The organism is Streptomyces sp. HUAS TT7, assembly GCF_051550175.1.
Classification (GTDB): domain Bacteria; phylum Actinomycetota; class Actinomycetes; order Streptomycetales; family Streptomycetaceae; genus Streptomyces.
Map to the genome: position 1 here is coordinate 2,834,382 of NZ_CP196175.1, position 57,671 is coordinate 2,892,052.

Here is a 57,671-nt window from a genome sequence, read left to right on the forward strand (position 1 = left end):
ACATGGCGGAGGCCACGGTGAAGACGCACGTCAGCAGGCTCCTCGGCAAGCTGGAACTGCGCAGCAGGGTCCAAGCGGCGGTACTGGCCCAGGAGTTGGGTCTCTAGAGCCGGATGGGCTGTCGGAGGTCTGGACCTCTTGACGGTTGGTACAGACCTTTCTACGCTCACCGCACACTGCTGGTGGGCGTGCCGTCGCTGAGGCGCACCCACCGGACGGAGCAGGGTCCCACCCCCACCACCGTCGCACCATTCGGGAGCAGCCTTGAGAACCGCACGTCGTCTCCGTACGCGCTTCAGATCAAGAGCCGCAGCGGCCCTGACCGCACTCGCCCTCCCCCTGGCCGCACTCGTGGGCCTCGCCTCCCCGGCCGAAGCCGCCACCTCGGCGACCGCCACGTACGCCAAGTCCTCGGACTGGGGTACGGGATTCGGGGCCGGCTGGACCATCAAGAACACCGGCACCACCGCACTCAGCTCCTGGACCGTGGAGTGGGACTACCCCTCGGGTACGTCCGTGACCTCGGCCTGGGACGCGGACGTCACCAGCTCCGGCACCCACTGGACCGCCAAGAACAAGTCGTACAACGGCACCCTCGCCCCCGGCGCCAGCGTGAGCTTCGGTTTCAACGGCGCGGGCCCGGGCTCGCCCTCGGGCTGCAAGCTCAACGGCGGCTCCTGCGACGGAGGTTCGACCCCCGGCGACAACCCGCCGTCCGCCCCCGGCACCCCGACCGCGAGCAACGTCACCGACACCGGCGCGACACTGTCCTGGTCGGCCGCGACCGACGACAAGGGCGTCAAGAACTACGACGTCTACCGGGGCTCGGCCAAGATCGCGACCGTCACCGGCACGACGTACACGGACACGGGCCTGACGGCCGGGACCACCTACACCTACAGCGTGACCGCACGCGACACCGCCGACCAGACCGGCCCCTCCTCGGGCTCGGTCACCGTCACCACCACCGGGGGCGGCGGCAACCCGGACCCGGGCTCCACGGTCAAGCTCGGCTACTTCACCGACTGGGGCATCTACCAGCGCAACTACCAGGTGAAGAACATCGTCACCTCGGGCTCGGCGAGCAAGCTGACCCACATCAACTACGCGTTCGGCAACGTGACCAACGGCGCCTGTGCCATCGGTGACGCCTACGCCGACTACCAGAAGACGTACGACGCGTCCTCCAGCGTCGACGGCACCGCCGACACCTGGGACCAGCCGGTCGCGGGCAACATCAACCAGCTCCGCGAGCTGAAGAAGAAGTACCCGAACCTCAAGGTCCTCTGGTCCTTCGGCGGCTGGACCTGGTCCGGCGGCTTCGGCGCGGCCGCGGCCAACCCGGCAGCCTTCGCCGACTCCTGCTACTCCCTGGTCAAGGACCCGCGCTGGGCCGATGTCTTCGACGGCATCGACATCGACTGGGAGTACCCGAACGCCTGCGGCCTGTCCTGCGACACGAGCGGTCCTGCGGCCCTGAAGAACCTGCTCGCCGCGCTGCGTGCGAAGTTCGGCAGCTCGGCGCTGGTCACGGCCGCCGTCACCGCCGACGGCTCGACGGGCGGCAAGATGGACGCGGCCGACTACGGGGGCGCGGCGAGCTACGTCGACTGGTACAACGTGATGACGTACGACTTCTTCGGCGCGTGGGCCGCCCAGGGCCCCACGGCCCCGCACTCCCCGCTCACCTCGTACAACGGCATCCCGATCGCGGGCTTCAACACGGATGCGGCGATCCAGAAGTACCTGGGCAAGGGCGTCCCCGCGAGCAAGCTCAACCTGGGCATCGGCTTCTACGGCCGGGGCTGGACGGGCGTGACGCAGGACGCCCCGGGAGGCACGGCGACGGGCCCGGCCCCCGGCACGTACGAGCAGGGCATCGAGGACTACAAGGTCCTCAAGACGGCCTGCCCGGTGACCGGCACGATCGCGGGCACGGCCTACGCCCACTGCGGCTCCAACTGGTGGAGCTACGACACGCCGTCGACGATCACCGGAAAGATGACGTACGTGAAGAACCAGGGGTTGAGGGGGGCGTTCTTCTGGGAGTTCAGCGGAGATACGTCGAATGGTGAGTTGATCTCGGCGATCGACAACGGCCTCAGGTAACCGGGCCACCCAGCACCCCGGAGGGCGGGCCCGTCCCCCGCCTTCTGGGGGCTCTGCCCCCAGCCCCCCCGCTCCTCAAACGCCGGAGAGGCTGAATCTGCCGACTGCGGACCGTGCGTGGCTGGTCGCGCAGTTCCCCGCGCCCCTAGCAGTATTGGTGCTGGCCAGCACCGGGGCATTTCAGCCCGTCCGGCGTTTGAGGACGAGCGCCCTTAAGGCGCGAACGGGGTCTGGGGCGGAGCCCCAGGAGCACCTTCACCCCCGGAGGGTCTCGGGAAGGGGCGGGGTGGGGAAAGACCGGCTACGCCACGTTCACCCGTTGGCCCGGCGGCGCCGCCTCCAGCCACGCCAGGAACCCCGTCAGCGCATCCTCGGACATCGCCAGCTCAAGCCGCGTACCCCGATGCGTACAGCCCAGGATGATCGCGTCGGAGAGGAGGGCAAGCTCCTCCTCGCCCTCCGGCAGGCGCCGGGCCACGACATCGATCGCCGACCGCTCAAGAACCCGCCGCGGCCGAGGCGCGTAGGAAAAGACCCGGAACCACTCAATCCGGTCACCGTTGTAGCGGGCCACCCCGTACACCCAGCCCTTGCCACTGGTGTCCGGCGTCTCCGGAAGACCCCAGCGCAGACTGCAGTCGAACGTGCCGCCCGAGCGCTGGATCAGCCGCCGGCGCAGACCGAAGACGAAGAGTCCCACCAGTACCAGCGCGACGACCAGGCCACACACAAGCAGAGCGAGAGTCATCTACACCGACCTCCTCGCTCAACCAGTAATCCAGCAACGGAAAAATCTGCCTGCATCGCCTCAGCCGCGACCGGCTCCGGAAAATTCCGGACCGAGCCGCGGCTGAGGGAAATCTCCGGCGGGGGTGCTAGCGCACCGCCACCGCACGCAGTCGTACATCGGCGCGCCGCTCGGCGGCGGCGTCCGACGCGGACTTCGCACTCTCCAGCGCACGCTCGGCACGCTGGACGTCGATCTCGTCCGCCAGCTCGGCGATCTCCGCCAGCAGCGAAAGCTTGTTGTCGGCGAAGGAGATGAATCCACCGTGCACCGCCGCGACGACGGTGCCGCCCTCGCTCGTACGGATCATCACCGGGCCCGACTCCAGCACACCAAGGAGCGGCTGGTGACCGGGCATGACGCCGATGTCGCCGGACGTGGTGCGCGCGACGACCAGGGTGGCCTCGCCGGACCAGACACTGCGGTCCGCGGCGACGAGCTCGACGTGCAGCTCAGTAGCCATGGTTGGCTCCTCGGGTCACCACCCGGCGGTACGGCCGGGTGTTGGGACAATTCTAGTCAGTTCTTAAGTGGCGATACGCAGAGGGGCGGGACACACCCGCCCCTCCACGCGGTCGGGCGCGTCAGGAGACGCCCAGCTCCTTGGCGTTGGCCTTGAGGTCTTCCAGGCCACCGCACATGAAGAACGCCTGCTCGGGGAAGTGGTCGTACTCGCCGTCGCAGATCTGGTTGAACGCCGTGATCGACTCGTCCAGCGGGACGTCCGAACCGTCGACGCCGGTGAACTGCTTGGCGACGTGCGTGTTCTGCGACAGGAAGCGCTCCACGCGGCGGGCGCGGTGCACGACCAGCTTGTCCTCCTCGCCGAGCTCGTCGATGCCGAGGATGGCGATGATGTCCTGGAGGTCCTTGTACTTCTGCAGGATCGTCTTGACGCGCATGGCGGCGTCGTAGTGCTCCTGCGCGATGTAGCGCGGGTCCAGGATCCGGGACGTGGAGTCCAGCGGGTCCACGGCCGGGTAGATGCCCTTCTCGGAGATCGGACGGGAGAGAACCGTCGTCGCGTCGAGGTGGGCGAAGGTGGTGGCCGGGGCCGGGTCGGTCAGGTCGTCCGCGGGGACGTAGATCGCCTGCATCGAGGTGATCGAGTGACCACGGGTCGAGGTGATGCGCTCCTGGAGGAGACCCATCTCGTCGGCCAGGTTCGGCTGGTAACCCACCGCGGAGGGCATACGGCCGAGCAGGGTCGACACCTCGGAACCCGCCTGGGTGTACCGGAAGATGTTGTCGATGAAGAAGAGGACGTCCTGCTTCTGGACGTCACGGAAGTACTCCGCCATCGTCAGACCGGCCAGGGCGACCCGGAGACGCGTGCCCGGCGGCTCGTCCATCTGACCGAAGACCAGGGCGGTCTTGTCGATGACGCCCGAGTCCTGCATTTCCTCGATGAGGTCATTGCCCTCACGGGTGCGCTCGCCGACACCGGCGAACACCGACACACCGTCGTGGTTGTTGGCCACGCGGTAGATCATTTCCTGGATGAGGACGGTCTTGCCGACACCGGCACCACCGAACAGGCCGATCTTTCCACCCTTGACGTACGGGGTGAGAAGGTCGATGACCTTGACGCCGGTCTCGAACATCTCGGTCTTGGACTCGAGCTGGTCGAAGTTGGGCGCCTTGCGGTGGATCGCCCAGCGCTCGCCGATGTTGGCGTTCTCCTCGGGCTTGTTCAGCACCTCGCCGAGGGTGTTGAACACCTTGCCCTTGGTGAAGTCGCCGACCGGCACCGTGATGCCGTCGCCCGTGTCGACCACCGGGGCCTGGCGGACCAGACCGTCGGTGGGCTGCATCGAGATCGCGCGGACGATGCCGTCACCCAGGTGCTGGGCGACTTCGAGCGTCAGCGTCTTGAGCTTGCCGTCCTCGGCCGGGTCGGCCACCTGGACGTGCAGCGCGTTGTAGATCTCCGGCATCGCGTCGACGGGGAACTCCACGTCGACGACCGGGCCGATGACCCGGGCGACGCGGCCCGTGGCAACGGCCGTCTCAACAGTGGTCGTCATTACTTGTCACTCCCCGCGGTCGCGTCGGCCAGCGCACTGGAGCCACCGACGATCTCGCTGATTTCCTGGGTGATTTCGGCCTGGCGGGCCGCGTTGGCAAGCCGGGAGAGGCTCTTGATGAGCTCCCCGGCGTTGTCGGTCGCCGACTTCATCGCGCGGCGGCGGGCGGCGTGCTCGGAAGCAGCCGACTGCAGCAGCGCGTTGTAGATGCGGCTTTCGACGTAGCGCGGCAGCAGGGCGTCGAGGACGTCCTCCGCCGACGGCTCGAAGTCGAAGAGCGGAAGGATCTCGTCCTTCGTGCCCGTCTCGTCCTGAGCCTTCTCCAGCGACAGCGGCAGCATCCGGTCGTCGACCGGCGTCTGCGTCATCATCGACACGAACTCCGTGAAGACGATGTGCAGTTCGTCCGCACCGCCCTCGGCCGTCTCCGTCTGGATGGCCTCGATCAGCGGCGCGGCCACCTGCTTGGCGTCCGCGTAGGTGGGGCTGTCGGTGAAGCCCGTCCACGAATCCGAGACCTTGCGCTCACGGAATCCGTAGTAGGCGACACCCTTGCGGCCGACGATGTACGTGTCGACCTCCTTGCCCTCGCCGCGCAGCCGCTCCGAGAGCTTCTCCCCCGCCTTGATGGCGTTGGAGGAGTAGCCGCCGGCCAGACCGCGGTCGCTCGTGATGAGCAGGACCGCGGCGCGGGACGGAGCCTCGGCCTCGGTGGTGAGCGGGTGCTTGGTGGTGGAGCCGGTCGCCACCGCGGTCACCGCACGGGTGAGCTCGGTCGCGTACGGCGTGGAGGCCGCCACCTGGCGCTGCGCCTTGACGATGCGCGAGGCGGCGATCATCTCCATCGCCTTGGTGATCTTCTTGGTCGCGGTGACGGATCGGATGCGACGCTTGTAGACCCGGAGCTGCGCTCCCATGAGTCAGGTCCCTTCCGTCGTCGTCACTTGCTGGTGCTGACCGGCGTGTCGTCGCCGAGGAGCTTGCCGTCCGAGGTCTCGAACTGACGCTTGAAGCCGGCGATGGCGTCGGCCACCGACTGCAGGGTGTCGTCCGACATCTTCGCGCCCTCGGCGATCGAGGTGAGGAGCTCCTTGCGCTCGCGGCGCAGGTACTCGAGCAGCTCGGCCTCGAAGCGGCGGATGTCCTCGACCGGGACGTCGTCCATCTTGCCGGTGGTGCCGGCCCAGATGGAGACGACCTGCTCCTCGACCGGGAACGGCGAGTACTGCGGCTGCTTCAGCAGCTCGACCATGCGCTTGCCGCGCTCAAGGGAGGCCTTGGAAGCGGCGTCCAGGTCGGAACCGAAGGCGGCGAACGCCTCCAGCTCGCGGTACTGGGCGAGGTCGACACGCAGTCGGCCGGACACCTGGCGCATGGCCTTGTGCTGCGCGGAACCACCGACTCGGGAGACGGAGATACCGACGTTCAGCGCGGGGCGCTGACCGGCGTTGAACAGGTCCGACTCCAGGAAGCACTGGCCGTCGGTGATGGAGATGACGTTGGTCGGGATGAACGCCGACACGTCGTTCGCCTTGGTCTCGACGATCGGCAGACCCGTCATCGAACCGGCGCCCATGTCGTCCGACAGCTTCGCGCAGCGCTCAAGCAGACGCGAGTGCAGGTAGAAGACGTCACCCGGGTACGCCTCGCGGCCCGGCGGGCGGCGCAGGAGCAGCGACACGGCGCGGTAGGCGTCGGCCTGCTTCGACAGGTCGTCGAAGATGATGAGGACGTGCTTGCCGTCGTACATCCAGTGCTGGCCGATGGCCGAACCGGTGTACGGGGCGAGGTACTTGAAGCCGGCCGGGTCGGACGCGGGCGCGGCGACGATCGTCGTGTACTCCAGCGCGCCGGCCTCTTCCAGGGCGCCACGCACGGAGGCGATGGTCGAGCCCTTCTGGCCGATGGCGACGTAGATGCAGCGGACCTGCTTCTTCGGGTCGCCCGAGCGCCAGTTGTCGCGCTGGTTGATGATCGTGTCGACGGCCAGAGCGGTCTTGCCGGTCTGACGGTCACCAATGATCAGCTGACGCTGGCCACGGCCGATCGGCACCATCGCGTCGACGGCCTTGTAACCGGTCGCCATCGGCTCGTGCACCGACTTACGGACCATGACGCCCGGAGCCTGCAGCTCCAGGGCGCGGCGGCCGTCGGTCTCGATCTCGCCGAGGCCGTCGATCGGGTTGCCGAGCGGGTCGACGACGCGGCCGAGGTAGCCCTCGCCTACGCCGACCGAGAGCACCTCACCGGTGCGCTGCACCGGCTGGCCCTCTTCGATTCCGCTGAACTCGCCGAGGACGATCGCACCGATCTCGCGCTCCTCGAGGTTGAGGGCGAGACCAAGGGTTCCGTCCTCGAACCGCAGCAGCTCGTTCGCCATGGCCGAGGGAAGACCCTCGACCTTCGCGATGCCGTCGCCGGCAACGCTGACCGTACCGACCTCCTCGCGCGAGGCCGCGTCCGGCTGGTACGACTGGACAAAGGTCTCCAGCGCGTCCCGGATCTCCTCCGGCCGGATCGTGAGCTCCGCCATCTGGGTTCCCTGCTCTCCTTGTTGGGCCCGAAGTTTCTAAGGGGGTCTGGGGGCCGACCCCCAGGAATCTTCTGCAATTTCTGCACGGCCCAACCGGGCCGCTGGTGTTGCTAATTCAGTTGCTGTGCCGACCGTGAGGTCAGCGCGCCAGCCGCCGGTTCGCCTCTTCGAGGCGCTCCGCGATGGTGCCTTCGATGACCTCGTCGCCGACGCGCACCGAGATCCCGCCGAGGACCTCGGGGTCCACATCGAGGTTCAGATGCATCCGGCGGCCGTAGATCTTCGCCAGAGCCGCACCGAGGCGCTGCTTCTGGACGTCGGTCAGCGGAACCGCCGAGGTGACGACGGCGACCATCCGGTCCCGGCGGTGCGCGGCGAGCTTGGAGAGGGACTCGAGTCCCGCTTCCAGGCTACGTCCACGCGGCCGGGTCACAAGACGGCCGACCAGACGCTCGGTGACCGGGTTCGCCCTGCCGCCGAGCAGGCTGCGCAGCAGCTCGCTCTTGGCCGCGACCGTGGCGGTGCGGCTGGTGAGCGCGGAGCGCAGCTCGGTGCTGGAGGTGACGATGCGGCCGAACCGGAACAGCTCGTCCTCGACGTCGTCCAGCGCGCCCGACTGCTGCGCGGCGGTGAGGTCGGCGGTGGCCGCCAGTTCTTCCAGCGAGTCCACCAGGTCACGGGACTGCGACCAGCGGGAGCGGACCATGCCGCCCACCAGGTCGGCGGTCTCGCCGCCCACCTGGCCGCCGAACAGACGCCCGGCCAGCTCGGCCCGGGCCTCGCCGGCCTGCGCCGGGTCGGTCAGGACCCGACGCAGCGAGACCTCGCGGTCGAGCAGCGTGGTGACGGCGGCCAGCTCGTCGCCGAGCTTCGCCGCGTCGACGGACGTGTTGTCCATCAAGGCGTCGAGACGCTCGCGTGCGGCGGCCAGTGCCTCGCGGCTCGCGCCGTTCATCGGACGGCCTCGGCCTTCTCCTCGAGCTCGCCGAGGAAACGGTCGATGGTGCGGCTCTGGCGGGCGTGGTCCTCAAGGGACTCACCGACCAGCTTGCCGGCCAGGTCGGTCGCCAGCTTGCCCACGTCCTGACGGAGCGAGTGCGCGGCGGCCTTGCGGTCGGCCTCGATCTGGGCGTGGCCGGCAGCGATGATCTCCTCACGCTGCCGCTGGCCTTCCGCCCTCATCTCCTGGATGAGCGCGGTGCCCTGCTCGGTCGCCTCCTGGCGCAGGCGCGCAGCCTCGTGGCGGGCCTCGGCGAGCTGCGCCTTGTACTGCTCAAGGACGCTCTGGGCCTCGGTCTGAGCGGCCTCGGCCTTCTCCATCCCGCCTTCGATGGCCTCGCGACGCTCGTCCAGAACCTTGTTGATGTTCGGGAGGAGCTTCTTGGCGAGGAAGCCGAAGACGATGACGAAGGCGATGAGGCCGATGACGAGCTCAGGCCACGGCGGAACGAGGGGGTTTTCCTTGCCCTCGGCCGCCAGCTGAACCATGGTGAGGTTCACATCAGTGCCTTTCGTCGGTCGGTCTGGTCGTGGTTCGTCTTAGTAGACGAACGGCATGACGAGGCCGATCAGGGCCAGCGCCTCACAGAACGCGAAACCGAGGATCTGGTTGGCGCGGATCAGGCCGGCCGCTTCGGGCTGACGGGCAAGAGCCTGCGTGCCGTTACCGAAGATGATGCCGACGCCGACGCCGGGGCCGATCGCGGCGAGGCCGTACCCGATGGAGCTGAGCGAGCCGGTGACGCCATCGGAGGCAGCGAGGATCTGGGACATGCCAGTTCTTCCTTCTCTTTCACGGACCGGTGGGGGTTGGCCACCGGACGACTTGGGGTATGGAGGGGGCGGGCGGTCAGTGGTGCTCGGCGAGCGCGCCCTGGATGAAGACGCAGGCCAGCAGCACGAACACGTACGCCTGGACGGCCTGGATGAAGAGCTCGAACGCGGTCATCACGACGACCATCACGAAGGAGACGCCGGAGTACGCGATGCCGATGCCGTTGAGCATGTACCAGCTGGCGATGGTGAACAGCAGCAGCAGGGTGTGACCGGCGAACATGTTCGCGAAGAGTCGGACCGCGTGCGTGAAGGGGCGGACCAGCACGTTCGAGAAGAACTCGATGACCATGACCAGAGGCAGCACGCCACCCAGCGACTTGTCGTAGCCGGTCAGGTTCTTGAAGCCGCCGACGAAGCCGTGGCGCTTGAACGTGAGCGTCATCCAGATCACGTAGACGATCAGCGCGAGGACCGCCGGGTACGCGATGATCGACGTCACCGGGAACTGGGCGACCGGGATGATCGACCAGAGGTTCATCATCCAGACGAAGAAGAAGATCGAGACCATGAGGGGGACCCACTTCTCGCCCTCCTTCTTGCCGATCGTCTCGTAGACGATGCCGCGGCGCACGAAGTCGTAGCCGGCCTCGGCGACCATCTGCAGCTTGCCGGGGACGACCTTCGGCTTGCGGAAGGCGGCCCAGAAGAAGCCGACGATGACGAGCGAGCCCAGCAGGGCCAGCAGCATCGGCTTGTTGAAGTACAGGCCGTTGGTGTCGCCCCAGAGCGGCTCGAAGAGGAACGAGTGCAGGCCGGGACCCTCGAAGCCACAGCCGTTCGACTGGAAGATGTGGCAGCTCGGATCGAAGGCGAGCACCTGCGTCGGGTCAGCACTCACCGCGGGCTCCTTCAGCGTGGCGCATAGGTACGGCAACCTCGTTGTGTCGGCGCGGCGCGCAGCCGCGGTTCGGCACTGGACTGGTGTTACGGATGATGGGGCGGCGGTCGGGCATCAAGCCTCGCGAATGAGCAGGCGTCAGCTCAGATGCCCGCGCCCGCAGTGCCGCAGTTGGCACCGGACGATAGCAGGGTCCTGAACTCGCATTTATTCCGGCCCTACCGTTCACGACGACGGCCCCGTCTTTTCGGGCTTGTTGCCCTCAGCGGTATCCGGTTCGACGTAAAGGATCTTCGCCTTCATGTGCGCACGCGCCTGCGCGCCGATCCAGACGAGGGTCAGCGCGACGAGGGTTGCGGCGAAGCATTTCGGGTTGAACAGCGTCGTGTTCTTGAAGACCGCGACGAAGATGAAGAGCAGGAGCAACTGCGCGGTGTACAGCATCAGCCCCATGGCCTGGAACAGATGCGGAAGCGATTTGGCGGTGCGTTCCAGGACGACGAGTCCGATGCCCATGAAGAGGATCACGACCAGCGTCGCGACGATGGCACCCACCGCTCCCTTGCCGCCCGCGACCACACCGCTGATCACGGCGGCAACAGCGCCCGCGGCAGCGGTGGGTAGGGCGGTCTGGAGAAGAGTGCGTGCGTCGTTGGACGGCATGGCGGCAGCTCCGCTTGCTGGTGGGGGCAAAGTGGTGTCGTCATGGACGAGCGTAAGCCCGGGCCGAGTTGGTCCCTCGGGCCAACGGACCGTCGCACTACGGTCCTTCGGCTCTGTCGCCGGGTCTCGTGAACCGTATCACAAACTATTTGATGAGGTCTTTACCATGGAAGTGTGCCGCCCGTCACACTTGAGAGTGGTGCTGCGCGTTTGTGCGCAACGGGCGGCGAGATGTCTGGTATTGGGTGTCGACGCGGCAATTCGTCAGCGCGACGCACCGGTCTTCCGTCGGTCGGGGAAACGCGAACGGGGGCCGATCGCTGTCGCCCCGTTGACGCCGGAAACCCCGGCGGCCACAGGAGTGCGCTCGCCGCGCACCTCCTCGTCCCCCTCGGAGGCCAGCGAGTGCACCGTCTCCGGCTCGCTCCGCGCGTGCCGGTAGCGCGGCGGCACGAACCGCTCGGCCCACTGCGGGGCGCGCGGCGCGAACCGCGGCAGCAGCAACAGTACGAGCCCGACCGCGCTCAGCGCGACGATCACGAGCACGATCCACATCGACGCCGAGTGCACCGAGTAGGCGACCGCGCCGAACGCGATGAGCGCCGACCAGAAGTACATGATCAGCACCGCCCGGCTGTGCGAGTGCCCGATCTCCAGGAGCCGGTGGTGCAGGTGCCCGCGGTCCGCGGCGAACGGCGACTGCCCGTTCCAGGTCCTGCGGACGATCGCGAGTACGAGGTCGGCCATCGGGATCGCGATGATCGACAGCGGCATGAGCAGCGGGATGAAGACCGGCAGCATCGCGTGCGTGGCATCGCGGGTGCCGCCGAAGTTGAGCTTCATCGCGTCCGGGTCGACCTGGCCCGTGATGGAGATCGCGCCCGCCGCGAGCACCAGGCCGATCAGCATCGAGCCCGAGTCGCCCATGAAGATCCTGGCCGGGTGCATGTTGTGCGGCAGGAAGCCCAGGCACATCCCCATGAGGACGGCGGCGAACAGGGTGGCGGGGGCCGCCGCCTCGATTCCGTACCCGTACCAGAGCCGGTAGGCGTACATGAAGAACGCCGCGGACGCGATGCACACCATGCCGGCGGCCAGGCCGTCGAGGCCGTCCACGAAGTTCACCGCGTTGATGGTGATCACGACGAGCGCGACCGTGAGCAGGGTGCCCTGCCAGGAGGTCAGCGAGACCGAGCCGATGCCGGGGATGGGCAGCCACAGGATGGTCAGACCCTGCATGACCATGACGCCCGCGGCGATCATCTGGCCGCCGAGCTTGATCAGCGCATCGATCTCGAACTTGTCGTCCAGGACGCCGATCAGCCAGATCAGCGCGGCCCCGGACAGCAGGGCCCGCGGTTCGTTGGACTGGAAGACGGGGTTGAGGCCGTCGAGGTGGTCGGCCACGAGCAGGCCCGCGCACAGGCCGCCGAACATGGCGATGCCGCCGAGCCTCGGCGTCGGTTCCCGGTGCACGTCACGCGCGCGGATCTCCGGCATCGCACCCACGGCGATGGCGAACTTCCGCACCGGCCCGGTGAGCAGGTAGGTCACCGCGGCCGTGACGCAGAGCGTCAGCAGGTATTCACGCACGGGCTGCCCCAGAGGTTTCGCTGGCCATCTCAGCCCCACACCCTAGCTTCGCGCGCATGTGGTTGAGGACATTAGGATCCGGCGAATGGTTGCAGGTACCCCGCCGAAGCGGAGATAAGCCCGCATTTCTGCCTTTGTGCGAACCCTGTGAAAAGGTCCCGAGACGATGGAAACAGGACCCTCTTAAGGAGGGGGGAATCTCTCCGCCAGTTCCCTTGCCTCCGCCCGTGCCCCGGGATCCTCTCGCATCGCCATCGCGAAGAGCACCGCGATTCTGGCCATCTCCGCCTCGCCCATGCCCTGGGTGGTGACGGCGGCGGTGCCGAGCCGGATTCCGCGGGCGTCCAGGTGCGGCAGGGCGCAGCTGTCCAGGACGAGCCCGGCGCCCGCGAGCCGGCCGCGCGCGGTGCGCCCGTCGATGCCGAACGGCGCCGGGTCGGCGAGCAGGAGGTGGGTGTCGGTGCCGCCGGTGACCACTCCGAACCCCTCCGCGAGCAGCCCCTCGGCGAGGGTGCGCGCATTGGCGACCACCTGATGGGCGTACGCCGTGAAGGCGGGGGTGGACGCCTCTCCGAAGGCGATGGCCTTGGCGGCGATCGTGTGCATCTGGGCGCCGCCCTGCGTGAAGGGGAACACGGCCCGGTCGATGCGGGCGGCCAGGTCACTGCCGCAAAGGATCAGCCCGCCGCGCGGCCCGCGCAGCACCTTGTGGGTGGTGGCGCACACCACGTCGGCGTACGGGACCGGGCTCGGCGCCGCTCCCCCGGCGACCAGGCCCATGGGGTGCGCGGCGTCCGCGATGAGGTAGGCGCCCACGTCGTCGGCGATCTCGCGGAAGGCCTGGTAGTCCGGGTGGCGGGGGTACGCGATCGAGCCGCACACGATCGCCTTGGGCCGGTGCTCGACCGCCAGGTCCCACACCTCGCCGTAGTCGATGAGCCCGGTGTCCGGCTCGACCCCGTATCCGACGAAGTCGAACCAGCGCCCGGAGAAGTTCGCGGGCGAGCCGTGCGTGAGGTGTCCGCCGAAGGGGAGCCCCATCGCCAGAACGGTGTCTCCCGGCTTCAGGAGCGCCGCGTAGGCCGCCAGTACCGCCGAAGTCCCCGAATGCGTCTGTACGTTGGCGTGGGCGGCTCCGAACAGGGCCTTGACGCGGTCGACGGCGATGCGCTCGGCGACGTCGACGACTTCGCAGCCGCCGTGGTGGCGGGCGCCGGGGTATCCCTCGGCGTACTTGTTGCCCAGCTGCGAGCCCAGGGCCGCGCGCACGGCCGGCGAGGTGAAGTTCTCGGCGGCGATCAACTGCAGCGAGGCGGCCTGCCGCTCGGCCTCGCCGAGCAGCACGTCGGCCATTTCGGGGTCCTGCCGCCTGAGGGCGTCGAACCCCGCGAGTTCAGTGCCAACTGCGGAGATGACGGACATGCACCCAGCGTAGGTCTCGGCCGCCCCGCGCGCCCGGTGTGATGGCGCGTCTCAGTGGTGGGTCGGCACGCCCGTCAGGGCGGTGACCACCGGGTCCAGGGCCTGGTTGATCTCGTCGCCGATGGAGCGGAAGAACGTGATCGGGGCGCCGTAGGGGTCGTTGACCTCGTCGGCCTCGGCGCTCGGGGCGAGCAGCCAGCCGCGCAGCGCGGCCGCGGCCCGCACCAGGGCCCTCGCCCGCTCCACCATGCCTTCCTGGAGCGGATCGGGCAGCGTGGCGGGGTCTATGGCCCGTACGAGGCGGGTGAACTCCTTCAGGGTGAAGGTGCGCAGGCCCGCCGAGTGGCCCATCGAGATGACCTGGGCGCGGTGGTCGCGGGTGGCGGTGAGCACCAGGTCGGCGGTGATCACGTGCTCGTCGAGGAGTTCGCGCCCGGTGAAGCCGGTGGCGTCCGCGCCGAAGTCGGCGAGGACGGCGGCGGCGTTGGCCTCCATCGGAGCGCCCTCGTGCCCCCAGGTACCGGCGCTCTCCACGATGAGGCCGCCCGTGAACGGGTCCCCGAGCCGGTCGCTCAGGGCATGGCGGGTCAGCCGCTCGGTGATCGGCGAGCGGCAGACGTTGCCGGTGCTGACGTGGAGGATGCGGAACGAGTTCACCGCAGGGTGAACCGTGCCTATGCCACGCCCCTCAGGGGCGGTCAATTGGCCACCTCAAGGTCGGGTACCACCTTGCGCAGTTCGTCCGCGTCGAGGGCGCCCGCGCGCAGCAGGACCGGGACCTTGCCGGTCACGTCCACGATCGAGGACGGGACGATGCCCGGGGTCGGGCCGCCGTCCAGGTACACCGAGACGGAGTCGCCGAGCATGCCCTGGGCCGCGTCGCAGTCCTCGGGCGCCGGGTGGCCGGTCAGGTTGGCGGAGGAGACGGCCATGGGGCCGACCTCGGTGAGCAGCTCGATGGCGACCGGGTGCAGCGGCATCCGGATCGCGACGGTGCCGCGGGTGTCGCCGAGGTCCCACTGCAGCGACGGCTGGTGGCGCGCGACCAGGGTCAGGGCGCCCGGCCAGAACGCGTCGACGAGCTCCCAGGCCTGCTCGGTGAAGTCGGTGACCAGGCCGTGCAGGGTGTTCGGCGAGCCGATGAGCACAGGGGTGGGCATATTGCGGCCGCGGCCCTTGGCGTCGAGCAGGTCCGTGACGGCCTGCGAGCTGAACGCGTCGGCGCCGATCCCGTACACGGTGTCCGTCGGCAGCACCACGAGCTCGCCGCGACGGACGGCGGACGCGGCTTCGCGCAGACCGGTCGTGCGGTCGGTCGCGTCGTTGCAGTCGTATCGCCGAGCCATTAGCGGGCCTCCTCGTACACGTTCACGGTCTGGGTGTCGCGGCTGATCACGGTGTGGCCTTGCGGGCCGTGGCGAAGCGCGGGCGGTTGTTGAGGTCGGGGTGGTCGGCCGCGTCCGCCCAGCCGGCCTCCTCGTTGAAGATCCACGGCACTTGGCCGCCCTGGGTGTCGGCGTGCTCGATGACGACGAGCCCGCCGGGCCGCAGGAGGCGGTGCGCGGTGCGTTCGATGCCCCGGATGGTGTCGAGACCGTCCTCGCCGGAGAACAGCGCGAGCTCCGGGTCGTGGTCGCGCGCCTCGGGGGCGACGTACTCCCACTCGGTGAGCGGGATGTACGGCGGGTTGGAGATGACCAGGTCGACCTGGCCGTCCAGCTCGGGCAGCGCGGTGAGTGCGTCGCCCTGGTGGAGAACGACGCGGGACCCCGCGACGTTCTTCCGCGTCCACTCCAGGGCGTCCTCGGACAGCTCGACGGCGTGCACGCGCGAGCGCGGCACCTCCTGCGCCATGGCGAGCGCGATCGCGCCCGATCCGGTGCACAGGTCGACGATGAGCGGCTCGACGACGTCCATCGCGCGCACGGCGTCTATGGCCCACCCGACCACGGACTCGGTCTCCGGCCGGGGCACGAACACCCCTGGTCCGACTTGGAGTTCGAGGTAGCGGAAGAAGGCGCGGCCGGTGATGTGCTGGAGCGGCTCGCGGGCCTCGCGGCGGGCGATCGCCTCCCAGTAGCGCGCGTCGAAGTCCGCGTCCTTGACGTTGTGCAGCTCTCCCCGCTTGCAGCCGTGGATGTGCGCGGCGAGCTCCTCGGCGTCGAAGCGCGGGGAGGGCACGCCGGCGTCGGCCAGCCGCTGGGTGGCCTGGGCCACCTCGGCAAGCAGCACGCTTCGGGGGCCTGGGGGTCGCCCCCCAGAGTTTTGCTGCACGCTGGTCCTCCGGCAGTCGTACGGGGGTGGGATTACTGGGCGGCCGCGAGCTTGGCGGCGGAGTCCGCGTCGACGCAGGCCTGGATCATCGCGTCCAGGTCGCCGTCGAGGACCTGGTCCAAGTTGTACGCCTTGAAGCCGACCCGGTGGTCCGAGATGCGGTTTTCCGGGAAGTTGTACGTCCGGATCTTCTCGGAGCGGTCGACGGTGCGCACCTGGCTGCGGCGGGCGTCGGCGGCCTCCTGCTCGGCGGCCTCCTGAGCGGCGGCGAGCAGCCGGGAGCGCAGGATGCGCATGGCCTGCTCCTTGTTCTGGAGCTGGCTCTTCTCGTTCTGGCAGGAGGCGACGACGCCCGTCGGGACGTGCGTGATGCGGACGGCGGAGTCGGTCGTGTTGACGGACTGGCCGCCGGGGCCCGAGGAGCGGTACACGTCGATGCGGAGGTCGTTCATGTTGATCTCGACGTCGACCTCCTCGGCCTCGGGCGTGACGAGCACGCCGGCGGCGGAGGTGTGGATGCGGCCCTGCGACTCGGTGGCCGGCACACGCTGCACGCGGTGCACACCGCCCTCGTACTTCAGCCGCGCCCAGACGCCCTGGCCGGGCTCGGTCGCGCCGTTGCCGCCCTTGGTCTTCACCGCGACCTGGACGTCCTTGTAGCCGCCGAGCTCGGACTCGGTGGAGTCGATGATCTCGGTCTTCCAGCCCACCCGCTCGGCGTAGCGCAGGTACATGCGCAGGAGGTCGCCGGCGAACAGGGCCGACTCGTCGCCGCCCGCACCCGCCTTGATCTCCAGGAGTACGTCCTTGTCGTCGCTCGGGTCGCGCGGGACCAGGAGCAGGCGGAGCTTCTCGGTGAGCTCTTCGCGCTGCGCGGTCAGGTCCTTGACCTCGGCGGCGAAGTCGGGGTCGTCGGCCGCGAGCTCGCGGGCCGTGTCGATGTCCTCACCCGTCTGCTTCCAGGCGCGATAGGTCCCGACGATCGGCGTCAGCTCGGCGTAGCGCTTGTTCAGCTTGCGCGCGTTGGCCTGATCGGCGTGGACCGAAGGGTCGGCGAGCTTCGTCTCGAGATCGGCGTGCTCGCCGATCAGGTCCTCGACCGCTTCGAACATCGGTGGCTCCTGGGTTTCAAACGAAGAAGTAGGGCTGGACGGCAAAGCGCCGGTCGCAGCGCCCCCGGAACGGAGGCGCCGCGGACCGGCGCAGTTGGCTCGCTACTTCGCGGCGGAGCCGGCAGCCTTGCCGAAGCGGGCCTCGAAGCGGGCCACACGGCCGCCGGTGTCCATGATCTTCTGCTTGCCCGTGTAGAACGGGTGGCACTCGGAGCAGATTTCGGCGCGGATGGAGCCGCCGCCGATCGTGCTACGGGTGGTGAAAGCCGCGCCACAGGTGCAGCTGACCTGGGTCTCGACGTACTCGGGGTGGATGTCGCGCTTCAAGGTGTCTCCTAGGTTCGGGAGGGCACCGGGTCGCAGGCGCGGATTGCGCGTACGTGAACCGGGGCCGACGTACCAGTCTGCCAGGACTGGCCGCATCTCCCAAAACCGGGGTGGATGCGCATCTATTCCCGGAGCGCCCGAATGCCGCCGATGGTGCTACTGGCCGGCGACGTAGCCGCCCGCGGTGCCCTTGTCGCCCGCCGAGTCGGCGGTCGCGGAGGCCGGGATCGGCTGGTCCTTGGCGAGGGCGTCCCAGACCTCCTGGGACTCCTTGGCCAGCGGGCTGACGCGGTTGGGGTCGGCCTTGTCGTACTGCACCGGCAGCGTGATCATCTTGACGTTGGACGCGTCCAGGCCCTTGAGGCCGTTGGTGAAGCCGATCAGCGAGTTGATCGAGCTCAGGTCCGAGTCGGTGGTGATCGCCTTGGTCGCGGCGTCGGCGAGCCCGTACAGCTTGGTCGGGTTGCTGAACACGCCCACGCTCTTGACCTGGCCGATCAGCGCCTTGATGAAGGCTTGCTGGAGCTGGATGCGACCGAGGTCGCTGCCGTCGCCGACCACGCCGTGCCGGGTCCGTACGAGGCCGAGGGCCTGCTCGCCGTTGAGAACGTGCCTGCCGGCCGGCAGGTCGAGGTGGCTCTTGTCGTCCTTGATCGGCTTGTTGGTGGTGACGGGCACCCCGCCGAGCTGGTCGATGAGCTTCTTGAAGCCGGTGAAGTCGACCTCGATGTAGTGGTCCATGCGGATGCCGGACATCTGCTCGACGGTCTTGACCGCGCAGGCCGGGCCGCCGACCTCGTACGCCGTGTTGAACATCTGGCGCTTGCCGCCCGGGTCGGTCTTGCCGCCGGGAGTGGCGCAGGAGGGCCGGGTGATCAGGGTGTCGCGCGGGATGGAGACGACGCTCGCGGTCTTGTGGCCCTGGTAGACGTGGATGATCATCGCGGTGTCGGACCGGGCGCCGCCCTCGTCCACGCCGTACTCCTTGTTGGCGCCGGCCCGCGAGTCCGAGCCGAGGACCAGGATGTCCATCGAGCCGTTGTCGACGTTCTGCGGGCGGTCGGTGCCGAGCTGGGCGTTGATGTCGATGCCCTTGAGGTTGCCGTTGAGCTTGAAGTACACGTAGCCGAGTCCCCCGCCGCCGACGAGGACGACGCCTGCCGCGCTCCACGCGGCTATCTTCGCGGCGCGACGGCGCGTGCTGGGCTGCTTGCGGCGCTTGCCCGCCCCGCGTATTCGGCTGCTGCGTGTGCCCTGCTCGCCCATGGTCTCCTCAGTTCTCGGTGGTCCTCCGGTTACCCCCTGCCCAGGCATTCAGGCACGGTTTGTCGACACTCGTCAGACGCCGAAGCACCAAGCAGGGTTGCACAGGGTTCTAAGAAGGCCATAAGAGCGCATCGGGCCCGGCACGCAAACCGGCGTCGGGCTCACCGCGTCCCACCTGCACGTTCGCGGCGGCTACGGGCTGTACCCGGAGCCGCCGCGAACGTAATGCGTGTGTCGTATGCCTCAGCCGATGAGGCTGTAGCCGCCCCAGCCGCCGCCGATCTGGTAGCGGTTTCCGAAGGCGCCGCGCCCGTTGCCCGGGTAGAGCCAGAGCACCCCCGCGCTGTCGCGCGCGAAGAGGTCCGCCCTGCCGTCCCCGTCCACGTCGCCGGTGGCGGCGTACGCCGGGAAGGTCCAGCCCGCCGAGCCCGCGAGGGAGCGGTTGCCGAAGGCACCCCGACCGGTGCCCGGGTAGAGCCAGAGCTTGCCGGAGGTGTCCTGGGCCAGCAGGTCGGCCCTGCCGTCACCGCTGTAGTCGCCCTTGCCGACCAGGACCAGCGGGGCCCAGCCGCCGCCGAGGGCGGAACGGTTGCCGAAGGTGCCGTCGCCCTTGCCGGGGTAGAGCCACAGCTGACCGCTCGTGTCGACCGCGAGCAGGTCGGTCAGGGTGTCGCCGTCGAGGTCGCCCGGCAGCACGATCGACTTCATCGCGCCCCAGCCGCCGCCCAGGTCCTGGTGGACGTAGGAGTTGGTGGCCGCGCTGTAGTGGTACCGGTCGAGGTGCCCGCCGGTGGTGCGAAGCACGAAGTCCTGGCGCTGGTCCCGGTCGAGGTCAGCCTGGCGGACCAGGTCGTAACCGCGCCAGTCGCCGAGGGAGTACCGGTTGCCGATGGTGATGCCCTGCGAGTAGTACGCGAAGCCCTCGCCGGTGGCGTCGTTCCGCGCGAACAGGTCGGCGCGCCCGTCGAAGTTCAGGTCGGTGTCGTCGATCCGGGGACCGACGAGCCCGGCGAAGGTGCTGAGCTTCGAGTAGACGCTGTACGAGCCGGCCGCCACGCAGTCCGCGCGGCCCCAGGACACCACGCCCACAATGCGGTTGCCGACGATCAGCGGGCCCCCGGAGTCGCCGTTGCAGGGCGAGACGGTGCCCGCGTCGGCGCCGCTCGCCGGGTTTCCCGCGCACGCCATCTGGCCCGCGACGAAGGAGTTCTCGGGCGCCTGGTTGTAGTACGCGGCGCAGGTGGCGTCGGCCTGGACCGGGATCGTCGCCTTGAGCAGCGACATCGAGACGTCCTGGTTGGTGGAGCTGATGCGGCCCCAGCCGTACACCGTGGCCGGGGTGCCCGGCTGATAGGCGACGCTCTCGTCGGGCGCGGCCGGCTGAAGCGTCTGGTACGGCAGCGGCGCGGCCAGCGTGAGGACGGCGACGTCACCGGTGAGGGCGCCCGCGTCGAAGGCGGGGTTCGACCACTGGCGCGCCACGTTCACGAGCTGACCGCCGTGCAGGTCGCCGTTCAGCGGGTATTGGGTGGTGCCGCCGAGGATGACGCCGTTCTTCGTCCAGTCCCGGCCCGCCACGCAGTGGGCGGCGGTGAGCACCTTGCCGGGGGCGACCAGGGTGCCGCCGCAGAATGTGCCCTGGTTGGTGACCGGGTCGTTGTAGAAGAGCTGGACCATCCAGGGCGCCTCGCCGACCGCGGCGGGCGTACCGCCGATGATCTTCGGGTCCTGGCCGGTCGGCGCCTTGGAGGCACCGGGCGCGGGGGTCTGCGAGGCCGGGATGAATTGGCTGGTTGCGCTCTTGAGCCGGGCCTTCAGGTCTGCTGGGGAGGCCGGGGCCGGTGGCGCCTGGACGCTCTGCCTGCCCGGCACCGGTGGAGCCTGGGATGCCTGGGCCGGTGCGGCCGCGAGGGCCAGCGATCCCAGTGCGAATACGGCGGTCGCCGCAGGGAGGGCATTGCGCACCCTCCGCCTGCCAGATGTCATTCGATCTCCCCATGGGTTGACCCGTAAATGCGCAGGGGAGTCCGGGCACCAAAAAGCGAAGAGCCCTGCCCGGCGGTTGCCCAGGGCAGAGCTCAGCGGCTCAGTGGCGTATCAGTAATACGTTCCCCCCACTTACGGCCCGCTGATAGTACTGCGCAAAAAACGCCCCCGTCACCGAAATGACGGGGGCGCTCTCAACTGGCCCTGGTGGAGCGGGAATTGCTAGTCGTTGCCGTTGCCCGGACCCGGAGTCGTCTTCTGGATCTGGAGCAGGAACTCGGCGTTCGACTTCGTCTGCTTCATCTTGTCGAGGAGCAGCTCGATGGCCTGCTGCTGGTCGAGCGCGTGCAGCACCCGGCGCAGCTTCCAGACAACCGCGAGCTCGTCGCTGCCGAGCAGGATCTCTTCCTTGCGGGTGCCGGACGCGTCCACGTCCACCGCCGGGAAGATGCGCTTGTCGGCGAGCTTGCGGTCGAGCTTGAGCTCCATGTTGCCGGTGCCCTTGAACTCCTCGAAGATCACCTCGTCCATGCGCGAGCCGGTCTCCACGAGCGCGGTGGCGAGGATGGTCAGCGAGCCGCCGTCCTCGATGTTGCGCGCGGCACCGAAGAAGCGCTTCGGCGGGTAGAGCGCGGTCGAGTCGACACCACCGGACAGGATGCGGCCGGAGGCCGGGGCCGCCAGGTTGTACGCACGGCCCAGACGGGTGATCGAGTCGAGCAGCACGACCACGTCGTGACCGAGCTCGACGAGACGCTTGGCGCGCTCGATGGCCAGCTCGGCGACGGTGGTGTGGTCCTCGGCGGGGCGGTCGAAGGTCGAGGAGATGACCTCGCCCTTCACCGACCGCTGCATGTCGGTGACCTCTTCCGGACGCTCGTCGACCAGGACGACCATCAGGTGGCACTCGGGGTTGTTGTGGGTGATCGCGTTGGCGATCGCCTGCATGATCATGGTCTTGCCGGTCTTCGGCGGGGCCACGATCAGGCCTCGCTGGCCCTTGCCGATCGGCGACACGAGGTCGATGATCCGCGTGGTCAGCACGCCCGGGTCGGTCTCCAGACGGAGCCGGTCCTGGGGGTACAGCGGGGTCAGCTTGTTGAACTCGGGGCGCCCGCGGCCCGAGTCGGCGGCCATGCCGTTGGAGGAGTCGAGACGCACCAGGGCGTTGAACTTCTCGCGGCGCTCGCCGTCCTTGGGCTGACGGACGGCGCCGGTGACGTGGTCACCCTTGCGCAGACCGTTCTTGCGGACCTGGGCGAGCGAGACGTACACGTCGTTCGGGCCCGGCAGGTAGCCGGACGTCCGGATGAACGCGTAATTGTCGAGGATGTCCAGGATGCCCGCGACGGGAATCAGGACGTCGTCGTCGGCGACCTGCGGCTCGGCGCCGAACTCCTCGCGGCCACCACGGCGGCCACGGCGGTCGCGGTAACGTCCGCGCCGGCCACGGCGGCTGCCGTCGTCGTCGAAGTCGTCCTGCGGGCCGTTGTTCTGCTGCTGGCCCTGCTGCTGGCCGCCCTGGCGCTGCTGGCGCTGGCCACCCTGCTGGTCATCGCCCTTGCCGCCGCGCTCACCGCGCTGACGGTCTCCGCGGTCGCCCCGCTCACCGCGGTCGCCGCGCTGGCGGTCCCGGCGGTCTCCGCGGTCGCCCCGCTCACCGCGGTCACGGCGCTCTCGGCGGCCCTCGGCGGTGTCGACCGCCTCGGCGGCCTTCTCCTCGGCCTTGGCGGCGGCCTCGGGGGCCTTCACCTCGGCCTTGGCCTCCGTCTTGGTGACGGTCTCCACAGCGGCCGAGGCGGACTCGGGGCTGCCGGAGGGCGCGGTCGCACGGCGGCGACGACGCTCGCCCGCGGGCTGGTCGTCGCTGGCAGGCTGGCCGGGGATGTCGATCTGCTGCTGCGCGGGCTGCTTCTCGGCGGGCGCGGCGGCCTCCTCACCCGTACGGGCCTTGGAGGTGGCACGGCGCTTCGGCTTGGCCTCGGCGTCGGCGGACGCAGCGCTCTTGGCCGGAGCCGCGGAACCGCCTCCGGCCTGCGCCTCCTTGATGACCTCGATCAGCTGGCTCTTGCGCATGCGCGCGGTGCCCCTGATGCCGAGGCCGGACGCGACCTGCTGCAGCTCGGCCAGGACCATGCCGTCGAGGCCGGTGCCGGAGCGGCGGCGCCGTGAGGTGGTGCCAGAGGCAGCACCTGCGGCGGGCGCGGCGGTGTCGACAGAGCTGTCGGCAGTCACGCCCATCAGATCGGTGGTGTCGCTCACGAAGGGTCCTTCCCTGGAGCGGACGTCGGCCTGTCTGGCTCGGCGACCGGTTGTGCTGTCCGGCTGCGGCCTGTGATCTTGTTGACCACGGATCGTGCCGGGGCGGTGGTCCGCCGCGTACGGCGGAGAGATAGACGTGCGTGGGTTCCGGCCCGAGGTCCCCCTACTCGGCCCCTGCTGGGAAAAAGCGTGGGGTGTCGTGCCGGTTCCGGAGCGTGCTCGAAACTGCTCAGGCAGGCTGCACAGGCAGTTGGGGAGGCTCTCGGAAGAATGGCGGTCCCTGAAGGGGACACGAAGCACCGCGCCACGAAGACGACCGATGCAGACTTGAGGTTAACACTACCGGATCCAACAAACATTCCCCCTCTCGTTCACCGGCAAGCCGTGCTCCCTGCGCCCGTACCTACGATCCGAGCGGCAGGACGCTCGCACCCGCGGCGTCGAGACTGAGCCGGTTGGCGGCCCACCCCTCCCCCGCCAGGCGTGCGACCTTGTCGGCCGCACCGTCCTCGACCAGCGCGAGCACCGTGGGCCCGGCGCCGGAGATGACTGCGGGGACGCCGTCCGCACGCAGCCGGTTGACCAGTGCCACGCTCTCCGGCATCGCCGGTGCGCGGTACTCCTGGTGGAGCCGGTCCTCGGTGGCCGCGAGCAGCAGCTCGGGACGCCTGGTCAGGGCCTCCACGAGCAGGGCCGCCCGGCCGGCGTTGGCCGCGGCGTCAACGTGCGGAACGGTGCGCGGAAGCAGGCCGCGGGCCGTCTCCGTCAGGACCGCCTTGCCCGGCACGAAGACCACCGGAACGACGGAATCCGCGGGATCCATCCTGATCGCGCGGGCCGCTCCGCCGTCCATCCAGGACAGCGTGAATCCGCCGAGCAGACAGGCGGCCACGTTGTCGGGGTGGCCCTCGATCTCGGTCGCGAGCTCCAGCAGGGCCGCGTCGTCGAGCCGGGCGTCACCGCCTATGGTCACGGCGCGCGCGGCGACGATGCCCGCGCAGATGGCGGCGGAGGAGGAGCCGAGGCCGCGGCCGTGCGGGATGCGGTTGGCGCAGACGACCTCAAGGCCGCGCGGCTGCCCGCCGAGCAGGTCGAACGCGGTGCGCAGGGACCGTACGAGCAGGTGACTCTCGTCGCGGGGCAGCGTGTCCGCGCCCTCGCCCGCGATGTCGATGTGCAGGCCGGAGTCGGCGACGCGGACGACCACGTCGTCGTACAGCCCCAGTGACAGGCCCAGGGAGTCGAAGCCCGGGCCGAGGTTGGCACTGGTGGCGGGGACGCGCACCCGTACGGCGGCGGCGCGGAATGCGGGACCGGCCATCGCTCTGATGACTCCTTGTGAGGCTGCTGCTGGTGTCTGCTGCGAGATTTTCGAAGACGTACGGAACACCCGAGGGCCACGTGGGCAACTGCACCACGGCATATGCGGCGGGGCGGGTTGAGTACAGCCTATCGAAGGAAGGTTCTGTGGCGACATAGGGCGCACAGGAGGCGCACGATGCGTGTCGCGAGCCCCCTGTGCCCCTACGTGCGGGCTTGTCCGGCTTTACGTACGCGTCCCGGCAATGCAGGACGCGTACGTCATGGCGATGCGTAAGGGAACTACGCCAGACCGAGGCGTGCGGCCGCGGCCGCCGCGTCGACGGGGACGGTGACGGGCTGCGGGGCGCCCGCGACGGCCCAGTCGGGGTCCTTGAGGCCGTTTCCGGTCACCGTGCACACGATCTTCTGGCCCGGGTCGACGAGCCCGCGCTCGGCGGCCTTGAGCAGCCCGGCCACCGAAGCAGCCGAGGCGGGCTCGACGAAGACGCCCTCCTGCGAGGCGAGCAGCCGGTACGCGCGCAGAATCTCACGGTCCGTCACTTCGTCGATGAAACCGCCGGATTCGTCCCGCGCGGCCAGCGCGAACTGCCACGACGCCGGGTTGCCGATGCGGATCGCGGTGGCGATCGTCGACGGGTCCTTGACGACCTCCCCGCGCACGATCGGAGCCGAACCCGACGCCTGGAAGCCCCACATGCGCGGGGTGTGCGTCGAGATCTTGTCGGCGGCGTACTCCTTGTAGCCCTTCCAGTACGCCGTGATGTTGCCGGCGTTGCCCACGGGCAGGACGTGGATGTCGGGGGCGTCGCCGAGCATGTCCACGATCTCGAACGCGGCCGTCTTCTGGCCCTCGATGCGCACCGGGTTGACCGAATTGACCAGCGCCACCGGGTAGTTGTCGGACAGTGAGCGGGCCAGCGTGAGGCAGTCGTCGAAGTTTCCGTCGACCTGGAGGATCTTGGCACCGTGGATGAGCGCCTGGCCCATCTTGCCGAGCGCGATCTTGCCCTGCGGCACGAGCACCGCGCACACCATGCCGGCGCGCACCGCGTAGGCGGCGGCGGAGGCGGAGGTGTTGCCGGTGGAGGCGCAGATGACGGCCTTCGCGCCCTCCTCCTTCGCCCGGGTGATCGCCATCGTCATCCCGCGGTCCTTGAAGGACCCGGTCGGGTTCGCACCCTCGACCTTGAGGTGCACCTCGCAGCCCGTGCGCTCGGAGAGCACCTGCGCGGGCACGAGGGGCGTGCCGCCCTCGCGGAGGGTGACGACCGGCGTCGTAGCGGAGACGGGGAGCCGGTCCCGGTACTCCTCGATGATTCCGCGCCACTGGTGGGTCATTGCTGGTTACTCCCCTTCAACACGCATGATGCTGGCGACACCACGCACGGTGTCGAGCTTGCGCAGGGCGTCCACGGTCCCGGTGAGGGCCGCGTCGGCCGCGCGGTGGGTGACGACGACGAGGGAAGCCTCCCCGTCCTTGCCCTGCTGGCGGACGGTGTCGATGGACACCCCGTGCTCGGCGAAGACCGTCGCGACCTGGGCGAGCACGCCCGGCTTGTCGGCCACGTCGAGGCTGATGTGGTAGCGGGTCACGACATCGCCCATGGGGCTCACGGGCAGCTGCGTGTACGCCGACTCGCCGGGCCCGGTGGAGCCGCTGAGCCTGTTGCGGCAGACCGCGACCAGGTCGCCCAGGACCGCCGAGGCGGTCGGAGAGCCGCCCGCGCCGGGCCCGTAGAACATGAGCTGCCCGGCGGCCTCGGCCTCTACGAACACCGCGTTGTACGCGCCGCGCACGGAGGCCAGCGGGTGGTCGAGCGGGATCATCGCCGGGTGGACACGGGCGGTCACCGAGCCCCCGTCGGCGGCCCGCTCGCAGATCGCGAGCAGCTTGATGGTGCAGCCCATCTCCTTCGCCGAGGCGAAGTCGGCGGCGGTGACCTCGGTCATGCCCTCGCGGTACACGTCGTCGAGGCGGACCCGGGTGTGGAAGGCGATCCCGGCGAGGATGGCGGCCTTGGCGGCGGCGTCGAAGCCCTCGACGTCGGCGGTCGGGTCGGCCTCGGCGTAGCCGAGCGCGGTGGCCTCGTCGAGGGCCTCCTGGTAGCCGGCGCCCGTCGAGTCCATCTTGTCGAGGATGAAGTTGGTCGTGCCGTTGACGATGCCGAGCACGCGGTTGACCTTGTCGCCCGCGAGGGACTCGCGCAGCGGGCGGATCAGCGGGATCGCCCCGGCGACGGCGGCCTCGTAGTACAGGTCCCGGCCGTGCTCGACGGCGGCCGCGTGCAGCGCCGCGCCGTCCTGGGCGAGCAGCGCCTTGTTCGCGGAGACGACGGAGGCGCCGTGCTCGAAGGCGGTGGTGATGAGCGCCCGGGCGGGCTCGATGCCGCCGATGACCTCGACGACGACGTCGATGTCGCCGCGTTTGACCAGGGCGGTGGCGTCGGTGGTGACCAGGGCGGGGTCGATGCCCTCGCGCACCTTCGAGGGCCGGCGGACGGCGACTCCGGCGAGCTCCACGGGAGCGCCGATGCGCGCCGTGAGGTCGTCGGCGTGCGTCGTCATGATGCGCGCCACCTCTGAGCCGACCACTCCACAGCCCAGCAGCGCCACCTTCAGCGGACGCGTACGCATCATCCGACCTCGTTTCCTCTTCAAACCTGGAATGCGAACCAGTCTCACTCACCGGACCGGGGTTTCTGCCCCCAGTCCGGATCCTGAGACAACTATTTCATCTACCCGACGTCGAGACGCAGGAGATCTTCCTCCGTCTCGCGCCGGACGATCACCCGCGCCGATCCGTCGCGCACGGCGACGACGGGCGGGCGCAGCGCGTGGTTGTAATTGCTGGCCATGGAGCGGCAGTACGCACCGGTGGCCGGCACGGCAATCAGATCACCCGGCGCGAGATCCGCGGGCAGGAATGCGTCACGGACCACGATGTCACCGCTTTCGCAGTGCTTTCCGACCACCCTGACCAGCATCGGCTCGGCGTCCGATGTGCGCGAGACGAGGGATACCGAGTACTCGGCGTCGTACAGCGCGGTCCGGATGTTGTCGGACATGCCGCCGTCCACGCTCACGTACGTCCGCAGCCCTTCGAGCGGCTTGATCGTGCCGACCTCGTACAGCGTGAAGGCGGTCGGCCCGACGATCGCGCGGCCCGGCTCGACGGAGATGCGGGGTGCGCTAAGGCCGGCGGCGGAGCACTCGCGCGTGACGATCTCGCCGAGCGCCTTGGCGATCTCGTGCGGTTCGCGGGGGTCGTCCTCGGAGGTGTACGCGATACCGAGGCCGCCGCCGAGGTCGATCTCGGGCAGCTCGACGCCGTGCTCGTCGCGCACTTCGGCGAGGAGCTGGACGACGCGGCGCGCGGACACCTCGAAGCCGGCCATGTCGAAGATCTGCGAGCCGATGTGCGAATGAATTCCGACCAGTTCGATCCCGTCGAGCTTGAGGGCGCGCCGCACGGCCTCGGCGGCCTGGCCGCCGGCAAGGGCGATGCCGAACTTCTGGTCCTCGTGCGCGGTGGCGATGAACTCGTGGGTGTGCGCCTCGACGCCGACGGTCACCCGGATGAAGGCCTTCTGCACCTTCCCGAGCTCCTGGGCGATGTGCGCCACGCGCACGATCTCCTGGAACGAGTCGAGCACGATCCGCCCGACCCCGGCCTCGACGGCCCGCCGGATCTCGGCCTCGCTCTTGTTGTTGCCGTGGAAGGCGATGCGCTCGGCGGGCATCCCCGCGTCCAGCGCGGTGGCGAGCTCGGTGCCGGAGCACACGTCGAGGTTGAGCCCCTCCTCGTGCAGCCAGCGCACCACGGCTCGCGAAAGGAACGCCTTGCCGGCGTAGAACACGTCGGCGTCCCGCCCGAAGGCATCGGCCCAGGCCCGGCACCGGGCGCGGAAGTCGGTCTCGTCTAGGAAGTAGGCGGGTGTCCCGAACTCCTCGGCGAGCCGTGACACTTCGAGCCCGCCGACGGTCAGCTCGCCATCCTTGTCACGGGTGACGGTGCTCGACCAGACCTTCGGGTCAAGGGAGTTGAGGTCGGCGGGCGGCGCGGAGTAGTGCCCTTCGGTCAGCACATCGGCGTGACGGGGACCGGCGGGGTGCGCGGATCGGCTCATGTTCTCTAAGTCTCTTCTCTTACCTACACGTCTGCGGTCATGTGCGCGCCTGGCGGGCGATGTCTGCGCATGTCACAGAAACTCGGGGGCGTCGATGCCGAGCAGGGACAGGCCGCCGGCCAGCACCGTCCCGGCGGCCTCGGCGAGGGCGAGCCGGTTGCGGTGGGCGGCCGAGGGTTTCTCGTCACCGAGTGGCAGTACGCCGTGCTGGAAGCGGAGCAGTTCGTCGGCCACGGCTTCGAGCTGCCGCGCAAGCCGGTCCGGAGCCCGGTGCCGGGCAGCGCTTTCGAGCACCCCGGGGTAATCGGAGAGCAGCCCGAGCAGGACCTCGCCATCGGGAACAGGACCGACCTCGCCCTGAAACCCCAGCTCAAGAGCATGGCGAGTGAGAGCGCGGCTCCGTGAGTACGCGTACCGCACCCGAAAGAGCGCATTGCTCTCCCGCTGAGCGAGCAGCTCATCGACGTCCGTACGGGGCCGATCGTGCCGGGCGGCCCGGAGGAATGCCCAGCGAGCGGCATCGACACCGACGAGTTCGGAAAGCCGGGGCTCGGGGCAGGCGACGAGGGGAAGCGACTCCCCCGCCTCACCGATGCGGGCGACGGCCCCCTGGGCCCGGAGCAACCGCACGACGGCCTCGGTGACGACCTGGGCCCGCGCCTCGAAAACTTCCGCGAATCGAAAACTCTGCCCGCGAAGAGCGTCCCCGTATCCGTATCCGTGCGGAGCGGTCGCTTCCAGAACGTGCCGTACGACCTCGTGCCTGCCGCCCCGGTCAAGGGTGATGTTGAGGAATCCGGGCCCACTGATCTCGACGAGGGCGATTCCGGGCTGGCCGGCGATCCGCTGCCGCAGTACTTCGGCGACCCGGCGGGGCGGCAGTCCGGCCGCGGCGGCGAGCTTGAGGGCGACCCCGCTGGCGTAGTCGCCTCCGCCTCCCGGCCGGGGCCGCTCGACCTTGACGACATCGGGCACCGCGTCGCCCGCCACGCTCAGGGCACCCTCGTCGACCGCGCTGCGCACGACGCGCACGACGGTACGGGAGAGCTCTGCGGGGGTCACGGGACCAGCGTATGGGAGAAGGGGGGTCCCTCCGCGAACCGGTTTCGCCATACGGGCAGGGCGGGCGCGCCGAGCCGGCGGAGCGGGGGTCAACCCCGGGTGCTGCCGGCCCGCCCGGGCTCCCTGCTGCCGTCGGCAGACGGCGGAGCCTCCCGGTGCAGCAACTGCCGTACGACACGCACCAGTTCGGCGGGCTCGAAGGGCTTCGCGAGAAAGGCGTCGACCCCGGCGGCGAGCCCGGTCTCCACCTCGTACTGGGTGCAGGCACTGATGATCGCCACAGGCAGCCGGCTCGTACGGGGGTCCGAGCGCAGCCGTGCGGCCGTACGGAGCCCGTCGAGCCGGGGCATCACGACGTCGAGGGTGACCACGTCGGGGCTGACCCGGTGCACGACTTCCAGGCACTCGGCACCATCGGCCGCGGTCACGACCTCGAAGCCCTCCAGCTCAAGGTTGACCCTGATCAGCTGCCGGATGACCTTGTTGTCGTCGACAACAAGAACCCGGCCGGACACGCCTGACACACCTTGAGGTTAGGTCCGAGGACGCCGCCGCGTCCGGGTTTTCCCCACTTCCACCCCGCCCGGGGGACACCGCCCGCCGGAGGGGCCGAAATACCTGTTCACAGCCACCCCGGGAGAGCTGGTAGGGTTCTACCCGTCGCCGCCGAACGCGGCGGACGCCCCCGTAGCTCAGGGGATAGAGCAACGGCCTCCGGAGCCGTGTGCGCAGGTTCGAATCCTGCCGGGGGCACTCCAGATCGTTCAGCGTGATCAACCCGCTGCCCTTCTGAAGTGCCAGACTTCAAGAGCCGGACCCAGTCCTACTGGGTCCGGCTCTTTGTCGTTGCTGCGCACTGATCGGCCGTTGCTGCGCACTGATCGCGACGGACCTGCGACAGGCATTGAGGGGCCGCCGAGCGCCGGGAAGACGTAAGCGTCACTCGGCCCTCGATACGGCCGATACGGCGTCGAGTGCTGCGCCTGAGCTCCTGCTCGCGACCGAACAGGCGCAAGCCCACCAGGTCTGCCTACGAGAGGGCAGAAGCCAGCTCTGACCGCTGCTGGACGACTGACTCGTCGTCGGACGTCGTCCCGGCTGCCACGAGACTCCACGAGGCGCTGGCAGGCCTACACTCCGTCCGCCCTTCCGGGCTGGCCGAGTGGGACGAGCCCACCGAAGACCTCATGGCTGCGCAAGGCGCCTGTCGCATCGCCCGGCGGGTTCCGCAGAACGCGAGAAAGCCCCGCACCGTGATCCGTGTATACGGACCTGGTGCGGGGCTTTCCCCACAATTTGTTCGGCGGCGTCCTACTCTCCCACAGGGTCCCCCCTGCAGTACCATCGGCGCTGAAAGGCTTAGCTTCCGGGTTCGGAATGTAACCGGGCGTTTCCCTAACGCTATGACCACCGAAACACTATGAAGTTGAACACCGGAACCCACCGAAACCAGGGGTTCTCACGGCTGTTCATTGCTTCAGAACAAACACAGTGGACGCGAGCAACTGAGGACAAGCCCTCGGCCTATTAGTACCAGTCAGCTCCACCCGTTACCGGGCTTCCACATCTGGCCTATCAACCCAGTCGTCTACTGGGAGCCTTACCCCATCAAGTGGGTGGGAACACTCATCTCGAAGCAGGCTTCCCGCTTAGATGCTTTCAGCGGTTATCCTTTCCGAACGTAGCCAACCAGCCATGCCCTTGGCAGGACAACTGGCACACCAGAGGTTCGTCCGTCCCGGTCCTCTCGTACTAGGGACAGCCCTTCTCAATATTCCTGCGCGCGCAGCGGATAGGGACCGAACTGTCTCACGACGTTCTAAACCCAGCTCGCGTACCGCTTTAATGGGCGAACAGCCCAACCCTTGGGACCGACTCCAGCCCCAGGATGCGACGAGCCGACATCGAGGTGCCAAACCATCCCGTCGATATGGACTCTTGGGGAAGATCAGCCTGTTATCCCCGGGGTACCTTTTATCCGTTGAGCGACGGCGCTTCCACAAGCCACCGCCGGATCACTAGTCCCGACTTTCGTCCCTGCTCGACCCGTCGGTCTCACAGTCAAGCTCCCTTGTGCACTTACACTCAACACCTGATTGCCAACCAGGCTGAGGGAACCTTTGGGCGCCTCCGTTACTCTTTAGGAGGCAACCGCCCCAGTTAAACTACCCATCAGACACTGTCCCTGATCCGGATCACGGACCGAGGTTAGACATCCAGCACGACCAGAGTGGTATTTCAACGACGACTCCACCATGACTGGCGTCACGGCTTCACAGTCTCCCACCTATCCTACACAAGCCGAACCGAACACCAATATCAAACTGTAGTAAAGGTCCCGGGGTCTTTCCGTCCTGCTGCGCGAAACGAGCATCTTTACTCGTAGTGCAATTTCACCGGGCCTATGGTTGAGACAGTCGAGAAGTCGTTACGCCATTCGTGCAGGTCGGAACTTACCCGACAAGGAATTTCGCTACCTTAGGATGGTTATAGTTACCACCGCCGTTTACTGGCGCTTAAGTTCTCAGCTTCGCCACACCGAAATGTGACTAACCGGTCCCCTTAACGTTCCAGCACCGGGCAGGCGTCAGTCCGTATACATCGCCTTACGGCTTCGCACGGACCTGTGTTTTTAGTAAACAGTCGCTTCTCGCTGGTCTCTGCGGCCACCCCCAGCTCAGAGTGCAAGACTCATCACCAGTTGTGGCCCCCCTTCTCCCGAAGTTACGGGGGCATTTTGCCGAGTTCCTTAACCATAGTTCACCCGAACGCCTCGGTATTCTCTACCTGACCACCTGAGTCGGTTTAGGGTACGGGCCGCCATGAAACTCGCTAGAGGCTTTTCTCGACAGCATAGGATCATCCACTTCACCACAATCGGCTCGGCATCAGGTCTCAGCCTCAACGTGCGACGGATTTGCCTACCGCACGGCCTACACCCTTACCCCGGGACAACCACCGCCCGGGCTGGACTACCTTCCTGCGTCACCCCATCGCTTACCTACTACAAGTCTGGGTCACCGGCTCCACCACTTTCCTTTCCCCGAAGGGTCCGGAACGGCTTCACGGGCTTAGCATCGCCTGATTCGATACTGGGCGTTTCAAAGCGGGTACCGGAATATCAACCGGTTGTCCATCGACTACGCCTGTCGGCCTCGCCTTAGGTCCCGACTTACCCTGGGCAGATCAGCTTGACCCAGGAACCCTTAGTCAATCGGCGCACACGTTTCTCACGTGTGTATCGCTACTCATGCCTGCATTCTCACTCGTGAACCGTCCACCACTAGCTTCCGCTGCAGCTTCACCCGGCACACGACGCTCCCCTACCCAACCCAACAGGCGTTGGCCCTATTGCTGGATTGACACGACTTCGGCGGTACGCTTGAGCCCCGCTACATTGTCGGCGCGGAATCACTTGACCAGTGAGCTATTACGCACTCTTTCAAGGGTGGCTGCTTCTAAGCCAACCTCCTGGTTGTCTCTGCGACTCCACATCCTTTCCCACTTAGCGTACGCTTAGGGGCCTTAGTCGATGCTCTGGGCTGTTTCCCTCTCGACCATGGAGCTTATCCCCCACAGTCTCACTGCCGCGCTCTCACTTACCGGCATTCGGAGTTTGGCTAAGGTCAGTAACCCGGTAGGGCCCATCGCCTATCCAGTGCTCTACCTCCGGCAAGAAACACACGACGCTGCACCTAAATGCATTTCGGGGAGAACCAGCTATCACGGAGTTTGATTGGCCTTTCACCCCTAACCACAGGTCATCCCCCAGGTTTTCAACCCTGGTGGGTTCGGTCCTCCACGACCTCTTACAGCCGCTTCAACCTGCCCATGGCTAGATCACTCCGCTTCGGGTCTAGAGCGTGCAACTCAAACGCCCTGTTCGGACTCGCTTTCGCTACGGCTTCCCCACACGGGTTAACCTCGCTACACACCGCTAACTCGCAGGCTCATTCTTCAAAAGGCACGCAGTCACGACGTTGAGTACAAGTACTCAACGCGACGCTCCCACGGCTTGTAGGCACACGGTTTCAGGTACTATTTCACTCCGCTCCCGCGGTACTTTTCACCATTCCCTCACGGTACTATCCGCTATCGGTCACCAGGGAATATTTAGGCTTAGCGGGTGGTCCCGCCAGATTCACACGGGATTTCTCGGGCCCCGTGCTACTTGGGTGTCTCTCAAACGAGCCGTTGATGTTTCAGCTACGGGGGTCTTACCCTCTACGCCGGACCTTTCGCATGTCCTTCGCCTACACCAACGGTTTCTGACTCGCCTCACAGCCGGCAGACTGTGAAAGAGAGATCCCACAACCCCGCATGCGCAACCCCTGCCGGGTATCACACGCATACGGTTTGGCCTCATCCGGTTTCGCTCGCCACTACTCCCGGAATCACGGTTGTTTTCTCTTCCTGAGGGTACTGAGATGTTTCACTTCCCCTCGTTCCCTCCACATACCCTATGTGTTCAGGTACGGGTGACAGCCCATGACGACTGCCGGGTTTCCCCATTCGGAAACCCCCGGATCAAAGCCTGGTTGACGGCTCCCCGGGGACTATCGTGGCCTCCCACGTCCTTCATCGGTTCCTGGTGCCAAGGCATCCACCGTGCGCCCTTAAAAACTTGGCCACAGATGCTCGCGTCCACTGTGCAGTTCTCAAACAACGACCAGCCACCCATCACCCCGAACCAACCGGTTCGAGTGCACTGGGGCCGGCAACCGAAGACACAACCTTCACGGCCGCACCTTCAGACACCCAACAGCGTGCCCGGCCCTCCCGTCCGTACCCGACCCGCGTTCCACGCTCCGAAGAGCAGTACTTGCGGCCCGAACCGGCCGAGAGCGCCGAATAGTCAACGTTCCACCCATGAGCTGACCGTGCAGGACACTTGCCTGCAGACGGTGCTGTGCTCCTTAGAAAGGAGGTGATCCAGCCGCACCTTCCGGTACGGCTACCTTGTTACGACTTCGTCCCAATCGCCAGTCCCACCTTCGACAGCTCCCTCCCACAAGGGGTTGGGCCACCGGCTTCGGGTGTTACCGACTTTCGTGACGTGACGGGCGGTGTGTACAAGGCCCGGGAACGTATTCACCGCAGCAATGCTGATCTGCGATTACTAGCAACTCCGACTTCATGGGGTCGAGTTGCAGACCCCAATCCGAACTGAGACCGGCTTTTTGAGATTCGCTCCGCCTCACGGCATCGCAGCTCTTTGTACCGGCCATTGTAGCACGTGTGCAGCCCAAGACATAAGGGGCATGATGACTTGACGTCGTCCCCACCTTCCTCCGAGTTGACCCCGGCAGTCTCCTGTGAGTCCCCATCACCCCGAAGGGCATGCTGGCAACACAGAACAAGGGTTGCGCTCGTTGCGGGACTTAACCCAACATCTCACGACACGAGCTGACGACAGCCATGCACCACCTGTATACCGACCACAAGGGGGACACCATCTCTGATGTTTTCCGGTATATGTCAAGCCTTGGTAAGGTTCTTCGCGTTGCGTCGAATTAAGCCACATGCTCCGCTGCTTGTGCGGGCCCCCGTCAATTCCTTTGAGTTTTAGCCTTGCGGCCGTACTCCCCAGGCGGGGAACTTAATGCGTTAGCTGCGGCACCGACGACGTGGAATGTCGCCAACACCTAGTTCCCAACGTTTACGGCGTGGACTACCAGGGTATCTAATCCTGTTCGCTCCCCACGCTTTCGCTCCTCAGCGTCAGTAATGGCCCAGAGATCCGCCTTCGCCACCGGTGTTCCTCCTGATATCTGCGCATTTCACCGCTACACCAGGAATTCCGATCTCCCCTACCACACTCTAGCCAGCCCGTATCGAATGCAGACCCGGGGTTAAGCCCCGGGCTTTCACATCCGACGCGACTGGCCGCCTACGAGCTCTTTACGCCCAATAATTCCGGACAACGCTTGCGCCCTACGTATTACCGCGGCTGCTGGCACGTAGTTAGCCGGCGCTTCTTCTGCAGGTACCGTCACTTGCGCTTCTTCCCTGCTGAAAGAGGTTTACAACCCGAAGGCCGTCATCCCTCACGCGGCGTCGCTGCATCAGGCTTTCGCCCATTGTGCAATATTCCCCACTGCTGCCTCCCGTAGGAGTCTGGGCCGTGTCTCAGTCCCAGTGTGGCCGGTCGCCCTCTCAGGCCGGCTACCCGTCGTCGCCTTGGTAGGCCATCACCCCACCAACAAGCTGATAGGCCGCGGGCTCATCCTTCACCGCCGGAGCTTTCAACCCCCCACCATGCGGTGGAAGGTGTTATCCGGTATTAGACCCCGTTTCCAGGGCTTGTCCCAGAGTGAAGGGCAGATTGCCCACGTGTTACTCACCCGTTCGCCACTAATCCACCCCGAAGGGCTTCATCGTTCGACTTGCATGTGTTAAGCACGCCGCCAGCGTTCGTCCTGAGCCAGGATCAAACTCTCCATGAATGTTTACCCGTCATCGGGTGCACACATCACGTAAGAGCGGGACGGAACCACCGGAATAAGGCGGCCCGTCCACAGCGTCCTCGCTGTGTTTGTCGCCACCCACACCCCAAAAGGGGGCGGGTGGACTTTTCAAAGGAACCTCGATCCGCCGGAGCGGATACGGGGTTGTCAATCTGGCGTTGACTTTTGGCACGCTGTTGAGTTCTCAAGGAACGGACGCTTCCTTCGTACTCACCCTCGCGGGCTTTCCTCCGGGCGCTTCCCTTCGGCATTTCGTGTTCCCGACTCTATCAGACTCTTTCGTGTCCGATTTCCTCGGTGCCTTTCCGGTTCTCCCTCTCGGGTTTCCCTTTCCGGCGGTTCCGACTCTATCAGATCCTTTCGGTCCTGATTTCCGGTCTCCCGGAGCCAAGTCGGCTTGTCTTCCCGGCTGTTGGGCCGTTCCGACTCCCGAACCCTAGCGGATCTTTCCGGCGATTCGTAATCGAGTCCACCGGTGCAACCGGAATTGAATTCGGCATGCCGAAAACACTCCCGGTCGGGAGATCGTGCTGAGTTGGGGTTGCCGCAGAATCTGCGGCGGATGGTTGCCTCGGGGCCATCCCGGCTGCGTGACAACTCGGAGAACACTACACGAGGTTCTGCGAGCTCCAGCCCGCTCCCTCCCTCCCTCCCTCAATGGGCGCCCGGCGGCTCGCCCCCGTTTCGGGTTGCGGTTGTCGTTGCGTCAACTCCTAACGTCGTCTCTGTGGCCGGAGACGGACTCCGGCCCGGCGATGGGAGCAACTGTCATGGCCTGGTCGATCGCGGATGTGGCTCGGATGTCCGGGGTGACGTCCCGGACGCTGCGGCACTACGACGAGATCGGGCTGCTGCCCCCGGCGTGGATCGGGAGCAACGGGCACCGCTATTACGAGGAGGCCGATCTGTTGCGGCTGCAGCAGATCCTCCTCATGCGGGAGCTCGACCTGGGGCTCCGCGAGATCCAGGCCGTACTCGACAGCCAGGTCGACCGCGTGGCCGTACTCCGCGAGCACCGCCAACGGCTGCTGGCGGAGCGGGACCGGCTCAGCACCCTGGCCCGCACCGTCGACCGCACCATCGCCGAACTGGAGGAAGCAGAGGAGAACAACGACATGGCGAAGATCAATCGGCCGGAGAACCTGTTCGAGGGGTTCGAGCCCTCCGCCGAGGAGAACGAGAAGGTGCGCGAGCGGTGGCCGAAGGCTTGGGAGCAGTCCCAGCGGGCCGTCGAGACGATGACCGACGAGGACACCGAGCAGTGGCAGCGTGAGGTGACGGCACAGATGATCCGCTTCGCGGAGTTCATGGTGGCCGGCACCCCGGTCGACGACCCCGCGGTCCAGGCCGAGATGGACGACCACTACAAGTACATCTGCCGGTTCTGGACGCCGAACGCTGCCGCGTACAAGGGGCTCGCCCAGACCTACGTCGACGACCCCCAGATGCGCGCCAACTACGACAAGATCGCCGTCGGGCTGGCCGTCTACCAGCGGGACGCGATGCTCGTCTACGCCGACGCCCGGCTGAGCTGAGCAGTCACTCAATCCGTCGGCGATTCCATCGGTCGTTCCGCCGGCCGACCGGACTTAGCGTCACCTGACGTCGGGGGGCTGCAGACCCCCGGCTTCACCCTCACACCCCATTTGGGAGCTTTGGCAGCACACCGAAGCTATGCCTCGAATGCCCTCCGGCCCGCCGTTCCAACTTCGTAACCGTTCCCGACGCGGCATCGCCCCGCGTCCACCTGACACCTGGGAAATCGGGGATCAGGGCAGGTCCTGGCGGCTCAGCCGCGCGTTGCGCGTGCAATCTGCATTGGGTACACATAGACGGCGCGCCGCGTTGCGCGCGTGGTGTTCGTTATGTCTGTTACGGGGGTGTGTGCGTGAAGTTCGACATGGGGTCCACGACGCTGTCCGATCTGGGGAAGAGCACCGAGGGTTCGAGTGGTGATCTGGGTGCGTTGATCCGGCAGTTGGTGGCGGCGGCGGAGCCGTTGGAGGGGAAGTTCAACGGGGCGGGGAAGGCCGCGTTCGACTCGTTCAAGAATCATGCGGACGAGATCACAGGTGATCTGAACGGGTCGCTGCAGGACATTCTGGGTGGTCAGTCCGGGATGGACACGGCGTTCGGTACGGGTGATCACGAGCAGGAGTCCAACGCGCACCAGAACATGTCGGCGGCCAATTTCGACGCGGCCCGCTTCGGCGGACGTCACTAAGCACAGGGGGAGATACAGACATGGGTCAGAATCTGGACCGGCTCAGCTATGACACCGGCGCATCGACTGAGGTGCAGGGCGGTCTCGCCGGGATCGTCGGGCACCTGGAGCGTGTGCTGAACGACCGCGACCGGGCCGTGAAGGCTGCGATGGCCGAGTTCACCGCCGACGGCGTCTCGGACGAGTACCACGGCAAGGAGCTGCGCTGGAACAAGGCTGCCGCCGAGGTCCGCGAGATCATCCGCCTGGTGCGCGGCACGCTGGAGCTGAACGACGGCACCGCCCAGTCCACGCTCTCCAAGGCGAAGGCTGCCGTCGACGCCATCGGCTGAGGCACGTAAGCACGTACGGCAGGCAGGGCAGGTAACGCGAGCGGGGCGACTCGCCGCATATGCATGGCAGTTGGGCAGCGGGCAGGGAACGGGGGAGATTTCGTGTCGGCTTGGGACATCAAACCGTCCGGGGTTTCGGGCGTATTGAAGAAGACGGCCACCGCGGCCGAGGCCATGTCGAAGGCCGGAACAGCGATGCAGGAAAGCCTGAAATCGGCGGCGTCGTCGGCGGGCACGATCTCGGGCCCGTACTGCGGCACGGAAGCCCCGATGGGCCCCGTCGGCGGCGCCCTCGGCGAGTTCATGCAGCACAAGGCGCAGGAGCTGGGCTACATCGCCGTGCGCACCGAGCACTCGCTCAACGGTGCCTACGATGCGACGACCGAGTATGCCAAGGGTGACCTGGACATGGCGGCGAACAAGCAGAAGCAGGCCGTCAGGGAACCCGTGATCAACGACAAGGGCCAGGAGCTCGGCCCGGACGGCAAGCCGGTCGAGAAGCCGGACGGCAAGGCGGGGGCGGGTAAGTGAGCAAGGACGTCATCGAGCCCGGCGGCATCCCGATGTTCACCGGCAACCTGGAGCAGCTGGCCAAGGACGCGGCGGCGCTGACGAAGCAGGCCGGTGAGTTCCGTGACGGCGGGTCCAACGTCCACCAGGAGTTCCAGGGGCTGTCCGCCTGTTACCAGGCGCCCGAGGCCGACCAGTTGTTCGCCACCACCCTGCCGGTGAAGACGAAGGCGGATGATTTCGCGGACGGGCTGGAGAAGGCTGCCGCGGCGCTGACCGAGTACGAGGGTGTGGTGCGGCCGCTGGTCGCGAAGCTGCAGAGCTTGCGCACCGAGGCGTTCGCGTTCACCGACAGCATCGCGGGTGATGATCACTGGCGGCGCGACCAGAGCAAGATCGACCACAACGAGCGGCTGATGAAGGACGTCGGTGCCACCGTCGCCGCCTTCACCGATGCCGAGCGGGCCTGCCACGACAAGATCACCGCGCTGGTCGGCGGGAGCAAGCTCACCGTCGACGACGGCAGCCACAAGCCCGGCATGTACGGGTACTCGGCGGATGCCCTCCAGCATGCCGAGGAGACCCCGTGGGGCGGGCACGCCGAGCGCGAGTACACGGGTCTGGCCTGGGCGTGGCACCAGGTCAAGAGTTTCGTGTGGGACGGGTTCATCGTCGACGGGATCTGGGGCACCATCAAGGGCCTGGGCACCCTGGTCGGCACCGACGGCTGGGACAAGGCCGGCCAGGCCTGGACCGGCCTCGCCAAACTCGCCACCGGCCTCGCCATCTCCTCCACCCCCTTCGCCGCCGCGTTCTGGACCGTCCCCGACAAGGACATGCCGTCCTGGCTGCGCGACTCGCGGACCGCGATGAAGGAGACCGGCAAGGCACTCGTCGCCTGGGACGAGTGGGGCAAGAACCCCGCCCGCGCCGCCGGCGGAGTCACCTTCAACGTCCTGACCACCGTCTTCACCGGCGGCTCCGGCGCCGCGGCCAAGGGCGGCGCCGTCGCCAAGGTCCTCTCCGTCACCGGCAAGGTCGCCAAGGTCGTCGACCCCATGACCTACGTCGCCAAAGCCGGCAAATTCGGACTCATCAAAGTCGGCGACCTCTTCACCGGCCTCAAAAACATCCACACCGGCGCCTACACCGACGTCCTCGCCGGCGGCGGCCGCTTCAACATCGACGGCACCTACGTCAAAAACCCCGACGTCCCCGTCGTCAAGGGCAACTACATCGAATGGCCCGGCGGCAGCCGCCTCAACCTCGACGACGGCAAGGTCTACAAACCCGACGGCACGATATCGCCGGCCAAGGTCGAACTCAGCGCCGACGACATCACCCGCCTCAAGAACTCCCTGCCACATGTGGACGAGCCGGTCAAGGCCGGCGCCGACCTCAAGGAACCGGCCATGGCCGGAGCGCACAACCCGGCACACACACCGGGCGGTATGGCTCATGACCCGGCCCACACACCTGGCGGCACCGCCCACGACCTCGGGCCCTCCGCCAGCCACGAGACCCCGGGCGGGCCGTCGCACAATTCCGTACCGACGACTCACAACTCCGTACCGGCCTCGCACGACCTCCCCGGTACGGGATCGCACGGCGACCTCCCCACCAGCGGGCACGGCGGCGGTACGGGCGGCGGCGACGCCGGAGGGCCGCCCGGCAGTGGTGGGTCGCATCTTCCCGACGGGCCCGGGGAGCCGCGGGGCAATCTGCCCGACGGGTCCTGGGAGGGGCCGCAGGGGCTGCACCTCGATCCGCACGCCAACGCGGCGGCCGACCAGTTCATGCACCGGGCCGAGTCGGCCGAGCCGGGCATCACCGACGCGGTGAAGTCCGCCGCCGACCGGGTGGACCACGGCAAGCTCAACGGCCTGGAGTACCGCCTCAAGGGCGAGGACTCTCTCAAGCGCAAGATCGCGACGGCGCTGCACGACGACCCGATGCTGCGGCCCGAGGACGCGCTCGGGAACGTCAAGGACTCGCTGCGCTACACCGTCGAGCTGCCCTCCAAGGACTACGCGCACGGCGTGCAGCAGGCCGTCGACGACTTCCGCAGCCGCGGGTTCGAGAACGTCACGTTCAAGAACACCTGGGACAGCGCCGGCTACAAGGGCATCAACTCGACCTGGCGCGACCCGGTTTCGGGTCAGGTCTTCGAGGTGCAGTTCCACACGCCGGAGAGCTTCACGGCCAAGATGGACGGCCATGTCCTCTACGAGAAGGAACGCCTGCCCGGCATTTCCCACGAGGACCTCGCGGCCATCCGGGCCGAACAGAGCGACTTGTTCGGAAAGGTTCCGGTGCCGCACGGGGCCGGGGATCTGCATATCGATCTCGGTCATGAGCCGCACGGTTCGGCATTGCCCGAGGCTCCGCACGTCGACCACGGCCAGCACGGGCCTGCCTCCGTGCACGGCAACGGTCCGCCGGCCGAGCTCACTCCGGCCGAGCGCGTTACGCACGATTCGCATCTCCAGGCGATCGAGAAGAAGTACGCCGACGATTTCGACGTCTTGAAGCAGGACCCCGATCACAAGGGGAAGGTCAAGCCGTCGGAGATGGACGAGGCGCGGATCGCCCTCGACATGCGCGAGAGCGGAAAGGTGCCCTCCGACATTCAGCGTCCGCCGGGTGCGAATCAGGGTGACCTCTACTCGCCGAGCATCGGGGAGTTCTACGACATCAAGGGCGTACACTCCGACTGGCCTCCGCTCAATAACGTTCGCGACAAGTCGCTGCCGTTCAAGGGCGCGTACGACCCCGCGAACAACGGGAGCTGGGTGCGCAAGCTGGAGGACCAGATCGTGAACAGGAAGCGCGTGGTCATTCTGGACATGCGCAATACCGATCAGGCCGCTATTGACGATGTCAGGGCAATTGTCGAAGACCATGGGTGGAGTGATCGGGTTGTCTGGTATCCGTGACGAAGGCGAGCGGCGGATCGTCCGGGCCATGCCGAAGGACGCCGAGGCCGCGGCCGCGCTCCGCGAGTGGGCCGAGCAGCCGGGTTCGCTGCTCGGTGTCGACGGGCTCGACCTGACCGCCGCCGATCTGTCCGGCGCCGATCTCGGTGGCGGCATGCTGACCGGGACCGTGCTCCGGGACGCCGTGCTTGTGGGCACCGACTTCTACCGGTGCCACATGGAAGGCGCGGTGCTCGACGGCGCGGACCTGACCGGCGCCGGCCTGATCAAGGCCGTGCTGGACGGGGCCTCCCTGCGGAGCGCCAAGCTGGACGGCGCGGATCTGGGCAGCGCCGAGCTGTCCGAGACCGATGTGCGGGGCGGCTCGCTGCGCGGCGCCCGCCTCGACGGCGCCGCGCTGCTCGGCGCCCTGCTCCAGGGCGCCGACCTCACCGACGCCTCGGTGAACGAGACCTCGTTCAGCGTCGTGGTCGACGAACACACCGTCGTCCAGGGCCTGTCGGGCTCGGTGTTCGGGCCGATGGTCGTGGAGGGCGGCGAGCAGCGCCGTGAAATCCGCGGCCGCGAGCTGGAATTGTGGCTGAACGGCCGGGGCGCCGATGTGCGGGTGATCGACCCCGCTTCTCGGGAGATCACGTACTACGCGAAGATCGGCGACGGATATCCGCGGAGCAGCCCGCGCGGAATTGTCCGGCGTCGTTTCCTCGACGGTGTCGCCTACGACGAGGCTTTCACCCGGAATCTGCGCTGGGAGCCGACCGAATACCTCCGGCTCTACGAGCTCGGTCACAACGAGGTCGACCATGTGGAGATCACCGAGGCCGAGGCCGACGCTTTCGTCGCGGCGGTCACCGCGAAGCTCCGCGAACGGCCTTGATTCCCGCCCGTACCGGCATTTCCGCCGTACGGCATGAGCAGGATCCGAAGGAGATTGCCCGGGCATGACTGCCGCGCAGGACTATGACAGCCAATTGCTGGAGTCGGTTTCGGTACGGCGCCGACGACTTCGCGATGCCCTTCTGTTCGGGGGGCAGCGCGGGCGGCGGTCCGTCGATGAACGGCTCGGCAAGCTGTTTGCCGGAATTGTGATTGCGGCGGTGCTGTGCGCGGGTTGTGTGGGCTGGTCGTTCATTTCGCACAAGCTCATCGGCAAGTCCCCGTACGGAACGTCGGTTCAGCCGACTTCAACCCCCTCTTCCTCTGCTTCTTCGCCCGCCGTGAAGTCTTCGGCCCGATGATAGGTTCGCACGCGTGATAGCTACGGGATCGGTGAGCCGTACGGCATTGAGCCGGGTCACTCTGGTCGGTGAACAGCGTCGGGTCGATCTCGTTCTGCCGTCCGAAGAACCAATTGGGGTGCTGCTGCCCGAAATCATGCGGCTGCTCGGCGACGGTCCGGGCGGCCGCCCGATGCTGCGCCATCTGACAACGGCCGACGGATCGGCGCTCGCCCAGGACTCGACGCTGGCGTCGGCGGGCGTGCCCGACGGCGCGGTGCTGCGCCTGGTGCGGGTCGAGGACGCGCCTTCGGCGCCCGTCGTGCACGACGTCACCGACGAGGCCGCGGACGATCTCGATGTACGGGCCTGGCGCTGGCGTCCCGCGTCGCGGCGCGCGGTCGCGGGGCTCGCCACCGTCGGCTGGGCTCTGGCGGCCGGGGTGCTCGCGCGCGACGAGTTCGCCCTTTCCGCGGTCGGCGCGGTGCTGCTCGCGGTGGCCGGTGTCGGCGCGATCGCCGGGCCGGTGCTCGGCCGGGCCGGGCAGCGCGGGCCCGCGACCACGCTGATCGTCACGGCCGGGGTGCTTGGCGTGCTCGGCACGTGGACGCTGGCCGACGCGTACGGCTGGCCGGGCGGCGCCCGGCTCGGCGCGGTCGCCGCCGCCCTCGTGGTGGCTCTCTTGCTCCTCGGACTGTTCTCGCCGCTCGGGCGGGGCGGGCTCATCGGGGCCGGGGCGGTCGCCGGGGCCGGGGTCTGCTGGGAGGCCGTGATCGCGGCGCAGTCCGGGGCAGGTACGGCGGTCGGGCAGGCGCGGGCCGGGGCGATCGTGGTGGTCGTCTCCGCGCTGCTGCTCGGGGTGCTGCCGCGCCTCGCGCTGATGGCGTCCGGGCTCTCGGGCCTCGACGACCGGCGCTCCGGCGGCGCGTCCGTCAGCCGCTACCAGGTGTCGACCGCGCTCGCGGCCACCCACCGCGGGCTCGCCCTCGCCACCGTCGTCATGGCCGGCTGCGCGGCGGTCGCCGGGATCCTGGCGCTGCGTACGCCGACGGTGTGGACGGTGCCGCTCGCCTCGGTACTCGCCGTGGTGCTCGCCCTGCGCGCGCGGGCGTATCCGCTGGTCGCCGAGGTCGTGGGGCTGTTCGCGGCCGCCGCCGCGGTGACCGGGCGGCTGGCCTGGGTCTGGTGGGAGCGCACCGGCGCGGTCGGCCCGCTGGCCCTGCTCGTGGTCCTCGCACTGGCCCCGGTCGCGGTGCTCGTCATCCAGCCCGCGGACCATGTACGGGTCCGGCTGCGGCGGTTCGGCGACGCGCTGGAATCGATCGGCGTGATCGCGCTGTTCCCGTTGGTGCTCGGGGTGTTCGGGGTGTACGGGCGTCTGCTCGGCACATTCGCGTAGGTATGCGTAGAGGTCGGGATATGGCTGTGGGCGAGGACTGGCAGCGCGATGTGCTGCGCGAGCTGAACGGGGGGAACTCGGCGTCGGTGGCACCCCAGGGTGCGGATGCCCTCGGCTCGGCGTCGGTGGCACCCCAGGGTTCCGGTTCGGCGGAAGGTGCCTTCCCTTCGGCAGCATCGGCCGCGGAGCGGGGTGCGGTTGGCTCGACGGGGCCGGGCTCGCAGCCGGGTTCTGGTTCGGCGGAGGGGGCTTTCGGCCCGGCCGGGTCGGCCCCGCAGCCGCATTCCGGCTCGGCGGAAGGTTCCTTCGGCTCGGCCGCATCGGCCGAACAGCAGGGTCCCGGCAGTCCGACAGCACAGCCGGTTTCGGGCAACCCCGCGACTCCCTCCGGCCGGCCCTACACCGGCCCCGCCGAGGGTACGTTCCGGATACGCCCACTTGAGCCCCGCCCGGTCGACACCTCCCTGGATGCCCCAACTCCCGCTTCGGCCATGGGAGTTGGCGCCACCGCCCCCGACCCCCGCCAAGCCACCGCCGGAACCCTCGACGCCATCGCCGCCGCGCGTGCCGCCGCCCAGTACGGATCCGGCGCCCCGGACGATCGGCCCGCCGGGCTGCCCGTGCCCACCCCGCAAGACCCGCCCCCTGCCGACCGCCCCGCCACCCTGCCCGAGCTCCGTGTCCCCGGCGGGCGGGACGCCGCCGTGCCCATGGCCACGCCCGAGTCCGTGCCCACCGTCGATCCCCGGCTCGCCGTGGCGCTCGGGCGGCCGGTGCACGGGGACTCCGTGGCCAAGCGGGCCGGGCGGTCCGTGCGCAAGCTCGGGTCGTCCGCCGCGCAGGACGTCGCCGAGGAGAGCCGGATCGGGCGGGAGTTGCAGCAGCCCGTGACGACCGGGCGGGTCATCGCGGTCACCTCCATCCGGGGCGGGGTGGGGAAGACCACCGTCGCCGCGCTGCTCGCCCGGAGCTTCAACCACTACCGGCACGATCCCGTGCTCGCCCTGGAGGCGGACGGTGCGCTCGGCACACTGCCGGTCCGGCTCGGTGTCGAATCGGTGCGCTGGTCCTGCGCCGATCTCGCCGACATCCTCACGCCTGCCATGCAGCTGACCGACGTCACCGGCTATCTCGTGCCGGTCACCGACGGCGGCTGGCTGCTGCCCGCGAGCCAGGGCCGCCTCGGCGCGCCGCTGAGCATGCGGACGTACCGCACCGTGACGCTCGCGCTGCGGCGGTACTTCGCGGTGACCGTGGTCGACTGCGAGACGCTGCCGGGCGAGGTGGCGCGTACGGCCATGGACACCGCGCACGCCCGGATCGTGGTCGCCCCGATGACCGCGGAGGGCGTCGGCGGCACCCGGCTGGTCCTGGACTGGCTCGCCCATCTCCCGCACTCGGCGCTGGCCACCACCGTGGTGGCGCTCACCGCCAACTCACCCGATATGACACTGGACTTGAAGACCGCCACCGCACATCTGCGAGAGGCGGGCGTCACCGTGCTCCCGGTCCCCTACGACCGGCATCTGGCCCAGGGAGGCCCCATCCAGACCGCACTGCTCGGCCGGGCCACCCGGCAGGCCGCCGTCGCGCTGGCCGCCGAGGCGATGGAGCGGGCGGTGAGGGTGCGATGACGCTGCACCAGGTCCACCGCCCGGCCCGCTCGACCCGGCCGGCCGCCCCCGCGGCGCCGCGCGCCATCGAGCCGCCGCCGAACCTGCCCGAGGGCAAGACCGGCACGGCCGCGACCGCGCTGCTCCCGATGGCAGGCGTGATGAGCTCCGTGATCATGATGACGGTGATCCGCAACAGCCAGTTCGCGGGCCTCGGCGCCATCGTGCTTGTCGTGGCACTGCTCGGCGCGGTCGCGCTGTTCCTGTCCCAGCGGGGCAAGGCGCAGCGCACCCGGCGCACCCAGCGCGAGCGCTACCTCGAATATCTGGAGGAGCAGCGCGAGGAACTCGGCGCCGTGGAGCGGGAGTCGAGGCTTCAGGCCCGTCTCCTGAACCCGCCGCCGCAGGCGCTGTACGACCTGCTGCGCGATCCCGCGCGGCTGTGGGAGCGGCGGCGCGGCGATGCCGACTTCCTGCGCGTGCGGGTGGGCACCGGCACCGTACCGACGCAGGATCTGTCGATCGGGCAGAACAGTGCGCAGGGCGTGCTGACGCCGCCTGACCCGTTCATGCTGAACGAGGCGCGGGCGCTGGTGGCCCGGTATGCGACGGCCACCGAGTCGCCGCTGACGGTGCCGCTCGACCGGGCCGCGAACGTGAGCGTGGTCGGCGACCGCGAGGGCGTGCTGCGGGTCGCGCGGGCGCTGCTCGTGCAGGCGGCCGTCACACACGCCCCGGACGACCTGGCGATCGCGCTCGGCGTGCCGGGGGACCGCCTCGACGACTGGGAGTGGGCCAAGTGGCTGCCCCATGTCCTGGACGCGCTGGAGAGCGACGGCCCGGTGGCCGCGCGCCGGATCGCGCCGAGCATGCCGCAGCTGGCCCGCCTGATGCGGACGGAGCTGCGCCAGCGGGCCTCGTACGCGGCGGAGGTGCGCCGGGGTCTGTCCGACCGGAACGCGCTGCGGATGATCGACCGGCTGCTCGTGGTGAGCGACGAGTACGGCGCCCCCGCCGATGAACTGCCCCGTCCCGACACGGCAGTCGGCCTCACCGAGATGGGCGTGACCGTGCTGCATCTCCTTGAGCAGCAGGTGCACGAGCCGGACCATGTCACGGTCCGGATCAGCGTCGACGGCGACCGCGTCACGGTCGAGGACCTGCGCGACCCGGCGAACCCGGCGCCCCCGGTGTCGTACGGCCTGTCCGACGAGGTGAGCGCGGCCGGGGCCGAGGGGCTCGCGCGCATGCTGGCGCCGCTGCGGCTCTCGGCCGAGTCGGTGGCCGAGGGCACGCCGGTGACCGGCCCCGTGGACTTCCCGCAGTTGCTCGGCATCGACGACCCGGCGGACCTGGACATCGGCCGGCTGTGGGCGCCGCGCGGCGAGCGGGCGTTCCTGCGGGTGCCGATCGGGCTCGACGACCGGCACCAGCCGGTGCTTCTCGACCTGAAGGAGTCCTCCGAGCTGGGCATGGGCCCGCACGGGCTGTGTGTGGGCGCGACCGGCTCCGGCAAGTCCGAGCTGCTTCGCACCCTGGTGCTCGCCCTTGTCGCCGGGCATCCCCCGGAGGACCTGGCGCTGGTCCTGGTCGACTACAAGGGCGGCGCCACGTTCGCGCCGTTCGCCGAGCTGCCGCACGTGGCCGGCGTGATCACCAACCTGGAGAACCAGGCGGGCCTCGTCGAGCGCGTGCACACCAGCCTCGCGGGCGAGGTCAAGCGGCGTCAGCAGGTCCTCAAGGACGCGGGCAACGTCGCCGACATCGGGCACTACGCGGCCCTGCGCGCCGAGCGGCCCGAGCTCGAACCGCTCCCCCATCTGTTCGTGGTGATCGACGAGTTCGGTGAACTCCTCACCGCCAAGCCGGACTTCATCGACCTGTTCCTGTCGATCGGCCGCATCGGCCGCTCCATCGGCGTCCACCTGCTCCTGTCCAGCCAGCGCATCGAGGGCGGCAAGCTCAAGGGGCTTGACACCTACCTCTCGTACCGGCTCGGCCTGCGGACGTTCTCCGCCGACGAGTCGCGCACGGTCCTGGACACCACGGACGCCTTCCACCTGCCGCCGCTGCCGGGCTTCGGCTATCTGAAGGTCGACACATCGACGTACGAACGCTTCAAGGCGGGCTACGTCTCCGGGGCCTACCGGGGTCCCGCCGTTCTGGAGCAGCAGGACGACGCCCCGCTCGCCTGGCCGTATCCGACCTTCAACTCCCCTGCGCAGGAAGAGAGTTCGGACGCCGCACCCGAGCCGCAGATGCGTGAGCGGGAGACCGGGCCGACCGTCATGTCGGCGATGGTCGACCAGCTGCGTACGGCCGCCGAGCCGGTGCGCCGGATCTGGCTGCCCCCGCTGCCGGGGGCCATCAGCCTCGACGCCGCGGCGGGCCCCCTCCAGGTCTCCGAGCACGGGCTCCAGCTCGCTCACCGGCCGGGCCCGATGCGGGTGCCGCTCGGCCTGCTCGACGATCCGGGCCGGCAGTGGCAGGGCCCCTGGACCCTCGACCTAACCGTGGCGGGCGGACATGTGGCCGTCATCGGCGGCCCCCAGTCCGGCAAGACGACCCTGCTGCGCACCCTCGCGCTCTCGCTCGCCCTGACCCACACCCCGGCCCAGGTCGCCCTGTACGGGCTCGACCTGGTGGGCGGCGGCCTCGCCGCGCTGGCCGGGCTTCCGCACGTGGGCGGGATCGCCGGGCGGGCCGACCACGAGCGGGCCGCGCGCACGGTCGCCGAGGTGCGGGCCATGCTCGCCGCCCGCGAGGAGCTGTTCCGCGAGCACGGCATCGACTCGGTGGACGAGCTGCGCAGCCTGCGCGCGCAGGGCCGGCTTCCCGAGCTCGGCTCGACGGACGTGGTGCTGCTCGTGGACGGGTACGGGGCGCTGCGCGACGAGTTCGCCGCGCTGGACGACGACGTGGCCGACCTGCTCAAGCGCGGCAGCGGCTACGGCATCCACATCGTGGCGGGCATGCTGCGCTGGAACGACGTACGGATCGCGACGCAGTCGATGTTCGGCACCCAGCTGGAGCTGCGCCTCAACGACCCGTCCGACTCGTCGATCGACCGCAAGCTGTCCGAGACGCTCGCCCAGGACACCCCCGGGCGCGTGCTGACCAACGGCAAGCTGTTCGCGCAGGCCGCCCTTCCGCGCACCGACTCGGTCGCGTCGTCCGCCGACCTCGGCCCCGCCCTGGAGGACGCGGCCCGGACGGTGCGGGCCACCTGGCACGGCGAACTCGCCTCTCCCGTACGGGTGCTGCCGACCCGGCTGCCCGCGCAGCGGCTTCCCTCGCCGGCCGCCGAGCCGAAGCGGATCCCGATCGCGGTCGACCAGGACGCGCTCGACCCCGTGCTCCTCGACCTGTTCGAGCACGACCAGCACCTGCTGATCCTGGGCGACAACGAGTGCGGCAAGACCAATCTGCTCAAGCTCATCGCCCAGCAGTTCACCGCCCGCTACAGCGACGAGGAGCTGGTCTTCGCGGTGTTCGACCCGCGCCGCGGGCTGCGCGGCGTGGTGCCCGAGCCGTACCGCGGGGGCTACGCGCACAACGCGAAGATCAGCGTGGGGCTCGCCTCCGGGATCGCCGCCGAGCTGGAGAAGCGGCTGCCGGACGAGACCGTCGACCACGACGCGCTGCCGGACGGGCCCTCCTTCAGCGGGCCGCGCATCGTCATCCTGGTCGACGACTACGACATCCTGACCACCGCCGGCCAGCAGCCCCTCGCACCGTTCCTGCCGTACATCTCCTCCGCACAGGACATCGGGCTCCACTTCGTGGTGGCCCGCCGTGTCGCGGGATCCTCGCGGGCGCTGTACGAACCGTTCCTGACCACCCTGCGCGAGACGGGCACCGCCGCGCTCGTGATGACCGGCGACCGCACGGAGGGCCAGCTGTTCCCCGGCCTGTACGCGTCCGCGCAGCCGCCGGGCCGCGGCTTCCTGGTGCGCCGCGGCCGCCGCCACCAGCTCGTCCAGACCGCCCTCGCCCACCAGCCGGAAGAAGCAGAGCACTCGTGACCAAGGACGTCATCGCCCTCACCCCGAAGATGCCGGACACCTGGGCCCTGCTCGCCGGTCTGTACGCGGGCGGGCCCGGGCTCTCCGTCGACACCGGCCACGACGGCGCGGTGGTGCAGCTCTGCGCGGCGGACGGCCGCCCGCTGGTCTCCCTGGAGGCGCCGCTGCTCGTGCAGGTGCCGGGCGAGGCCGAGCGCCTCCTGGGAGGTGACGTCACGCCCCCCGAGGGCTCGTTCTGGTGGACGGAGGCGCGGGCCTCCACGGCGGCGCCCGAGGCCGAGCGGCTCGCCGGGTCGGTGGCCGGGCGGCTCACCACCCTGCTCGGCGGCACCGCCTGGCCGCCCGGCGCCGCGAGCACCGAGGTCGTCCCGGTCGCCGAGGGTGCCTCGGACGCCGGGGTGAGTGCGCGGCCCGCGGCCGGTGGGGCACACCCCACGGTGGACGTGCTGACCGAGTCGACCGCCGTCGTCATGTGCGACCGGCCGGTCATCGCGCTGACCGCCTGGCTCTCGCACATCCTGCGCGCCGCGGTCGAGAGCCGCCGCGCGCTCCAGATCGTGACCCCGCCCGGCGTGCGGCTCAGCCTTCCGCTGCGTACGGCGCTGACCGGCGCGCCCAACCGCTGGGTGGTCAAGGACCCCGACTGCGGGTACTACGACGGGCTTTCCGGCGCGGTGCTGCGCTGGCAGGACGGTACGTTCGCGCCGGCCCGGGACGCCGCGGGCCAGGCGGTGGTGGCCGAGGCGTTCACCGCGCCCGCGCTCACCTCCGAGCGGCAGCTGATCGTCGCGTTCCGTACGGTGCACAACGCGGACGAGAACCTGGTCCTGGGGCGCGCCCTGTCGGCCGCCTGGGAGGCGCTGACCGGCGCGGCCCCGGCCGGCTGGGGCACCGCGGAGCCCATCAACCTCCCTTGGTCCGCCCGCCAGTTGACCGACCTCGCCCGCGACCGGGCGCCCGAGCCGACCCAGCTGCTCGCCGTCGGCGACCCGGCGCGGCCGGCGCTGGCGGGGCTGCGGGTTTCGCGGGTCGAGCGGGGAGTGGCGGTGGACGCGACGCTCACCCTCGGCTACGGGCCCAGCGAGGCGCCCCCGCTGGACGCGATCGAGCCCCTGGCGTCGACCCTGGCCGGCTCGCACGGCCTGACCCACATGCTGGTCACCCTGCGCCGAGGCCGCCGCGACCTGGCCGTCCCGGCCCACTTCGAGGCGCCTCCGATTCCGGTGTCGTACACGCTGGGAGCGGACGGAGTGCGCTCGGCCGGGCTGGCTCATGCGGGCCGGCCACCCCTGGCGGTGCGCCCCGTCCGGCTCGGCCCGGACGCGGGGCCCGCGCTGTACTACCCGCTGGGGGACGGTACGGATGCGGCCACGTGGCCGATGCTGGAGCAGCTGACGGCCCACCTGGAACGTCCAGGGGCCTGAGCCGAAGCCCCCTCAGGGGCGCGGGGAACTGCGCGCTCAGCCCCCACGGCCCGCAGCCGAACGGACAGCGAGGGCCTCTCGCGTCTGGGCCGCTCCCGCGGGTAGTTGGTCGGCCGCGGGTTGTCCGTGGCTGGTCGCGCAGTTCCCCGCGCCCCTGAGGTGAACCGGTGCTTCACGGCTACCCCCCTCGGCTGAAGCGGAGCCAGGCCGAGGCCGGCCCGGGTCAGTCGCGATGGCGGAGCAGCAGCATCGCCGCGTCGTCGTGCAGCGGCCCCTCCGTGTGGAGGATGAGGTCACGCCGCAGGGCCTCCAGGGCCGCCTCGGGGTCGGGGTCCTTCAGGAGTGGGGTGCGGGCGCCCAGGGGGTAGAACTCGCCCGATGTGTCGCGGGCCTCGGTGACCCCGTCCGTGTAGAGCAGGAGCTGGTCGCCGGGGGCGAAGGCCACCCGGAAGGGCTGCGGGCTCTCCCCCGAGCCGAGCCCCAGGCCGAGCGGCAGCGCGTACGACGGGGGTTCCGGGAAGGACACCGAGCCGTCGGCCCGTACCAACAGCGGCGGCGGATGCCCGTAGTTGAGGAACACCGCCCCGTTCGCGGGGTCGAGCTCGGCGATGATCGCGGTGACGAACTTCTCGCCCTCCAGGGCCCGCCCCGCCGCCCGCTCGACCCGCGCGCCCACCCCCTTCAGGTCCGGCTCGTCGTGGGCGGCCTCCCGGAACGCCCCGAGCACCACGGCCGCCGTCTCCACCGATTCGAGCCCCTTGCCCTGGACGTCCCCGATGATCACGCGCACCCCCTCGGGCGCCGCCACCACCTCGTACAGGTCCCCGCCGATCCTGGCCTCCGCGACCGCCGAGGTGTACGAGACCGCCGCGCGCAGATGCCCCGCGCTGCGCGGCACCGGCCGCAGCAGCACCCGCTGGGCGACCTCGGCGATGGAGCGCATGCCGGCGAGCTCGGCCTCACGGCGCTGACGCATCACGGCCCCGGCCACACCGACCGCGGTCACCCCCGCGACGGCGGCCAGCGAGGCGAAGCCCCGGCGCTCCTCGAAGAGCTCGCTGTAGATCCCGAGACCGACCCCGGCTCCCAGGGCGATCAGGCCGACGACGACGGTGCGCCGCCAGCCGCCGACCAGACCGGCGAAGGCGGGGCCGAGCGAGACCAGCGGCAGCAGCCCCACCGTGGGGCCCGCGATCAGGTTCGCCACGACGACCAGCGCCATCACCGCGTACGGCAGAACCGCGAGCACGACGGGGTCCGGGCTGCCCTGCCGCCCGGTACGGGTGCGGCCGTCGCCGGTTCTTCGCACCATGACCGCACCCCTTTCACACCCTTGGGCATCCCCTTCGCCATCGCGGACGCGCCACAACCCTTCCGTTACCGAATCGAGGCCGCGCGCCGGGAGACGGAGGTCAGGCGCTGGCCCGCTTCTTCGGGGTCGTCTTCTTCGCCGCGGTCTTCTTGGCGGTGGTGGCGGTGGACTTCTTCGCACCGGTGGACTTGGGGCTCGCCGCCGCCGACTTCTTCGCCGCCGTGGTCGTGGTCCTGGTGGCGGTGCTCTTCTTGGCCTGGGAGGTCCTGGTCTGCGTGGTCTTCTTCGCCGCAGGAGCCTTCCTCGCCGCCGTCCTCTTCTCCGGCGCGGACTTGCGGGCCTTGCGCGAACTCAGTTCGGTGACCTCGGCGACCTCCCCCTCCTCGCCCTCGCCGCGCGCGGCCTTCGCGGCCTTGACGCTGCTCTCCAGGGCGGCCATCAGGTCGATGACCTTGCCTCCCTTGGCGGCGGGCGCCTCCTCCGCCCGGGGCAGCGCGCCGTCGGCCTTCGCGGCGATGAGCTCCTCGACGGCGGCCCGGTAGTCATCGTGCAGGGTCGCCATGTCGACCTCGCCGAGGGTGTCCATCAGGGCGTCGGCCAGGTCGAGTTCGGCCTCGCGGACGCTGACGTCGGCCTCGGGGGCGGCATCCTCCGACGCCCGGATCTCGTCCGGCCAGAGCAGCCCGTGCATCGCGATGACGTCGTCGACCACCCGCAGCATGCCGAGCCGCTCCCGCCCGCGCAGCGCGAACTTGGCGATGGCGACCTTCTGGCTCCGCTTGAGGGCCTCGCGCAGCAGGGTGTACGGCTTCGCGGCGGGCACCCCGTTCGCGGAGAGGTAGTACGCGGCGTCCATCTGGAGCGGGTCGATCGTGTCGGCCGGCACGAAGGCGACGATCTCGATCGTCTTGGCGGTGGGCAGCGGCAGGGAGGCCAGATCGGCGTCGGTGATCGGGATCATCGAGCCGTCGGCGTCCTCGTACGCCTTGCCGATCTCCTCGGTGCTGAGCTCCTCGCCGTCGAGTTCGCACACCTTGCGGTAGCGGACCCGGCCGCCGTCCGCCGTGTGGATCTGGCGGAACGAGATCGAATGGTTCTCGGTGGCATTCACGAGCTTGATCGGGATGCTGACCAGGCCGAACGAGATCGCACCGTTCCAGATAGATCGCACGGTCTCTCCTCTTCGTCCCCGAGGAGTGTGGTTCGTGTGGTTCGTGGGACTCTCATCGTATGACGCCGATCACGGAGGTGGAGGGGCGGCGGATCGCCCTGTCGAATCTGGAGAAGGTCCTCTACCCGGCCACCGGCACCACCAAGGGCGAGCTCCTGCACTACTGCGCCTCGGTCTCGGGCCCGCTCCTGGCCCAGCTGGACAACCGCCCGGTGTCGTTCCTGCGGTTCCCGGACGGCCCCGGGGGCCAGCGCTTCTTCACCAAGAATCCGCCGCCGGGCACGCCCTCCTGGGTGAGGACGGCCGCGGTGCCGCGCTCGGAGGACAAGGCGGCCCGGCAGGTCGTGGTGGCCGATCTGGCCACCCTGATGTGGGCGGCGAACCTGGTGGTGGAGTTCCACACCCCGCAGTGGCGGGCGGACGCCCCCGCGGAGGCCGACCGCCTGGTCCTCGACCTCGACCCGGGCGAGCCCGCGAGCGTCGTGGAGTGCTGCGCGGTGGCGGTGTGGCTGCGGGACCGGCTCGCGGCGGACGGCCTCGACGCGTACGCCAAAACCTCCGGCGCCAAGGGGCTGCACCTGCTCTCCCCGCTGGAGCCGACCCCCTCCGATCAGGTCTCGGCCTACGCGAAGACGCTGGCCAGGGAGGCGGAGGCGGCCCTGCCGAAACTGGTCACGCACAAGATGGCGAAGGCGCTCCGGCCCGGCAGGGTGTTCGTCGACTTCAGCCAGAACGCCGCCGCGAAGACCACCGCGACGCCCTACACCGTGCGCGCCAAGGAGCGCCCGACGGTGTCGGCGCCGGTGTCGTGGGCGGAGGTCGAGTCGTGCGGAGCCCCGGCCGACCTGACGTTCCTGATCGGCGACATCGGGCCCCGCCTGGCCCGGGACGGCGACCTGCTGGCCCCTCTGGCCGACCCCGACCGGGCGGGCCGCCTCCCATGAGCGCCCCGGCCCTGCGGCCCCCGCTCACCGTCGCCCTCGCGGAGGCGGTGGCCTCGCTGCCGCGCGGGGCGGGGTGGGCGTACGAGCCGAAGTTCGACGGGCACCGGATGGTGGTGTTCCGGGAGGCGGAGCGGGTCGTGCTCCAGGCGCGCTCGGGGCGCGTCATCACCGGCGCGTTTCCCGATCTGGCCAACGCGGCAAGGGAGTTGAGGCCCGGGACGGTCCTGGACGGGGAGGTCGTGGTGTGGTCCGGCGGGCGCACCGACTTCGCGGCGGTCCAGCGCCGCGCCGCCGCCACCCCCGCCCGGGCCCCGCTCCTGGCCCGCCGCCTGCCCGCCTCGTACGCCGCCTTCGATCTGCTCGCGGACGCGGGCCGGGACCTGCGGGCCGAGCCGTACGAGCGCCGGCGGGCCCGGCTCCTGGAGGTCCTGGCCCCGCTCGGCCCGCCGCTCCAGGCCGTACCGATGACGACCTCCGTGGACACCGCGCTGACCTGGTACGAGACGCTGCCCGCGAGCGGCATCGAGGGCCTGGTCGCCAAGCGTATGGACGCCCCGTACCGGGCCGGGCACCGCTCCTGGCGCAAGCTGCGGCACACCGACACCCGCGAGGCGGTCGTCGTCGGGCACACCGGCAGTGCGGCCCGGCCGGCCGCGCTCGTCCTGGTGCTGCCCGGCGACGACGTGCCGGTGGTGTCGGGCCCGCTGTCCGCCGCCCTGCGCGCGGAGGCCGGCCGCGCGCTCGCCCCGCTCGCGGCCGAGGGAGGCGGCACGGCGGTCGCGGCCGGCCTCGGCGAGGTGGCGTACCGGGCGGTCGCGGAGGGGCTGCTCGCGGAGGTCGAGTGGGCCACCACCCGGCACGCGGGGGCGGTGGTGCTGCGTCTGCGGGACGCCGAGGGCTGAGCGGAGTACTCGGACTCGGGCACTCAGACCCGCAGCCAGGTCCTGCGATCCCGGGCCGTCCAGTACAGGGACTCCACATCCGCCGGTTTCAGGACACCGCCCATGCGGGCCAGGTCCGGGATCTCGCTGTCCTTCAGGACGCTCACGCCCCGGACGCCGGGCGGGCCGAGCTCCACCCGTTCCGCGCCGACCAGGACGAGCACGGGCCGCACCGCCGCCGCGAGGGCGAGGGAGGCGCGCTCGGCCTCGTGGCGGGCGTGGCGCAGATACGGCACGGAGGCGGTCCGGCCCACGGTGACCAGCGGGTCGGCGATCCGCACCCGGTGGCGCTGGGCGGCAAGGGAGCGCACGGTGAGGACGCCTGCGGGCCCCACCAGCAGGTGGTCGATCCTGGCCTCCCCCGGCAGCGGGACCGAGTGCAGGACCCGCCAGCCCGCGCCTTCCAGCCGCTCCAGGGCGGCCCCGGCGAGCTGTTGCGCGGCGAGCTCCCGGCGGCGCGGGTCGGTCCTGAACCGGCGCTGGGGCTCGTACCGCTCCAACTCGGTCAGGATCGCCTCGCCGGGCCGGTTGGGCGCAAGGTCGTCGTCCGGGTGCAGGGAGAGCCGGACCAGGTCGGCGGGGGTCGGCACCGGCGGCGGGCCGACCGTCAACTCACCGACGGCGTACGGGCGCAGCGCGGCGAGCACCTCGTCCCTGCAGTCGTCGAGCAGCAGGGACACGCGCCCGGTGTCCCGGTCGTACCAGGCGACGCTGCGCCCGTCCGGGAGGCTGACGTACAGTCGCGCCTGTCCGTGCCGGTGTACCGGTGTGACCCGCAGTGCTGCCATGCCCCATCACCCCACCACGACCATGGGAACAGCCCGATGCCCGTGAGGGCAATAAGTCGTGTGGGCGTCGTCACAACGCGATGGACGCAGGACGGTCATGCCCACGACACTTACGCGCGACACGACCCAGGAATCCGGGAGGGGAACCACTCAATGATCATCTTCGGCACCCGCGGCTATCTCTACCAGCTCGCGATGCTCACGCTGGTGTGCGGCAACTGCGGCAACCCTTCGGCGCACGGGCTGCGCAAGTACGTCACGAAGTTCACGCTGTTCTTCGTCCCGCTGTTCCCGATCTCCACGCGGTTCCGTACGCAGTGCACGTTCTGCGGGCTTGAGCAGCAGATCACCAAGGAGCAGGCCGAGGGCCTGCTGGCCCAGCCGGTGGCCCCGCAGCAGCAGTACGGCCAGCCGCAGCCGGGCCAGATGCAGGGCCAGAACCCCTACCAGCAGTAGGCCCGGCCGGGGGCCACGCGTAACGACACCGCCCGCTGAAGTACGGCCGGCTGTTACATATGCGGGGCAAAGCCGCAATATCGGGCATTTAGCGTCGTACGCATGACCACGCCCACCCTGACCCGGATACCCAGGATCGCCGCCGCCTCCGTGCTCGCCCTCACCGTCGGCGGCGGGCTCATGGCCTGCACCCCCGACACCGTGGCCAAGGCCCCCGACGTCAGGGTGCAGAACGCCGCCGCCCCGCAGGCCGAGGCGGCGGCCGGCCCGATGAAGGCCTCCGAGCCGACCCGGCTCGTGATCCCCTCCGCGGGGGTCGACGCGAGCCCCGTGCTGCGGCTCGGGGTGGACGACGCGCAGGAGCT

Annotated in this window: 46 protein-coding genes, 1 tRNA gene and 3 rRNA genes (2 of these 50 cut by a window edge); 18 read left to right on the forward strand and 32 right to left on the reverse strand. The window is 69.2% G+C overall.

Annotated features, from left to right (window positions below; all coding sequences use genetic code 11):
• Together ACSHXC_RS12495 and ACSHXC_RS12500 are read left to right on the forward strand one after the other, a co-directional pair.
• Positions 1-107, forward strand: the final stretch of a protein-coding gene (locus ACSHXC_RS12495; protein WP_438291660.1) for a response regulator. Its footprint begins 538 nt before the window's first position; only the last 107 of its 645 coding nucleotides appear in the window; the start codon falls outside the window, past its left edge; its stop codon occupies positions 105-107.
• Between the two features lie 157 nt (positions 108-264).
• A complete protein-coding gene (locus ACSHXC_RS12500; RefSeq protein ID WP_438291661.1) occupies positions 265-2,109 on the forward strand; it encodes a glycosyl hydrolase family 18 protein in 1,845 nt (614 codons plus the stop codon).
• 301 nt (positions 2,110-2,410) lie between these two features.
• On the opposite strand, the gene ACSHXC_RS12505 is transcribed toward ACSHXC_RS12500, so the two are convergent.
• From ACSHXC_RS12505 to ACSHXC_RS12630, 26 genes are all read right to left on the reverse strand, one after another.
• Positions 2,411-2,857, reverse strand: coding sequence for a DUF2550 domain-containing protein (locus ACSHXC_RS12505; protein WP_053726997.1), 447 nt, complete (start codon positions 2,855-2,857; stop codon positions 2,411-2,413).
• A 127-nt stretch (positions 2,858-2,984) separates the two neighbouring features.
• Positions 2,985-3,359 carry a F0F1 ATP synthase subunit epsilon gene (locus ACSHXC_RS12510; protein WP_114038178.1) on the reverse strand — a complete coding sequence of 125 codons (375 nt, stop codon included), beginning with the start codon at positions 3,357-3,359 and terminating at the stop codon, positions 2,985-2,987.
• A gap of 121 nt (positions 3,360-3,480) precedes the next feature.
• Positions 3,481-4,923 (reverse strand): F0F1 ATP synthase subunit beta, encoded by a 1,443-nt coding sequence (gene atpD / locus ACSHXC_RS12515; protein ID WP_344376722.1) that lies wholly within the window; start codon positions 4,921-4,923, stop codon positions 3,481-3,483.
• Complete coding sequence (locus tag ACSHXC_RS12520) at positions 4,923-5,840, reverse strand: F0F1 ATP synthase subunit gamma (protein WP_438291663.1); 918 nt, start codon at positions 5,838-5,840, stop codon at positions 4,923-4,925. The genes atpD and ACSHXC_RS12520 overlap by 1 nt, the downstream gene beginning before the upstream one ends.
• Positions 5,841-5,863: 23 nt before the next feature.
• Positions 5,864-7,456 carry a F0F1 ATP synthase subunit alpha gene (gene atpA, locus ACSHXC_RS12525; RefSeq protein WP_053726993.1) on the reverse strand — a complete coding sequence of 531 codons (1,593 nt, stop codon included), beginning with the start codon at positions 7,454-7,456 and terminating at the stop codon, positions 5,864-5,866.
• 139 nt (positions 7,457-7,595) lie between these two features.
• Positions 7,596-8,411, reverse strand: a complete 816-nt coding sequence (locus ACSHXC_RS12530) for a F0F1 ATP synthase subunit delta (protein WP_344376725.1) — start codon at positions 8,409-8,411, stop codon at positions 7,596-7,598.
• Positions 8,408-8,944, reverse strand: coding sequence for a F0F1 ATP synthase subunit B (locus tag ACSHXC_RS12535; protein WP_063802014.1), 537 nt, complete (start codon positions 8,942-8,944; stop codon positions 8,408-8,410). The genes ACSHXC_RS12530 and ACSHXC_RS12535 overlap by 4 nt, the downstream gene beginning before the upstream one ends.
• Positions 8,945-8,995: 51 nt before the next feature.
• Positions 8,996-9,229: an ATP synthase F0 subunit C gene (gene atpE, locus ACSHXC_RS12540; RefSeq protein ID WP_053726990.1), complete on the reverse strand. Its 234-nt coding sequence runs from the start codon at positions 9,227-9,229 to the stop codon at positions 8,996-8,998.
• A 76-nt stretch (positions 9,230-9,305) separates the two neighbouring features.
• Positions 9,306-10,130 (reverse strand): F0F1 ATP synthase subunit A, encoded by an 825-nt coding sequence (gene atpB / locus ACSHXC_RS12545; protein ID WP_438291664.1) that lies wholly within the window; start codon positions 10,128-10,130, stop codon positions 9,306-9,308.
• Positions 10,131-10,355: 225 nt separating this feature from the next.
• On the reverse strand, positions 10,356-10,793 hold the full coding sequence (locus ACSHXC_RS12550) for a hypothetical protein (RefSeq protein WP_053726988.1): 438 nt from the start codon (positions 10,791-10,793) through the stop codon (positions 10,356-10,358).
• Between the two features lie 264 nt (positions 10,794-11,057).
• Positions 11,058-12,386: an MraY family glycosyltransferase gene (locus ACSHXC_RS12555; protein WP_344376728.1), complete on the reverse strand. Its 1,329-nt coding sequence runs from the start codon at positions 12,384-12,386 to the stop codon at positions 11,058-11,060.
• A gap of 183 nt (positions 12,387-12,569) precedes the next feature.
• The gene (gene glyA / locus ACSHXC_RS12560) at positions 12,570-13,808 is read right to left on the reverse strand and encodes a serine hydroxymethyltransferase (protein WP_438291665.1); all 1,239 of its coding nucleotides are present in this window, start codon (positions 13,806-13,808) and stop codon (positions 12,570-12,572) included.
• A gap of 51 nt (positions 13,809-13,859) precedes the next feature.
• Positions 13,860-14,510 (reverse strand): protein-tyrosine-phosphatase, encoded by a 651-nt coding sequence (locus ACSHXC_RS12565; RefSeq protein ID WP_114038169.1) that lies wholly within the window; start codon positions 14,508-14,510, stop codon positions 13,860-13,862.
• Positions 14,507-15,154: an L-threonylcarbamoyladenylate synthase gene (locus tag ACSHXC_RS12570; RefSeq protein WP_386155165.1), complete on the reverse strand. Its 648-nt coding sequence runs from the start codon at positions 15,152-15,154 to the stop codon at positions 14,507-14,509. Before ACSHXC_RS12570 ends, ACSHXC_RS12565 begins: the two co-directional genes overlap by 4 nt.
• A gap of 46 nt (positions 15,155-15,200) precedes the next feature.
• The gene (gene prmC, locus ACSHXC_RS12575) at positions 15,201-16,082 is read right to left on the reverse strand and encodes a peptide chain release factor N(5)-glutamine methyltransferase (protein ID WP_438291666.1); all 882 of its coding nucleotides are present in this window, start codon (positions 16,080-16,082) and stop codon (positions 15,201-15,203) included.
• Between the two features lie 32 nt (positions 16,083-16,114).
• Positions 16,115-17,194 carry a peptide chain release factor 1 gene (gene prfA / locus ACSHXC_RS12580; RefSeq protein ID WP_438291668.1) on the reverse strand — a complete coding sequence of 360 codons (1,080 nt, stop codon included), beginning with the start codon at positions 17,192-17,194 and terminating at the stop codon, positions 16,115-16,117.
• 102 nt (positions 17,195-17,296) lie between these two features.
• Positions 17,297-17,521 carry a 50S ribosomal protein L31 gene (rpmE, locus tag ACSHXC_RS12585; protein WP_189963666.1) on the reverse strand — a complete coding sequence of 75 codons (225 nt, stop codon included), beginning with the start codon at positions 17,519-17,521 and terminating at the stop codon, positions 17,297-17,299.
• Positions 17,522-17,677: 156 nt separating this feature from the next.
• Complete coding sequence (locus ACSHXC_RS12590) at positions 17,678-18,787, reverse strand: LCP family protein (RefSeq protein WP_438291669.1); 1,110 nt, start codon at positions 18,785-18,787, stop codon at positions 17,678-17,680.
• 243 nt (positions 18,788-19,030) lie between these two features.
• Positions 19,031-20,773 (reverse strand): trypsin-like serine protease, encoded by a 1,743-nt coding sequence (locus ACSHXC_RS12595; protein ID WP_438291670.1) that lies wholly within the window; start codon positions 20,771-20,773, stop codon positions 19,031-19,033.
• A 222-nt stretch (positions 20,774-20,995) separates the two neighbouring features.
• Positions 20,996-23,035, reverse strand: coding sequence for a transcription termination factor Rho (rho, locus tag ACSHXC_RS12600; protein ID WP_438291671.1), 2,040 nt, complete (start codon positions 23,033-23,035; stop codon positions 20,996-20,998).
• A 403-nt stretch (positions 23,036-23,438) separates the two neighbouring features.
• Complete coding sequence (thrB, locus tag ACSHXC_RS12605) at positions 23,439-24,356, reverse strand: homoserine kinase (protein WP_399487887.1); 918 nt, start codon at positions 24,354-24,356, stop codon at positions 23,439-23,441.
• A 281-nt stretch (positions 24,357-24,637) separates the two neighbouring features.
• Entirely contained in the window at positions 24,638-25,696 is a 1,059-nt protein-coding gene (gene thrC / locus ACSHXC_RS12610; RefSeq protein ID WP_438291672.1) for a threonine synthase, read from the reverse strand.
• 6 nt (positions 25,697-25,702) lie between these two features.
• Positions 25,703-26,995, reverse strand: a complete 1,293-nt coding sequence (locus tag ACSHXC_RS12615; protein ID WP_438291673.1) for a homoserine dehydrogenase — start codon at positions 26,993-26,995, stop codon at positions 25,703-25,705.
• Positions 26,996-27,093: 98 nt separating this feature from the next.
• Positions 27,094-28,485, reverse strand: coding sequence for a diaminopimelate decarboxylase (gene lysA / locus ACSHXC_RS12620; protein WP_438291674.1), 1,392 nt, complete (start codon positions 28,483-28,485; stop codon positions 27,094-27,096).
• Between the two features lie 72 nt (positions 28,486-28,557).
• Positions 28,558-29,547 carry an ArgS-related anticodon-binding protein NrtL gene (gene nrtL / locus ACSHXC_RS12625; RefSeq protein ID WP_438291675.1) on the reverse strand — a complete coding sequence of 330 codons (990 nt, stop codon included), beginning with the start codon at positions 29,545-29,547 and terminating at the stop codon, positions 28,558-28,560.
• An 89-nt stretch (positions 29,548-29,636) separates the two neighbouring features.
• Positions 29,637-30,062 (reverse strand): response regulator, encoded by a 426-nt coding sequence (locus ACSHXC_RS12630; protein ID WP_053726972.1) that lies wholly within the window; start codon positions 30,060-30,062, stop codon positions 29,637-29,639.
• Between the two features lie 166 nt (positions 30,063-30,228).
• Here ACSHXC_RS12630 and ACSHXC_RS12635 point away from each other — a divergent pair.
• Positions 30,229-30,300: transfer RNA gene (locus ACSHXC_RS12635), tRNA-Arg, on the forward strand.
• A gap of 545 nt (positions 30,301-30,845) precedes the next feature.
• Here ACSHXC_RS12635 and rrf read toward each other — a convergent pair.
• The 3 genes from rrf to ACSHXC_RS12650 all read right to left on the reverse strand — a co-directional run bounded on the left by rrf (position 30,846) and on the right by ACSHXC_RS12650 (position 35,993).
• Positions 30,846-30,962: ribosomal RNA gene (rrf, locus tag ACSHXC_RS12640) — 5S ribosomal RNA — on the reverse strand.
• A gap of 92 nt (positions 30,963-31,054) precedes the next feature.
• A 23S ribosomal RNA gene (locus ACSHXC_RS12645) occupies positions 31,055-34,177 on the reverse strand.
• A gap of 290 nt (positions 34,178-34,467) precedes the next feature.
• Positions 34,468-35,993, reverse strand: a 16S ribosomal RNA gene (locus ACSHXC_RS12650).
• The 16S, 23S and 5S rRNA genes sit together here, the layout of an rRNA operon.
• A gap of 791 nt (positions 35,994-36,784) precedes the next feature.
• On the opposite strand from ACSHXC_RS12650, the gene ACSHXC_RS12655 reads away from it, so the two are divergent.
• From ACSHXC_RS12655 to ACSHXC_RS12705, 11 genes are all read left to right on the forward strand, one after another.
• Positions 36,785-37,549 (forward strand): MerR family transcriptional regulator, encoded by a 765-nt coding sequence (locus tag ACSHXC_RS12655; RefSeq protein WP_438291676.1) that lies wholly within the window; start codon positions 36,785-36,787, stop codon positions 37,547-37,549.
• Between the two features lie 353 nt (positions 37,550-37,902).
• On the forward strand, positions 37,903-38,238 hold the full coding sequence (locus ACSHXC_RS12660) for a hypothetical protein (RefSeq protein WP_438291677.1): 336 nt from the start codon (positions 37,903-37,905) through the stop codon (positions 38,236-38,238).
• 20 nt (positions 38,239-38,258) lie between these two features.
• A complete protein-coding gene (locus ACSHXC_RS12665; protein WP_438291678.1) occupies positions 38,259-38,570 on the forward strand; it encodes a pore-forming ESAT-6 family protein in 312 nt (103 codons plus the stop codon).
• A 102-nt stretch (positions 38,571-38,672) separates the two neighbouring features.
• Positions 38,673-39,101 (forward strand): DUF6507 family protein, encoded by a 429-nt coding sequence (locus tag ACSHXC_RS12670; RefSeq protein ID WP_438291679.1) that lies wholly within the window; start codon positions 38,673-38,675, stop codon positions 39,099-39,101.
• Complete coding sequence (locus ACSHXC_RS12675) at positions 39,098-42,016, forward strand: hypothetical protein (protein ID WP_438291680.1); 2,919 nt, start codon at positions 39,098-39,100, stop codon at positions 42,014-42,016. Before ACSHXC_RS12670 ends, ACSHXC_RS12675 begins: the two co-directional genes overlap by 4 nt.
• Positions 42,000-42,893, forward strand: a complete 894-nt coding sequence (locus ACSHXC_RS12680) for a pentapeptide repeat-containing protein (protein WP_438291681.1) — start codon at positions 42,000-42,002, stop codon at positions 42,891-42,893. Before ACSHXC_RS12675 ends, ACSHXC_RS12680 begins: the two co-directional genes overlap by 17 nt.
• Positions 42,894-42,957: 64 nt before the next feature.
• Positions 42,958-43,254, forward strand: a complete 297-nt coding sequence (locus tag ACSHXC_RS12685) for a hypothetical protein (protein WP_189962632.1) — start codon at positions 42,958-42,960, stop codon at positions 43,252-43,254.
• 13 nt (positions 43,255-43,267) lie between these two features.
• Positions 43,268-44,632, forward strand: a complete 1,365-nt coding sequence (gene eccD, locus ACSHXC_RS12690; protein WP_438291682.1) for a type VII secretion integral membrane protein EccD — start codon at positions 43,268-43,270, stop codon at positions 44,630-44,632.
• A 491-nt stretch (positions 44,633-45,123) separates the two neighbouring features.
• Complete coding sequence (locus tag ACSHXC_RS12695) at positions 45,124-46,266, forward strand: type VII secretion protein (protein WP_438291683.1); 1,143 nt, start codon at positions 45,124-45,126, stop codon at positions 46,264-46,266.
• Positions 46,263-50,270, forward strand: coding sequence for a type VII secretion protein EccCa (eccCa, locus tag ACSHXC_RS12700; RefSeq protein WP_438291684.1), 4,008 nt, complete (start codon positions 46,263-46,265; stop codon positions 50,268-50,270). The genes ACSHXC_RS12695 and eccCa overlap by 4 nt, the downstream gene beginning before the upstream one ends.
• Positions 50,267-51,694 carry a DUF6177 family protein gene (locus tag ACSHXC_RS12705; RefSeq protein ID WP_438291685.1) on the forward strand — a complete coding sequence of 476 codons (1,428 nt, stop codon included), beginning with the start codon at positions 50,267-50,269 and terminating at the stop codon, positions 51,692-51,694. The genes eccCa and ACSHXC_RS12705 overlap by 4 nt, the downstream gene beginning before the upstream one ends.
• A gap of 223 nt (positions 51,695-51,917) precedes the next feature.
• On the opposite strand, the gene ACSHXC_RS12710 is transcribed toward ACSHXC_RS12705, so the two are convergent.
• Together ACSHXC_RS12710 and ACSHXC_RS12715 are read right to left on the reverse strand one after the other, a co-directional pair.
• Positions 51,918-52,916, reverse strand: a complete 999-nt coding sequence (locus ACSHXC_RS12710; protein ID WP_438296547.1) for a PP2C family protein-serine/threonine phosphatase — start codon at positions 52,914-52,916, stop codon at positions 51,918-51,920.
• Between the two features lie 190 nt (positions 52,917-53,106).
• On the reverse strand, positions 53,107-54,177 hold the full coding sequence (locus tag ACSHXC_RS12715) for a Ku protein (protein ID WP_438291686.1): 1,071 nt from the start codon (positions 54,175-54,177) through the stop codon (positions 53,107-53,109).
• A 59-nt stretch (positions 54,178-54,236) separates the two neighbouring features.
• Here ACSHXC_RS12715 and ligD point away from each other — a divergent pair, with 59 nt between their 5' ends.
• Positions 54,237-55,121 (forward strand): non-homologous end-joining DNA ligase, encoded by an 885-nt coding sequence (gene ligD, locus ACSHXC_RS12720; RefSeq protein ID WP_438291687.1) that lies wholly within the window; start codon positions 54,237-54,239, stop codon positions 55,119-55,121.
• Positions 55,118-56,023 (forward strand): ATP-dependent DNA ligase, encoded by a 906-nt coding sequence (locus tag ACSHXC_RS12725; RefSeq protein WP_438291688.1) that lies wholly within the window; start codon positions 55,118-55,120, stop codon positions 56,021-56,023. The genes ligD and ACSHXC_RS12725 overlap by 4 nt, the downstream gene beginning before the upstream one ends.
• Positions 56,024-56,046: 23 nt before the next feature.
• Here ACSHXC_RS12725 and ACSHXC_RS12730 read toward each other — a convergent pair whose 3' ends face one another.
• The gene (locus ACSHXC_RS12730) at positions 56,047-56,850 is read right to left on the reverse strand and encodes a nuclease-related domain-containing protein (protein WP_438291689.1); all 804 of its coding nucleotides are present in this window, start codon (positions 56,848-56,850) and stop codon (positions 56,047-56,049) included.
• A gap of 153 nt (positions 56,851-57,003) precedes the next feature.
• Between ACSHXC_RS12730 and ACSHXC_RS12735 the strand changes: the two genes are divergently transcribed.
• Positions 57,004-57,306: a zinc-ribbon domain-containing protein gene (locus ACSHXC_RS12735; protein WP_344378401.1), complete on the forward strand. Its 303-nt coding sequence runs from the start codon at positions 57,004-57,006 to the stop codon at positions 57,304-57,306.
• Positions 57,307-57,408: 102 nt separating this feature from the next.
• Positions 57,409-57,671, forward strand: partial view of a class F sortase gene (locus ACSHXC_RS12740; RefSeq protein ID WP_438291690.1) — the 5' end (the start) only. It continues 364 nt past the right edge of the window; the window shows 263 of its 627 coding nt (coding positions 1-263); the start codon lies at positions 57,409-57,411; its stop codon lies off the right edge, out of view.

Excerpts from the sequence above, each read along its gene's own strand:
- ACSHXC_RS12735 (WP_344378401.1), top strand. The coding sequence starts at position 57,004 with ATGATCATCTTCGGCACCCGCGGCTATCTCTACCAGCTCGCGATGCTC.
- atpD (WP_344376722.1), bottom strand. The coding sequence starts at position 4,923 with ATGACGACCACTGTTGAGACGGCCGTTGCCACGGGCCGCGTCGCCCGG.
- ACSHXC_RS12530 (WP_344376725.1), bottom strand. The coding sequence starts at position 8,411 with ATGAACGGCGCGAGCCGCGAGGCACTGGCCGCCGCACGCGAGCGTCTC.
- ACSHXC_RS12730 (WP_438291689.1), bottom strand. The coding sequence starts at position 56,850 with ATGGCAGCACTGCGGGTCACACCGGTACACCGGCACGGACAGGCGCGA.
- thrB (WP_399487887.1), bottom strand. The coding sequence starts at position 24,356 with ATGGCCGGTCCCGCATTCCGCGCCGCCGCCGTACGGGTGCGCGTCCCC.
- eccCa (WP_438291684.1), top strand. The coding sequence starts at position 46,263 with ATGACGCTGCACCAGGTCCACCGCCCGGCCCGCTCGACCCGGCCGGCC.
- ACSHXC_RS12710 (WP_438296547.1), bottom strand. The coding sequence starts at position 52,916 with ATGGCGCTGGTCGTCGTGGCGAACCTGATCGCGGGCCCCACGGTGGGG.
- atpA (WP_053726993.1), bottom strand. The coding sequence starts at position 7,456 with ATGGCGGAGCTCACGATCCGGCCGGAGGAGATCCGGGACGCGCTGGAG.
- ACSHXC_RS12655 (WP_438291676.1), top strand. The coding sequence starts at position 36,785 with ATGGCCTGGTCGATCGCGGATGTGGCTCGGATGTCCGGGGTGACGTCC.
- ACSHXC_RS12570 (WP_386155165.1), bottom strand. The coding sequence starts at position 15,154 with ATGGCTCGGCGATACGACTGCAACGACGCGACCGACCGCACGACCGGT.
- ACSHXC_RS12590 (WP_438291669.1), bottom strand. The coding sequence starts at position 18,787 with ATGGGCGAGCAGGGCACACGCAGCAGCCGAATACGCGGGGCGGGCAAG.
- prfA (WP_438291668.1), bottom strand. The coding sequence starts at position 17,194 with ATGTTCGAAGCGGTCGAGGACCTGATCGGCGAGCACGCCGATCTCGAG.
- ACSHXC_RS12520 (WP_438291663.1), bottom strand. The coding sequence starts at position 5,840 with ATGGGAGCGCAGCTCCGGGTCTACAAGCGTCGCATCCGATCCGTCACC.
- ACSHXC_RS12535 (WP_063802014.1), bottom strand. The coding sequence starts at position 8,944 with ATGGTTCAGCTGGCGGCCGAGGGCAAGGAAAACCCCCTCGTTCCGCCG.
- glyA (WP_438291665.1), bottom strand. The coding sequence starts at position 13,808 with ATGTCCGTCATCTCCGCAGTTGGCACTGAACTCGCGGGGTTCGACGCC.
- thrC (WP_438291672.1), bottom strand. The coding sequence starts at position 25,696 with ATGACCCACCAGTGGCGCGGAATCATCGAGGAGTACCGGGACCGGCTC.
- ACSHXC_RS12595 (WP_438291670.1), bottom strand. The coding sequence starts at position 20,773 with ATGACATCTGGCAGGCGGAGGGTGCGCAATGCCCTCCCTGCGGCGACC.
- ACSHXC_RS12725 (WP_438291688.1), top strand. The coding sequence starts at position 55,118 with ATGAGCGCCCCGGCCCTGCGGCCCCCGCTCACCGTCGCCCTCGCGGAG.
- ACSHXC_RS12665 (WP_438291678.1), top strand. The coding sequence starts at position 38,259 with ATGGGTCAGAATCTGGACCGGCTCAGCTATGACACCGGCGCATCGACT.
- ACSHXC_RS12510 (WP_114038178.1), bottom strand. The coding sequence starts at position 3,359 with ATGGCTACTGAGCTGCACGTCGAGCTCGTCGCCGCGGACCGCAGTGTC.
- atpE (WP_053726990.1), bottom strand. The coding sequence starts at position 9,229 with ATGTCCCAGATCCTCGCTGCCTCCGATGGCGTCACCGGCTCGCTCAGC.
- lysA (WP_438291674.1), bottom strand. The coding sequence starts at position 28,485 with ATGAGCCGATCCGCGCACCCCGCCGGTCCCCGTCACGCCGATGTGCTG.
- ACSHXC_RS12615 (WP_438291673.1), bottom strand. The coding sequence starts at position 26,995 with ATGATGCGTACGCGTCCGCTGAAGGTGGCGCTGCTGGGCTGTGGAGTG.
- ligD (WP_438291687.1), top strand. The coding sequence starts at position 54,237 with ATGACGCCGATCACGGAGGTGGAGGGGCGGCGGATCGCCCTGTCGAAT.
- ACSHXC_RS12505 (WP_053726997.1), bottom strand. The coding sequence starts at position 2,857 with ATGACTCTCGCTCTGCTTGTGTGTGGCCTGGTCGTCGCGCTGGTACTG.
- ACSHXC_RS12550 (WP_053726988.1), bottom strand. The coding sequence starts at position 10,793 with ATGCCGTCCAACGACGCACGCACTCTTCTCCAGACCGCCCTACCCACC.
- ACSHXC_RS12695 (WP_438291683.1), top strand. The coding sequence starts at position 45,124 with ATGGGAGTTGGCGCCACCGCCCCCGACCCCCGCCAAGCCACCGCCGGA.
- ACSHXC_RS12685 (WP_189962632.1), top strand. The coding sequence starts at position 42,958 with ATGACTGCCGCGCAGGACTATGACAGCCAATTGCTGGAGTCGGTTTCG.